The 54,791-nt window shown below is 68.9% G+C and carries 53 protein-coding genes and 2 pseudogenes (1 of these 55 running past the window's edge); 26 read left to right on the forward strand and 29 right to left on the reverse strand.

Annotated elements, in window-relative coordinates:
* Positions 1–256: 256 nt before the first annotated feature.
* The 3 genes from WG922_RS11000 to WG922_RS11010 form a co-directional block, all read right to left on the reverse strand.
* Positions 257–382 carry a hypothetical protein gene (locus tag WG922_RS11000; RefSeq protein WP_340282647.1) on the reverse strand — a complete coding sequence of 42 codons (126 nt, stop codon included), beginning with the start codon at positions 380–382 and terminating at the stop codon, positions 257–259.
* Between the two features lie 122 nt (positions 383–504).
* Positions 505–765, reverse strand: a complete 261-nt coding sequence (locus WG922_RS11005) for a hypothetical protein (RefSeq protein ID WP_340282648.1) — start codon at positions 763–765, stop codon at positions 505–507.
* 9 nt (positions 766–774) lie between these two features.
* Positions 775–1,014, reverse strand: coding sequence for a hypothetical protein (locus WG922_RS11010; protein ID WP_340282649.1), 240 nt, complete (start codon positions 1,012–1,014; stop codon positions 775–777).
* Between the two features lie 270 nt (positions 1,015–1,284).
* Between WG922_RS11010 and WG922_RS11015 the strand changes: the two genes are divergently transcribed.
* The 3 genes from WG922_RS11015 to WG922_RS11025 all read left to right on the forward strand — a co-directional run bounded on the left by WG922_RS11015 (position 1,285) and on the right by WG922_RS11025 (position 3,149).
* Positions 1,285–1,995 (forward strand): type 1 glutamine amidotransferase domain-containing protein, encoded by a 711-nt coding sequence (locus WG922_RS11015; protein ID WP_340282650.1) that lies wholly within the window; start codon positions 1,285–1,287, stop codon positions 1,993–1,995.
* A gap of 27 nt (positions 1,996–2,022) precedes the next feature.
* Positions 2,023–2,811, forward strand: a complete 789-nt coding sequence (locus tag WG922_RS11020) for an alpha/beta fold hydrolase (protein WP_340282651.1) — start codon at positions 2,023–2,025, stop codon at positions 2,809–2,811.
* Positions 2,812–2,906: 95 nt separating this feature from the next.
* Positions 2,907–3,149, forward strand: a complete 243-nt coding sequence (locus tag WG922_RS11025; protein ID WP_340282652.1) for a hypothetical protein — start codon at positions 2,907–2,909, stop codon at positions 3,147–3,149.
* 75 nt (positions 3,150–3,224) lie between these two features.
* On the opposite strand, the gene WG922_RS11030 is transcribed toward WG922_RS11025, so the two are convergent.
* The gene (locus WG922_RS11030) at positions 3,225–3,452 is read right to left on the reverse strand and encodes an aldo/keto reductase (protein WP_340282937.1); all 228 of its coding nucleotides are present in this window, start codon (positions 3,450–3,452) and stop codon (positions 3,225–3,227) included.
* Between the two features lie 27 nt (positions 3,453–3,479).
* On the opposite strand from WG922_RS11030, the pseudogene WG922_RS11035 reads away from it, so the two are divergent.
* Positions 3,480–3,620: pseudogene (locus WG922_RS11035) on the forward strand (IS3 family transposase); the annotation flags it as partial.
* A 272-nt stretch (positions 3,621–3,892) separates the two neighbouring features.
* Here the strand turns inward: WG922_RS11035 and WG922_RS11040 are convergent.
* Positions 3,893–4,726, reverse strand: coding sequence for an aldo/keto reductase (locus WG922_RS11040; RefSeq protein ID WP_340282654.1), 834 nt, complete (start codon positions 4,724–4,726; stop codon positions 3,893–3,895).
* 318 nt (positions 4,727–5,044) lie between these two features.
* Here WG922_RS11040 and WG922_RS11045 point away from each other — a divergent pair, with 318 nt between their 5' ends.
* From WG922_RS11045 to WG922_RS11070, 6 genes are all read left to right on the forward strand, one after another.
* A complete protein-coding gene (locus WG922_RS11045; protein ID WP_340282655.1) occupies positions 5,045–5,410 on the forward strand; it encodes an energy transducer TonB in 366 nt (121 codons plus the stop codon).
* A 5-nt stretch (positions 5,411–5,415) separates the two neighbouring features.
* Positions 5,416–5,841 (forward strand): hypothetical protein, encoded by a 426-nt coding sequence (locus WG922_RS11050; RefSeq protein WP_340282656.1) that lies wholly within the window; start codon positions 5,416–5,418, stop codon positions 5,839–5,841.
* A 262-nt stretch (positions 5,842–6,103) separates the two neighbouring features.
* Positions 6,104–8,044, forward strand: a complete 1,941-nt coding sequence (locus WG922_RS11055; protein WP_340282657.1) for a PAS domain-containing hybrid sensor histidine kinase/response regulator — start codon at positions 6,104–6,106, stop codon at positions 8,042–8,044.
* A gap of 348 nt (positions 8,045–8,392) precedes the next feature.
* Entirely contained in the window at positions 8,393–9,235 is an 843-nt protein-coding gene (locus tag WG922_RS11060; RefSeq protein ID WP_340282659.1) for a hypothetical protein, read from the forward strand.
* A 227-nt stretch (positions 9,236–9,462) separates the two neighbouring features.
* Positions 9,463–10,314, forward strand: coding sequence for a hypothetical protein (locus WG922_RS11065; RefSeq protein ID WP_340282661.1), 852 nt, complete (start codon positions 9,463–9,465; stop codon positions 10,312–10,314).
* Positions 10,315–10,508: 194 nt separating this feature from the next.
* Entirely contained in the window at positions 10,509–11,306 is a 798-nt protein-coding gene (locus WG922_RS11070) for an alpha/beta hydrolase (RefSeq protein WP_340282662.1), read from the forward strand.
* Positions 11,307–11,432: 126 nt separating this feature from the next.
* Here the strand turns inward: WG922_RS11070 and WG922_RS11075 are convergent, their stop codons facing one another.
* Positions 11,433–13,463: a hypothetical protein gene (locus tag WG922_RS11075; RefSeq protein ID WP_340282663.1), complete on the reverse strand. Its 2,031-nt coding sequence runs from the start codon at positions 13,461–13,463 to the stop codon at positions 11,433–11,435.
* Positions 13,464–13,526: 63 nt separating this feature from the next.
* Complete coding sequence (locus WG922_RS11080) at positions 13,527–14,498, reverse strand: alpha/beta fold hydrolase (protein WP_340282664.1); 972 nt, start codon at positions 14,496–14,498, stop codon at positions 13,527–13,529.
* Between WG922_RS11080 and WG922_RS11085 the strand changes: the two genes are divergently transcribed.
* Positions 14,461–15,348, forward strand: coding sequence for a helix-turn-helix transcriptional regulator (locus WG922_RS11085; protein WP_340282665.1), 888 nt, complete (start codon positions 14,461–14,463; stop codon positions 15,346–15,348). The two genes, WG922_RS11080 and WG922_RS11085, sit on opposite strands and share 38 nt — an antisense overlap.
* 172 nt (positions 15,349–15,520) lie before the next feature.
* Here WG922_RS11085 and WG922_RS11090 read toward each other — a convergent pair whose 3' ends face one another.
* The 4 genes from WG922_RS11090 to WG922_RS11105 form a co-directional block, all read right to left on the reverse strand.
* Positions 15,521–16,054, reverse strand: coding sequence for a Spy/CpxP family protein refolding chaperone (locus tag WG922_RS11090; RefSeq protein ID WP_340282666.1), 534 nt, complete (start codon positions 16,052–16,054; stop codon positions 15,521–15,523).
* Between the two features lie 210 nt (positions 16,055–16,264).
* The gene (locus WG922_RS11095) at positions 16,265–16,966 is read right to left on the reverse strand and encodes a hypothetical protein (protein ID WP_340282667.1); all 702 of its coding nucleotides are present in this window, start codon (positions 16,964–16,966) and stop codon (positions 16,265–16,267) included.
* A 52-nt stretch (positions 16,967–17,018) separates the two neighbouring features.
* Positions 17,019–17,693, reverse strand: a complete 675-nt coding sequence (locus WG922_RS11100) for a TetR family transcriptional regulator C-terminal domain-containing protein (RefSeq protein WP_340282669.1) — start codon at positions 17,691–17,693, stop codon at positions 17,019–17,021.
* Positions 17,690–18,715: an ABC transporter substrate-binding protein gene (locus tag WG922_RS11105; protein ID WP_340282670.1), complete on the reverse strand. Its 1,026-nt coding sequence runs from the start codon at positions 18,713–18,715 to the stop codon at positions 17,690–17,692. Before WG922_RS11105 ends, WG922_RS11100 begins: the two co-directional genes overlap by 4 nt.
* A gap of 220 nt (positions 18,716–18,935) precedes the next feature.
* On the opposite strand from WG922_RS11105, the gene WG922_RS11110 reads away from it, so the two are divergent.
* The gene (locus WG922_RS11110) at positions 18,936–20,150 is read left to right on the forward strand and encodes an aromatic ring-hydroxylating dioxygenase subunit alpha (RefSeq protein WP_340282672.1); all 1,215 of its coding nucleotides are present in this window, start codon (positions 18,936–18,938) and stop codon (positions 20,148–20,150) included.
* A complete protein-coding gene (locus WG922_RS11115; protein WP_340282673.1) occupies positions 20,147–21,154 on the forward strand; it encodes a PDR/VanB family oxidoreductase in 1,008 nt (335 codons plus the stop codon). Before WG922_RS11110 ends, WG922_RS11115 begins: the two co-directional genes overlap by 4 nt.
* Positions 21,155–21,324: 170 nt before the next feature.
* On the opposite strand, the gene WG922_RS11120 is transcribed toward WG922_RS11115, so the two are convergent.
* Positions 21,325–22,698 carry an FAD-binding oxidoreductase gene (locus tag WG922_RS11120; RefSeq protein WP_340282674.1) on the reverse strand — a complete coding sequence of 458 codons (1,374 nt, stop codon included), beginning with the start codon at positions 22,696–22,698 and terminating at the stop codon, positions 21,325–21,327.
* A 142-nt stretch (positions 22,699–22,840) separates the two neighbouring features.
* On the opposite strand from WG922_RS11120, the gene WG922_RS11125 reads away from it, so the two are divergent.
* Positions 22,841–23,518 carry a TetR/AcrR family transcriptional regulator gene (locus WG922_RS11125; RefSeq protein ID WP_340282675.1) on the forward strand — a complete coding sequence of 226 codons (678 nt, stop codon included), beginning with the start codon at positions 22,841–22,843 and terminating at the stop codon, positions 23,516–23,518.
* On the opposite strand, the gene WG922_RS11130 is transcribed toward WG922_RS11125, so the two are convergent.
* The 5 genes from WG922_RS11130 to WG922_RS11150 are packed head-to-tail and all read right to left on the reverse strand — an operon-like array spanning position 23,485 to position 27,739.
* Positions 23,485–23,979, reverse strand: a complete 495-nt coding sequence (locus WG922_RS11130) for a RidA family protein (protein WP_340282676.1) — start codon at positions 23,977–23,979, stop codon at positions 23,485–23,487. The two genes, WG922_RS11125 and WG922_RS11130, sit on opposite strands and share 34 nt — an antisense overlap.
* 5 nt (positions 23,980–23,984) lie before the next feature.
* Positions 23,985–25,259: an amidohydrolase family protein gene (locus tag WG922_RS11135; RefSeq protein ID WP_340282677.1), complete on the reverse strand. Its 1,275-nt coding sequence runs from the start codon at positions 25,257–25,259 to the stop codon at positions 23,985–23,987.
* 5 nt (positions 25,260–25,264) lie between these two features.
* Positions 25,265–26,077, reverse strand: a complete 813-nt coding sequence (locus WG922_RS11140; RefSeq protein WP_445322823.1) for an ABC transporter permease — start codon at positions 26,075–26,077, stop codon at positions 25,265–25,267.
* Positions 26,078–26,111: 34 nt separating this feature from the next.
* Entirely contained in the window at positions 26,112–26,903 is a 792-nt protein-coding gene (locus WG922_RS11145; RefSeq protein ID WP_340282679.1) for an ABC transporter ATP-binding protein, read from the reverse strand.
* A gap of 14 nt (positions 26,904–26,917) precedes the next feature.
* The gene (locus tag WG922_RS11150) at positions 26,918–27,739 is read right to left on the reverse strand and encodes a creatininase family protein (protein ID WP_340282680.1); all 822 of its coding nucleotides are present in this window, start codon (positions 27,737–27,739) and stop codon (positions 26,918–26,920) included.
* 336 nt (positions 27,740–28,075) lie between these two features.
* On the opposite strand from WG922_RS11150, the gene WG922_RS11155 reads away from it, so the two are divergent.
* From WG922_RS11155 to WG922_RS11165, 3 genes are all read left to right on the forward strand, one after another.
* Positions 28,076–29,278: a serine hydrolase domain-containing protein gene (locus tag WG922_RS11155; RefSeq protein ID WP_340282681.1), complete on the forward strand. Its 1,203-nt coding sequence runs from the start codon at positions 28,076–28,078 to the stop codon at positions 29,276–29,278.
* Between the two features lie 375 nt (positions 29,279–29,653).
* Positions 29,654–31,084, forward strand: coding sequence for a cytochrome P450 (locus WG922_RS11160; RefSeq protein ID WP_340282682.1), 1,431 nt, complete (start codon positions 29,654–29,656; stop codon positions 31,082–31,084).
* Positions 31,085–31,294: 210 nt separating this feature from the next.
* Positions 31,295–31,741, forward strand: coding sequence for a DUF2269 family protein (locus WG922_RS11165; RefSeq protein WP_340282683.1), 447 nt, complete (start codon positions 31,295–31,297; stop codon positions 31,739–31,741).
* 18 nt (positions 31,742–31,759) lie between these two features.
* Here WG922_RS11165 and WG922_RS11170 read toward each other — a convergent pair whose 3' ends face one another.
* The gene (locus WG922_RS11170; protein WP_340282684.1) at positions 31,760–33,757 is read right to left on the reverse strand and encodes a cation:proton antiporter domain-containing protein; all 1,998 of its coding nucleotides are present in this window, start codon (positions 33,755–33,757) and stop codon (positions 31,760–31,762) included.
* Between the two features lie 421 nt (positions 33,758–34,178).
* Between WG922_RS11170 and WG922_RS11175 the strand changes: the two genes are divergently transcribed.
* The gene (locus WG922_RS11175) at positions 34,179–34,955 is read left to right on the forward strand and encodes a hypothetical protein (RefSeq protein ID WP_340282685.1); all 777 of its coding nucleotides are present in this window, start codon (positions 34,179–34,181) and stop codon (positions 34,953–34,955) included.
* A gap of 139 nt (positions 34,956–35,094) precedes the next feature.
* Here the strand turns inward: WG922_RS11175 and tnpB are convergent, their stop codons facing one another.
* Both tnpB and glsA read right to left on the reverse strand, forming a co-directional pair.
* Entirely contained in the window at positions 35,095–35,439 is a 345-nt protein-coding gene (tnpB, locus tag WG922_RS21995; RefSeq protein WP_445322819.1) for an IS66 family insertion sequence element accessory protein TnpB, read from the reverse strand.
* A gap of 201 nt (positions 35,440–35,640) precedes the next feature.
* A complete protein-coding gene (gene glsA, locus WG922_RS11180) occupies positions 35,641–36,573 on the reverse strand; it encodes a glutaminase A (RefSeq protein WP_340282686.1) in 933 nt (310 codons plus the stop codon).
* Positions 36,574–36,886: 313 nt separating this feature from the next.
* Here glsA and WG922_RS11185 point away from each other — a divergent pair, with 313 nt between their 5' ends.
* Positions 36,887–37,909: a phosphotransferase family protein gene (locus WG922_RS11185; RefSeq protein WP_340282687.1), complete on the forward strand. Its 1,023-nt coding sequence runs from the start codon at positions 36,887–36,889 to the stop codon at positions 37,907–37,909.
* Here WG922_RS11185 and WG922_RS11190 read toward each other — a convergent pair.
* On the reverse strand, positions 37,878–38,774 hold the full coding sequence (locus WG922_RS11190; protein WP_340282688.1) for a LysR family transcriptional regulator: 897 nt from the start codon (positions 38,772–38,774) through the stop codon (positions 37,878–37,880). The genes WG922_RS11185 and WG922_RS11190 overlap by 32 nt on opposite strands.
* A 147-nt stretch (positions 38,775–38,921) precedes the next feature.
* Between WG922_RS11190 and WG922_RS11195 the strand changes: the two genes are divergently transcribed.
* Positions 38,922–39,905, forward strand: a complete 984-nt coding sequence (locus WG922_RS11195) for a Bug family tripartite tricarboxylate transporter substrate binding protein (protein WP_340282689.1) — start codon at positions 38,922–38,924, stop codon at positions 39,903–39,905.
* Between the two features lie 7 nt (positions 39,906–39,912).
* Positions 39,913–41,223: an amidase gene (locus WG922_RS11200; RefSeq protein WP_340282690.1), complete on the forward strand. Its 1,311-nt coding sequence runs from the start codon at positions 39,913–39,915 to the stop codon at positions 41,221–41,223.
* Positions 41,224–41,272: 49 nt separating this feature from the next.
* On the opposite strand, the pseudogene WG922_RS11205 reads toward WG922_RS11200, so the two are convergent.
* From WG922_RS11205 to WG922_RS11225, 6 genes and pseudogenes are all read right to left on the reverse strand, one after another.
* Positions 41,273–42,022, reverse strand: a pseudogene (locus tag WG922_RS11205) (class II aldolase/adducin family protein); the annotation flags it as partial.
* A gap of 10 nt (positions 42,023–42,032) precedes the next feature.
* Entirely contained in the window at positions 42,033–42,212 is a 180-nt protein-coding gene (locus tag WG922_RS22000; RefSeq protein ID WP_445322820.1) for a hypothetical protein, read from the reverse strand.
* A 24-nt stretch (positions 42,213–42,236) separates the two neighbouring features.
* Positions 42,237–42,839 (reverse strand): 3-phenylpropionate/cinnamic acid dioxygenase subunit beta, encoded by a 603-nt coding sequence (locus tag WG922_RS11210; protein ID WP_340282692.1) that lies wholly within the window; start codon positions 42,837–42,839, stop codon positions 42,237–42,239.
* 26 nt (positions 42,840–42,865) lie between these two features.
* Complete coding sequence (locus WG922_RS11215) at positions 42,866–43,654, reverse strand: SDR family NAD(P)-dependent oxidoreductase (protein ID WP_340282693.1); 789 nt, start codon at positions 43,652–43,654, stop codon at positions 42,866–42,868.
* Between the two features lie 4 nt (positions 43,655–43,658).
* Positions 43,659–45,026, reverse strand: a complete 1,368-nt coding sequence (locus WG922_RS11220) for an aromatic ring-hydroxylating oxygenase subunit alpha (protein WP_340282694.1) — start codon at positions 45,024–45,026, stop codon at positions 43,659–43,661.
* A 22-nt stretch (positions 45,027–45,048) separates the two neighbouring features.
* Entirely contained in the window at positions 45,049–46,044 is a 996-nt protein-coding gene (locus WG922_RS11225) for a 2Fe-2S iron-sulfur cluster binding domain-containing protein (protein WP_340282695.1), read from the reverse strand.
* A 159-nt stretch (positions 46,045–46,203) separates the two neighbouring features.
* Here WG922_RS11225 and WG922_RS11230 point away from each other — a divergent pair, with 159 nt between their 5' ends.
* The 4 genes from WG922_RS11230 to WG922_RS11245 all read left to right on the forward strand — a co-directional run bounded on the left by WG922_RS11230 (position 46,204) and on the right by WG922_RS11245 (position 50,822).
* Positions 46,204–46,968 carry an IclR family transcriptional regulator gene (locus WG922_RS11230; RefSeq protein WP_340282697.1) on the forward strand — a complete coding sequence of 255 codons (765 nt, stop codon included), beginning with the start codon at positions 46,204–46,206 and terminating at the stop codon, positions 46,966–46,968.
* A 198-nt stretch (positions 46,969–47,166) separates the two neighbouring features.
* Positions 47,167–48,177, forward strand: a complete 1,011-nt coding sequence (locus tag WG922_RS11235; RefSeq protein WP_340282698.1) for a Bug family tripartite tricarboxylate transporter substrate binding protein — start codon at positions 47,167–47,169, stop codon at positions 48,175–48,177.
* 17 nt (positions 48,178–48,194) lie between these two features.
* Positions 48,195–49,169 (forward strand): Bug family tripartite tricarboxylate transporter substrate binding protein, encoded by a 975-nt coding sequence (locus WG922_RS11240; protein ID WP_340282699.1) that lies wholly within the window; start codon positions 48,195–48,197, stop codon positions 49,167–49,169.
* A gap of 222 nt (positions 49,170–49,391) precedes the next feature.
* The gene (locus tag WG922_RS11245; protein ID WP_340282700.1) at positions 49,392–50,822 is read left to right on the forward strand and encodes a serine hydrolase; all 1,431 of its coding nucleotides are present in this window, start codon (positions 49,392–49,394) and stop codon (positions 50,820–50,822) included.
* A 99-nt stretch (positions 50,823–50,921) separates the two neighbouring features.
* On the opposite strand, the gene WG922_RS11250 is transcribed toward WG922_RS11245, so the two are convergent.
* Complete coding sequence (locus WG922_RS11250; protein ID WP_340282701.1) at positions 50,922–52,571, reverse strand: FAD-dependent oxidoreductase; 1,650 nt, start codon at positions 52,569–52,571, stop codon at positions 50,922–50,924.
* 89 nt (positions 52,572–52,660) lie between these two features.
* Between WG922_RS11250 and WG922_RS11255 the strand changes: the two genes are divergently transcribed.
* Entirely contained in the window at positions 52,661–53,581 is a 921-nt protein-coding gene (locus tag WG922_RS11255; protein ID WP_340282702.1) for a LysR family transcriptional regulator, read from the forward strand.
* Between the two features lie 23 nt (positions 53,582–53,604).
* Here the strand turns inward: WG922_RS11255 and WG922_RS11260 are convergent, their stop codons facing one another.
* Positions 53,605–54,791, reverse strand: the 3' portion of a protein-coding gene (locus tag WG922_RS11260) for an FAD-dependent monooxygenase (protein WP_340282703.1). It continues 61 nt past the right edge of the window; only the last 1,187 of its 1,248 coding nucleotides appear in the window; its start codon lies off the right edge, out of view — the gene reads right to left on this strand; the stop codon is at positions 53,605–53,607.

Raw genomic sequence — 54,791 nt, forward strand, 5'->3', positions numbered from 1 at the left:
GCGGAAAATGGTGGCGGCCAAGAGTAGAGAGTCGAGCTTAGGAGAAGAGCGGGAACGCTATTGCAAGCGGCGCGACAGCAGACCGTCCGCTTCGGGTCGAAAGCCGACCTGACCGGGGGATTGCGAGTCCGCCGGCTAATCTCTACTTCCGGCCAGAAGCAGACGCCCGCCTCCTGCGGTCGCACGGGGCCACCAGCGAGCTCGCCCATTCCCGTGGACCCGCGTCCCATCGAGCAGGCCCGTCACATCACATAGCTCAATCCTCTACGCGCACCGCAGCCGCGGAAATCTCATCCCGCTGCTCGGGAGTGATGACCACAGCCACTTCTTCGTCGACGAGCAGCAGGCGAGGCGGGTTCACAAGGTGGAACAGCGCCGCCATGCGATCTTCCGCGTCCGTAAGCTCGCGGCAGGCGCCATTCAGGCGGCGGCGCGCCCTGTCCTAGACGTCGGCGAAGCGTGGAAGGCGGCGGCGGGTGAGGAGACCGTCGAACGCGCGCATGGTCAAGCTCCGGCAAGATGAAAAGGGAGGACCGCGAAAGCGACTGCCTGCAGAAGCAGTGAGAGAACGATCAGCCGCAGGGCCCAGGTCCTGTGTCGCGAGCTGGCGGCGTTACCCCGCAGGTATTGTTCGTAAGCGACCGCATAGCTCGCGGTCAGGACAGCGCGAAGCCGCGCATCCGCATCCTCGGGCACGGCGTCTTGCTCTTTCACGAGATCTTCGAGTCGCGGCGGCTCGTGGTAGACGAACAGCCACTCCGACATGACCACCTGCTAAGCGGAGGCGAACAGCGCCGCGATTGCGGCGGCGCCGAGCACCATGATCGCCAAAGCCGGAGGCTCCCGCCAGCGGTCCGCATCGAGCTCTCGGACGAGGCTGCTGAAAGCGAAGACCGCGAATGAGATCGCGGCCACCGGAGTGCTGATGCTTCCGCGGATCGTCTCGCGGCGAGAGCGTTCGCTCAGGAACAGTTGCCGGGCGTGCTCCAGGTGAAGATCCGTCACCTTAGGCATGGCAGTGCTGCGTCAAGCTGGTCACCAAGGTCCTCCGTTGAAGCCCGTCCCCCTGACCGATGGGGCGAGGATGTGTGCAGTCTAGGGCTTCATCATGGGAGTGCTCGACCCTGTCGATGGCTGCTTCCGGCCAAAACCCGACCAGCTGCGGCCACGCAGGGCGGCTGAGGACGCTGTTGCGAGCGGCGCGCTGTTCCGGCGCATGTACCTACAAGCTCATCGAAACCACACCCCCTACGATCCTTCGATGCCACACAGAAAGGCTGGTCCATGAAGGTCCTTTTCGTCCTCACCTCCCACGGCTCGCTGGGCAACACCGGAAAGAAGACCGGTTTCTGGCTAGAAGAGTTCGCCGCGCCGTACTACGTGTTCAAGGATGCGGGCGCCGACATCACCCTGGCGTCGCCGCTGGGCGGTCAACCTCCGCTGGATCCCAAGAGCGACGACCCCGACGCACAGACTGACGCCACCCGCAGGTTCCGCGCGGACAAGGAGGCCGTGCAAGCCCTTTCAACGACGAAGACGTTGTCGTCCGTGCGGCCAGACGATTTCGACGCGGTGTTCTATCCGGGCGGCCACGGCCCGCTCTGGGATCTCGCGGAGAGCGAGGACTCCAAGGCCCTCATCGAATCGATGCTCGCTGCGGGCAAGCCCGTCGCCGCGGTTTGTCATGCGCCGGGCGTGCTGCGCCATGTCAAGGCAGCCGACGGAACGCCCTGGGTCCGGGGCAAGCGCGTGACGGGCTTCACCAACAGCGAAGAAGCGGCCGTGGGCTTGACCGAGGTCGTGCCGTTCCTGGTCGAGGAGATGCTGAAATCGGCCGGTGCCACCTACAGCAAAGGTGCCGACTGGCAGTCGCATGTGGTGACCGACGGGCCGCTGATCACCGGCCAGAACCCGGCCTCATCCGCGGCGGGCGCCCAGGCATTGCTGCAGGCTCTGGAAGCACGTGCCCGGCGCGACGGCGAAGTCCGGCACTGAATCACGCCCCCGAAGTCGCCAGCGGGCATGTCCCTGCATTTCGAACGCCTCGGCTCGGGGCGGCCGCTGCTGATGGTCCACGGGCTCGGGGCGAACCTGCGCACCTGGGATCCCATCCTGGACGCCTTGCGCGACTCACGCGAACTGATCCTGGCCGACTTGCCGGGACATGGCCGATCGGCCGCGCTGGCGGGCCCGCAGACGGTCGAGGCGTTTGCCGACGCCCTTGCGCGCTTCGTGCAGTCGCAAGGCCTCTCGAAAGCAGACCTGGTCGGCAGTTCGGTGGGGGGCCGACTGGTGCTGGAACTGGCCCGGCGGGGGATCGGTGGGCACTGCGTCGCATTCGACCCCGGCGGCTTCTGGCGCGGCTGGGAGACGAGCTGGTTCCATTGGACACTCGCAGCCTCGATCCGCCTGGTGCGCATGTTGAGGCCCGTTCACCGCGGCCTGTCACGCCACGCCTGGACGCGCACGCTGCTGCTGGCCCAACTGTCCGCCCGCCCGTGGCTGTTGCCACCGCACCTGGTCGGCGGTGAGTTGCAGAGCCTGGCGGCTACCCCGGTGTTCGATGCCATGTTGCATGAACTCGCCCATGGACCGCTGCAACAGGGCTGCGCGAGGACCCCTGGCAGGGTCACCATCGGCTGGGGCCGCCAGGACCGCCTGCTGCTGCCACGGCAAGCCGCGCGTGCCCAGGCCGCATTTCCGTCGGCCCGGCTGCACTGGTTCGAGCGGTGCGGCCACTTCCCGCATTGGGACCGCCCTGCCCAGACGGCGCACGTGATCCTGCAGACGGTTGGCGCGGACGCATCATGAAAGCCCGGTCGCTCCAGGATCTGCACGCTGATGATCAAGCTTGCGTATCGTGCCGCCCTGGGTGGCTTGGCCGCGCGCCGCAGTGCTGGTAGGCAGTGCGTTCCGAACTGCTGGGTGCTGCGGGTCTCGCCATCCGTTCCAACCGCTCCCCGGCGGCTTGGAGCTTGTTCGCCCTGACGGTCGCAGTGACGCCGGCCAATGTCCACATGCTTCAGCACGCCAGCGACTTCCCCAGTGTGCCGGTGTGGCTTCTCGTGGCGCGGCTGCCCTTGCAGGCGGCGTTGCTGGCATTGCTGGCGTGGGTCGCCATGCGAAGTCTGAACCGCAACAGGAACTGATGTCCGCTCTCGGCCACAAGCAGACGTCTCCAGGTCGCTGTCGTCGTTGCCCAATTGATCAACTCGCGACTCAGATCATCTCGAGTGGGAAGGTCGCGTTGGCGACGGGAAGAGCACGTCGAGTTCCTGCAGCTGCGCTGTCGTCAGCGGATGCTCCAGCGCCAGGGCATTCTCCTCAAGCCGCTTGCGGCTACCAGTCTTGGGGATCGCGATCACGTCGTCACGGGTTAGCAGCCACCCGATGGCCACTTGTGCGGGTGTCATCCCATGGCGCTTTGCGAACTCCGCCAGCGCTCCCGACATGTTCCCGGCATAAGTGATGTGCACGTGCCCAACGTTCTGCAGCGCGACTGCTGCGCGGCGTCGCCAAACCAGAAGTGGGCAACCGATGTCACCGAGTTCAATGTGAACGGCCACAAGCGCTATCTGTCGGCCTGCATGGACCTCTACAACGGCGAGATCATCGCGCACCATCGACGACGAGGGCGAGGTGTACAGCGACAACGACGACCTGCCGAAGCTGTACTCGCTGACGGCCAAGAAGCTCAACATCGCCCCGTAGCAGCACACCGAGGAAGTCTTCCGGCAGATTCTCGGCGGCTGCACTGCGAGCGGGCGCGCCGACATCATCATCTTCTATCAGGACCGGGCACTCGCTGTATGCAGCCCGCGTGCAGCTCGCGGTTTGCAGTCGCAGGTTCCTTGCAGATCGTCGAGGCACGCGCCAGTCGCGCTTGCTCCTTTCAGATCATCTCGAGCGGCATGGGGCCCGACGGCGGCGAGAACATCGCGTCCAGCTCGCGCAGGTCCGCCGGGCTTAGTGAAAGCGCGAGGGCGCCCGCGTTCTCCTCGAGCCGCTGTCGACTGGCGGTCTTGGGAATCGCGATCACGTCGTCCTGCGCCAAGAGCCAGGCGATCGCCACCTGCGCGGGCGTCACGCCCAGGCGTCTGGCGAGCGCGACGAGGGCGGGCTTGCGCAACAGGCGGCCCTGCTCGATGGGCGAGTACGCCATCACCGGGATGGCATGCGCGCGCAGCCACGGCAGCAGGTCCCACTCGATGCCGCGCCGGCCGAGGTTGTAGAGCAACTGATTGACCTGCGCCTCGGCACCGCCAGGCACGGATCGCAACGACTCCATGTGGTCCCGGTCCAGGTTGCTCACGCCCCAGTGCCGGATCTTCCCGGCGCGCTGGAGGTCCTGGAACGACGCCACCGTTTCGGCCAACGGGACGGTGCCCGGCCAGTGCAGCAGGTACAGGTCGATGGCATCGACCCTCAACCGCTTCAGGCTCTCGTTGCAGGCGGCCTGCATCTTGCGCCGCGAGGCGTTGTGCGGATAGACCTTCGACACCAGGAAGACCCGGTCGCCGCGACCCTGGATGGCTTCGCCGACCAGTGCCTCGGCAGCCCCGTCGCCGTACATCTCGGCCGTATCGATCAGCGTCAGGCCGAGGTCGATGCCGTGCCGCAGCGCGTCGATCTCCTGGGCGCGCAGGCTCAGATCTTCGCCCATGTGCCAGGTCCCTTGGCCCAGGGCCGGCACCGTTTCTCCGCAGGGCAAGGCGACGCGCTTCATGCGGCGAGTATCTGCGCGTGGCCGAAGCCGTTCAAGCGGTGCTATGGACAAGAAAAAATGACCTAGGCGAGATGGCTAGATCCATACGCGGCCTGAAAGACCGTTGAGATAGGTGGGGGCGAGCCCTTTCATATCGTTCAGGCAATGCGCGCTGCAACGGGACGAGTTCACTGCTGCGCAAGCAGGCGAAGATGCCGACGGTCACTGCGGCACGTCTACACGCGCACATGGTGCATTCTCCGCGGGGGTCTGCAACGGCCCTGACGCGCGCCCTATACTCCGCCACCTTTTTTTTGACCCACATCTCGACTGCGCAATATGGTGCTGCCCCGACTGGCTCATCGCACGCTTCGCTTCGCCGGCGCGATCCTTTGCGCGTGCCTGCTTCAGCCGGCCTACGCCGCGGGGCCGGTTCCCGCGACCCTGCTGGAAGCTGCAGTTCCCGCTTATCCGAAGGCGGCCCTGCGGGCGGACGAAGAGGGAACCGTTCACGTGCGGGTTCGCGTGCTCGCCACCGGTGAGCCGGTGGACGTTCGCGTCGAGAAGAGTTCCGGCGTCCGGGCACTGGACGAGGCCGCAGTCGCCGCCGTGCGCAGGTCGAAATTCCGTGCCGCGCAGGACGCAACGGGGGAGCCGGTGGAGTCGTTTGCGACGGTGCCCTTCCAGTTCGTCCTGCAGGACTAGCAGGCATGCGAATGAACCGCCGCGAGGCGGCCGCCTTTTCCCTCGCCACGCTTTTCGCACCACTGGTGCACGCCGAACAATCACCGCTCAAGACCGCGTTCGAGACAGCGCGCAAGGCCGGAAACATCGACCTTGTCCTGCCCGCGCTCAGGGCGGCACAGCTCCATGTCGTCGCAGGCTCGCCCGGTGAGCCGGAGGACATGAACGACCTTTTCTACACGCCTTCACCGAAGAAGAACGGCCGCATGTGCATCACGGTGTCGGAGCGCGAACAGTGGCTGGCCAGCGTCGCGTGGCCCAAACGCCGCCTTTCGGGCGAGGCGATCCTGCGACACCTGCCCGCCGTATTTGAAGTGCTCATCGTCTACCCCGACGGCGGAGACTTCCTGTCGCGCGAGTCCTTGCAGTGGCTGCGCGGCCTGCCCCGGTGACACCGGCCGGCGGGCGGATGAACGCTTGCGTCACCCGCCGGACTTCAGGGCACCCCGGATGACCGTTGCCGTTCCAGGCTCGGCGTGACGAAGCGTTCGATGGCGGGGATGGCGTGCTCCTTGTGGATGCGCGCGATCTCGTCGCGGGAGAGAACCAGCGGCGTCGGACCGAAGTAGCCCGGCGTACCCAGTTTTCCATCGCGCGCCGGGCGACCGGAGGCGCTTGCGCCTATTCCGCCTCCGGCCTCGGCACAATCAGCGGGTGAACTCGTCCAACTTGCCGGCAGCCGGCGTCCCGACCGAGCAACGGTTTCAGACCTTGTTCGAGCAGGCGCCATTCAGCGCGCAACTGCTGGCCGTGGACGGCCGGACCCTGCAGGTGAACCGGGCCTGGCAGGACCTCTGGGGAACGCACGCGGGCGACCCGCTGCTGGAGTTCGTGCTGTCCGGATACAACATGCTGACCGACCCGCAGCTCGAAGCGAAGGGCGTCACGGCCTACCTGCGGCGCGCCTTGGCGGGGGAGGCCGTCCGGATTCCTGCGATCCACTATGACCCCGTCGAGATGGGCAAGCCCGGACTCGCACGTTGGGTGGAGGCCACGGCGCGGCCCATCACCGCGCCGGACGGAACAGTCGCCGAGGTCCTGTTGATCCACGAGGACGTGACCGAGCGCCTGACCGCGGAGCGGCAATTGCGCCAGAGCGAGGCGCAGTTCAGGACCATCGCCGACGCCATGCCGCAGATGGTGTGGTCCACCTTGCCGGACGGACACGCGGACTACTACAACAAGCAGACCTACGAATTCACCGGCCTGCCGCCAGGCACCATGAGCGGAGAGCGCTGGGCGGACATCGTCCACCCGGACGACCGGCAGGCCGCGTTGGACACATGGAGCCAAAGCCTTTCGACCGGCGAACCCTACGAAGTGGAGTACCGGCTGCGACACCGCTGCGGAGAGTACCGCTGGGTGCTGGGGCGGGCTCTTGCCGTGCGCAACGAAAACGGAGAGCTCGTTCGCTGGATGGGCACCTGCACCGACATCCACGAGCAGAAGCGCGCACGGGACGAGCTGCTGGCCAGCAACCGGCGCAAGGACGACTTCCTGGCCATGCTCGCGCACGAACTGCGCAATCCGCTGGCGCCGATCAGCACCGCCGCACACCTGCTGAAAACCTCGTCGTCGGATCCGGCCAAGGTGCAGCGTTCGGCGCAGGTCATCGAGCGGCAGGTACGCCACATGACGGAGCTGGTCGATGACCTGCTGGACGTGTCGCGCGTGACGCGCGGTCTCGTGGAACTGGACCGCGGGCCGGTGGAATTGAAGGCGGTGCTGGCCGACGCGATCGAACAGGTGCGGCCGCTGATCGATTCGCGCGGACACGAACTGTCCACGCGCATGCCCCCGGGGCACGTTCATGTGATGGGCGACCGGCCCCGACTGGTCCAGATCGTCTCCAACCTGCTGAACAACGCCGCGAAGTACACGCCCCCGAACGGAGCCGTGTCAGTGACCCTGGCCGCCGGGCAGGACGTGGAGATCCGGGTAGCGGACAACGGCACGGGCATCGAGCGTGACTTGCTGCCGCATGTCTTCGAGCTGTTCACGCAGGGTGCGCGGTCGCCGGACCGCGTGCAAGGTGGCCTGGGCCTGGGACTCGCGCTCGTCAAGAGCCTGGTGGAACTGCACGGAGGGCAGGTGTCGGCGCAAAGCGCGGGGCAGGGCCTGGGCGCCGCGTTCACGGTCACGTTGCCGCTGCTGGCCATTGGCCATCCGGTCGCGCCCACTTCCGGCGATCTCATGTCGCTGCCTCCTGCCGCGCGCACGCTTCGCGTCCTGGTGGTGGATGACAACAAGGACGCAGCCGACACCCTGGGCATGCTGCTGGAAACCCTCGACCACGAGGTTCACCTCGCGCACGATTCCGCACGCGCCCTCGAGATGGCGGAGAACGGATCGTTTGACGCCTGCGTGCTGGACATCGGCTTGCCCGGCATCGACGGCTATGCGCTGGCGCGCCGGCTGCGGGCCCAGCCTTTCGGCGCCACCGCCACCTTGATCGCGCTCACGGGCTACGGGAGCGCGGGAGACAGGCACCGTGGGAACGCGGCCGGGTTCGATCACTACCGCGTGAAGCCGGCGGACCTCGGGGAGCTTGCACGGTTGTTGCAGCAAGGGCGGGGGGAGCAGGGCGTGGCGTGATCGCTGTTGAGTAACATCGTTGTCGAGCCGCACGGTCGCGGCAGTTCGCGTGCAATGGTCTCATTGGCGCGACCGGTTCGACCGGCGGCTACCGCTTGATGGCCGGACTGGGCACGAATCGCAACGGCACGCTGGGCATCGAATACGCCACTCACCACCCAGGCGTGCACATGACGGTGAAGGTGCGGGTCCGGTGTGAAGTGATCGGCAAGTGTCACGTCCGCCGCAAGATGTGAACCGGATGGGCAGCCTGCGCGGCAGCGGGGTATCTTCACGACACGGGGCCCCGGGGGACCCGCCGCGTGGCTCATGCAATTGCCGTCTCTGCGTTTTCCTGTTCTCAAGCCGGTGCGCGTGCCCGCCTTGTGGGCCTCCATCGCGCTCGCTTTCCTTGTCCACCTGGGCATCGGAGTCGTGCTGTTGCTGGACTACCGGCAGGCGCGCGACGCTGACCCGACACAGACCATGGGGGCAGGGCCGGGTGACATCGCGCCTGAGGCCCCGTTGATTGATTCCCAGGCTCGGCAAATTCCGCCCCAGGGGGCGCAGGCGGCGCCGCCGCAGGCACAGCGGCAGCCGGTGTCGCCATCGGTGGCGCCCCCCGATAACGCGCGCGATGGCCCGGTTGCCGCGGGCGCCGTAGAACCGCTGCCCCCCGTGGGCATTGCTGAATCTGCGTCGCCCCCACGCTCGGAAGTGATGGCGGCCGTTCCCTCGGCGCAGGCGAGTGTGCCGGCTCCGCCCGCACCGGCGCCACCGGAGCTGGAGCAGGAGGCGCCGCGGACCGCGCCACGGGACCCCAGCCCGGCATCGACGAGTGCACCGGAGCGCCGCGCTCCGAAGGCGACCTCCGCTCAGCCTGCCAAGGCGCCCCAGCTCCCCGTCCAACCCAGTTTTGATTGCCGGCGGGCACGGTCCACCCCCGAGAAGCTGATCTGCTCGGACGCCGAGCTTGCACGGCTCGACCGCGAGCTGGGTCGGCTGTATGCCCGTGCGCGCACCGCATCCGGCGACCCCGCTTCCTTTCGTCGCCAGCAGAACGTCGAGTGGACCCGCCGCGAGCAAACCTGCAAGACGCGCGAGTGCCTGGTCGCCTGGTATGCACGTCGGCGGCAGCAACTGAGCGACATCATTGCCGTCGCACCGGTGGGTGGCGTGCCCAAGAAGCGTCCTGCACGAGAGAGCGACTGACCGTCACGCCTGGCGCCGGCTCACCCTGTCCTGCAGATCTCCGGCGCTCGTGCATACGTCCGCGTTCCATCGCCGATTTCACGCATTTCGTCATCTCCTACGTTGCTACGTCCCTGGCGCCTATCGGGCGACCGGGAGTAGGCAACCACCATCTGCGCATTCTTGTCAGCGCCGTGGGTCTGCGGTTGCGCCCCACAGGGGCGCTTTCATTCAATCTGGAGAGTGCCATGTCTGCGCCTTACAACGACGTCCCATCCGGTGTCATTGCCGCCTCGGCAGTTCAACGCGGCAGTCGAGTTTCCTGGGGAGGGGTGTGGAGCGGTCTGCTCGTGGCGGTGGGCGTCTTCCTGCTGCTCAGCCTGCTGGGACTCGCCATTGGCATTTCTACCGCCGACGTCGGCCCAGGTGAAGACGCCAATGTCCGCAGCCTGGGCATCGGCGCTGCCGTGTGGAGCGGCCTGACGCTGTTGGTTGCACTGTTCATCGGTGGCATGGTCGCCACGGCAACCGGCATGGTGTACGACCGCACCAGCGGGATGATCGAGGGCGTGCTGGTATGGGTGCTGGCCGTCCTGCTGCTGATCTACATGGCCAGCAGCGGGATCAGCATGTTGACCAGCGGAGTCTTCGGCGCGCTCGGAAGCGTGACCCGTGGGGCGACGTCCGCAGTGGCCATGAGCGTCGATCCGGCCGAGCTGTCCGCAGGCAATGTGGACGAGATCACGTCGCGCCTGAGGGACCCGAAGACCGTGCAGATGGTCGCCGCGGCCACCGGCATGCCGCAAGCCGAAGCGCAAAGTACCTTGTCCAACATCGCGCAGCGTGTCGAGAGCGTACGCAACGACCCGGCCCAGGCGGCAGCGGAAGCGCGCAAGGGTGCCGAGGAAATTGCCTCCAAGGTCGCCGCCCGGGCCGAACAGGTTGCCGACGATGTGCAACCCTATGCGTCCGCATCGATCTGGGGCACCTTGCTCGCACTGGTGCTCGCGCTGGCTGCCGCAGTCGGCGGCGCCATGGTGGGACGCAAACGCGTCGCCAATCAGCTCAGCGACGTCGCGATGTCTTCCGCTGGGCGATAGGCGCTGCACGAACGGGTTGCTCGCAGCCACGCCGTCACGGCGCGCGCAAGGCATGAGCGAGCGCGCATGGGGGCGCCCGCCTCCGGTGATGGAGGTGGGTCTGACATCTCATCCAGCTTTGGCAAACGATCCTCGTCGCGAACGAACTCGTCACTCGATTCGTCAAAAGCCAGATACGGCCTGTCGAGAACCCGATGAAGTTCATGGCCACTGTGCTCGCGATCGCGCTTGCCTACCTGCTGCTGCTGGCAGCGATCTTCCTGGCGCAAGACCGTCTGCTGTACTTTCCGGAGAGGATCTCCGTCCAGCGCGTCGCCAGTGACCGGCTGCGAGCGTGGCCCTCAGCGCAGGAATTTCGTGGACTGGTGGCGGAGCCTGCGGGAACGGCACGCGCCACCGCGCTCGTGTTCCACGGCAATGCCGGCCACGCCGGCCGTCGTGATTACTACGTGCGCGCCCTCTTGCCGCTGGGTTTGCGGGTGATCCTTGCCGAGTACCCTGGCTATGGTCCCCGTACCGGCGCGTTGAGCGAAGCGAGCCTGGTGGCCGATGCCGGCGAAACCGTCGCGCTCGCGCACAGCAGGTACGGTGGCCCGCTGCTCGTCATGGGAGAGTCGCTGGGCGCCGCAGTGGCGGTCGCTGCGGCTGCGGCGCACCCCGACCGGGCCTCGGGGCTGTTGCTCGTCACGCCCTGGGACCGCCTCGCCAACGTGGGCGCGCACCACTACCCGTGGCTGCCCGTGCGGTGGTTGCTGCGCGATGAGTACGACAGCGCAGCGCGGTTGGCGGCTTTTGACGGACCGGTCGTCGTTGCGGTGGCCGAGCGCGACAGTATCGTGCCGGCGCGCTTCGGAACGGCGCTGTACCACTCGATTGCCGGGCCGAAGGAGCTGCTGGTCATCGCGGGCAGCGACCACAACGACTGGCCCGATCGTGTCGATGCCAGGTGGTGGCGCGACGTGATCGCGAAATTCCTTGGGAAGGTCGATTGAGAGTGCGCGAACGTAGCCGTGCGTGCACGTCGGCGTCGACCGCCAAGCCTCCGATCGTTCGGGCCGGCTCACCAAGGGTGCGCAGTGCAGAGCACTCCGAAGGAAGGCGTTGCCCGCACCTGCGGACTAGATCCGGTCGCTGGACGTAGGCGCAGACAGCGCCTCGACCCGCTCCCAGGCGATGGAAAGGGCCATCGTTGCGTCCGTGAAATTCCTGGCGGGGATGGCGTAGTCCGGCGCGAATGCGAAGCGCAGGGCCATCAGCGGCAAGTCGGCAGGGGCGTCTGGCGTGCTGGGGAAGCGCTCGAATCCGTCCAGCAGGCCGAGGTTGACCCCGAAGCGGCTGTCCGGAATGCCTGAAATGGTCTGGAGGAATCCGTCGCCGGGAGCGTGACCGAAGGCCAGCCCGATGGCGCCCGTCCCCGCCTCCGCGTCCAGCAGTGCACGGCAGGAGAGCACCTGGGCGGGAGAGCTGGAGGGAACGCCCATGTAGTTCATGTCGCCGCTCCACGTGATTCCGCTGAAGCTCCCGTCGGCCCGCAGCGGAAAGCGTGAGTTCCCGCTCGCCGCGGCATAGCGGCGAACCTTGTATGGGTCCTGGCCGGGTCGATCGCGGACCGGCGCAACGTCGCCGCGCAGAAACACGGTCGAGGTCCCTGCGATCCTGAGAGCCGTGCTGCCCGGGCTGTGCTGTTGCAGGCGCATGCGCAGGGTCCACAGCGTGAGCCAACGCTCGTTGCTCTTGTGCTTGTCCACTTCCGCCACGACCGCGCCATGCGAGCCGCTTTCGCCCGGTTGCGGAAGCCGCACGCGCACTTCACTGCGCGTCCACGACTCGATGACGGCATCGTGCTCGCCGATCCTCACCGTACCCTGCTTCGAGCCGAACTCGCCCACGAGGAGGAGCACGCCCGCAAACTCATCGACTTCCAGGTGGTGAATGCTCGGGGCCAGGATTTGCACCGTGCCGCGGGACTGCGCGAAGAAGCGTGCTTCGACGCCCGTCTGAGGGTGTCGGAAGACATCGCGGCCTTCGCGGCGCATCTCGGCGAGAACCTGGTCCCATGGGAACGGACGCTGCTCAGGACTCTCGGGCTTTTCCTGGTTTGCACCAAGCATGCGGTCGACCAGGTAGGCCGGGGCGTCGTACACCGCCGGGTCCCCGACGACTTCGGTCCAGCCCAGGCACACGCCGGCTCCCTTGTTCAGGCAGGCGTTCAGGAAGCTGGACGCCACGCGCGGGTTCGCGCTGTTGCAGGCATTGATGATCACCACGCTGTCGGGCGCGAACGACCAGTAGCGCTCGACGAAATGGACGGTGATGCCGTATCGCGTGTCGCGCGAGGTGGGCGTGACGCCGTTGGGCGCGTTGTAGTAGGTGAGGCGCTGGTTGGCGAAGTCGTCCCGCATCTCCGGCAGGTTTTCCAGCGCCGGATCGACCAGCGTGGAAGACTGGATCGAGAAAAAAAGCGGCGAGTCCGGGTCGTCCGCTCGTGTGGGCTTCACGCCACCGTGGCTGTTGATATAGAAGAAGCCGTCGCCCTGGACGCTGCGCAAGGTGGTGAGGCGAGCATCGCCTTCCCGGCCGCCGCGCACGCCGTAATCCTGCGCCGTGAGCCAGGATGACATCCGCGTCACCACGTCCTGCCCCACGAAGTTCTCTCCGAAGGAGTGCAGCAGCCGTGCCGGCTTGCCGCCCGGCAGTTCCACCGGAACGGCTGCCTTCGCGAGTTCCGGGGCGGGAGCGACTTCGGCCGCGGCCGAGGCCGGAATCGGTCGGCGGCTGCTGTCGATGATGTGCAGCCGCCCATCGGCAAAGACCCCCCACACGCACAGCGCGGCCTCCTCGACCCCCACTTCCGCATAGGCGGGGTCGGCCTTCATGAAGGCCGCCAGGGCATGCAGCCGGTCCGACGCAGACATGGGCTGCGTATCCAGATCGACGGACTTGGCCTCGACGGCTGCGAGCGTCGCCATGCGGGCGTCACTGGATAGTTCCTGATGGCTGGTGTTTGTGTTGCCCGTCGCGTCGCCGCCGCCGCAGGCGCTCAGGAGGTTCGGCACGGCCAGGACGGCCGTCGCGCCGGACAGCCAGGACAGGAACCTGCGGCGCTCGGGCGCATGCGATTGCCGGCGTGCGAGAGAGCTTGGGGACATCGAGGAGGAAGGAGCAAGAGACATGGTGTTCCAGGAACTGGTGGAGGACAGTTGGGAGGAGACTCAACGCCGCGCAGAACGGGTGGAAAGATCACCCCGCGGCGGAAGGGATCGCAGGAAGCGCGCGTACGCCTCGGCGGTCTCGCGCGGCGCCTCCATCATGGGCAGGTGTCCCAGCCCCGGGAGCGCCTCGATCCGCGCGTCGGGTACACGGTCGCGCAGGCGCCGCAAGCCGCTGGGATGAAAGATCTGGTCGGCCTCGCCCCAGAGCGCCAGCGTCGGCGCACGCAGGCCGCCGATCCTTTCGTCCAGCAGGTAGCGGTCTTGCAGTTGCTCGTGCCACACGCGCAGGTTGGACGCTGCATCCCGCGTCGCCGAGGTCATCGTCCGGTGCAGAACGGGGAAGGGAATCCACGGCCGGCGGGCGAAGACCAGGTCCATCATCCGGTCGAACTGTTCCGGCGTTGCAGCGACCAGCGGCGCTCCGCCCGCTTCGATCAGCGTGTCCATCGTGCTCGCCTGGGGCGTTCGCAAGCCGTGGGGCGAGCCGATCAGTGCCACGCTGGCAACCCGTTCCGGGTAGGTCTGGGCGAAGAGCACGGCCAGCGTGCCGCCCATGGAGTTCCCCGCGAGATGTACGCGTCCCAGCTGCAATTGGTCCAGGAGTGCGCGCAGGCGGACGACCTGCGACTGGTAGTGGTACGGCTCGTGCGCATGTCGGCCACTCTCGCCGAAGCCCGGAAGGTCTGGCGCGACGACACGCCAGCTGCCCGTGAGCGGCCGGGCGAATTCGACCCAGTGGTCTTTCTCCGCGAAGATCCCGTGCAGCAGCACGATGGGCGTGTCTGCGGCTGCCGGTCCGCCGGCAAGATAATGCACCCGGTGTCCGGCGGCGCCGATCGTGTGCGCCTGCAGGCCCGACAGGCTCCGGTTGAGCGCGAGCAGCGGATGCAGGAATACGGCGGGTGTGGCATGCCAGGCGAAGACCAGCGCCGCGATGGCGCCGACAAAGGCAAAGAGCAGGATTCGTTTCATCGATGCAATTCAAGGTGAACCCCTCGGGCGTGCTCCGCAGGACAGTCGCGGGCCTATCGAGGCTGGCGCGACGGTACCCGGGGGCGGTGTGCGCCGCTTGCACGTTTGGGCTATGGCACGCGGCAACCGCTTGACCATTGCGCATGACCGCGCGCTCTACGTCGGCGAGCTGGCGGCGACCGGCCTGCACCGCCACGCGGCCGTCGCCCTGCTCGTGGGCCTGTCAGGCCGGTTCGCGGTGCACTTTGCCCACGGAAGGGTCGAACACTGCCGCAGCGTGCTGGTAGACATCGGCGTCGAGCATGTGTTCGATCCTTGTGGCGAGCAGGTGGCGCTCGTCTATCTGGAACCCGATGCGCCGGAGGTGCGATGCCTGCGGGCGCTGCTGGCGCGTGAAGGCGGTGTGCTGTTCGATGTCGCCAACCCGGTCGGAGCATGCAGCCCCATGGAAGCACGCTTGCGAGCGTTCGACCTGCCGCAGATCCTGCGCCATCCCATGGAAAACGCCGCCACGGGCCTCGATCCTCGCGTGGCGCGCAGCCTGCAGGTGCTGCGCCAGGTGGGCGACCAGCCCTGGGCGCGTGGAGGGCTTGCACAGGCGGCTGGCCTGTCGCCTTCGCGCTTCAATCATCTCTTCCGCGAAGAGGCGGGCGTGAGCTTTCGCAGCTACCGGATCTGGTGCCAGGTGCGCGCCGCGATGACGGGGGCCGGACCGCTCATGAGCCTGACGGACGCGGCGTTACAGGGCGCGTTCTCCGACTCGTCGCACTTCAGCCGGACGTTCCGGGCAACGTTCGGCATGACCCCCTCCAGCGTCCTTCAGGGCGTCGCTCGCGAGGTGGTGCGCTGAGGGCGCGCGGCGTGCAAGCGCCGTCCTGACCGTATCCGCTCGCCGGGAGCCGAGCGACTTGCCGCCAGACGGACACGGGGCCGTAATGATCGCGCGGGCTTAGGCATGCCGCCCATGGAGTGAACAGCGGGTGCTCTGCACGCTGCAGATCGGCGCGCCTCTGAGTACCTGCCTACCGCGCATACCCCCGCAAGCGGTTGTACCTGTCGATCTGGTCGGCCGAGAGCAGCCGCTGCTGCGCCAGATGCGTCCGCAGGTGCGAGGCGCGGATGCTGCCTTGGATCTGCCCGATCTCGTGGGTCAGGCGCGTGACGTCCGCCTCGTTCGCCCGCTTGTCCCGGAAGGCTGCGTCGAGTTGGCGCTCCGCATCAACAAGGCGTACGCCCAGTGCCCGGGCCTGCGCCTTGTGCCGCTGCATCAGCTCGCGGGTGGCGGCGATCTGCTCGGGCGATAGACCCAGCGAATCGGCGAGCTCCCGGGTGTGCATCGGGCCAGGGTAGCCGTTCAGTTCGGCCGCGCGCGCCAGCCCCATGCCTTGCCCCTCGAGCCAGCCGCGCTGCTCCTGCTCGGATAAAGCCTTGATGTCGCGCTTCTCCTGCCCGGCATAAGGGGCAGCATGCGTCGCCGGCTCGGTCGTCGCGGCTTGACCGTGACCGTGACCGGCGCCGTGATGTTGTGCAGCGACCGGCAGGCTGGCGACGAGCATGGCGGCGAGGGCGAAGGCGCGTGCAGAGTTCATGGCGAGCAGTGGAGGATGTGGTCGATGCCGGACGGGGCGCAGCCGTGCGGCGAGCCATCGCCGCATGAACTGCGCCACCGCTGGACGCAGTGTAGGCAATCAGCCTGAGCTCGGCCTACGCAATGCTCGCGGCGTGCGAGCCGACCCCCTCACCCTCACCTCAATGCCCCGCCGCGCTCAACGCTTGGTACCGATGAAGATCGCGCCAGCCGTGCGTGCGCTGTTCACCGCAGCCGCGAGGAGCGAGCGTGCGGTGCTGTCATAGACCGCGATGCCGGAGCCGCTCAAGCCGGGGAGGGCGCAGGGCGCCGGGCCGAACGTGAGGGTCAGGTTGAACGCGTTGGCGTCGGTGCGGGGCGTGGCCGTGCCGGTGAAGGTGCAGCCGGCGTCGGTGCCGGTGACGGCGCCGTTGGCGCCCACGGTGACCGTCGTGCCCGCGGACGGGCCGACGCCGGCGAAGGTGCCGGCCAAGGCGGCGAGACTGGGCGTCTGCTCGAAGCTCGCGTCGTAGCTGCCGGTGAAGGTGACGGTCTGGCCGCCGGCGCTGACGCGGCTGGTGATGCTCTGCTTGGTGGTGGCGTCGGTCGAGATCGTGCCCTGCGTGATGGTGCCGCTGGTCAGGTTGAAGTCGGTGGCGGCGCCGTTGACGTTGCCGTTGACGAAGCCCAGCGTGCTGCCGCCGGCGTACGCGGCCCATGTACTGCCGTTCGGGAGCACGGCGACCGAGGCGGTCAGGCCGGTGGACGTCGTGCCGTTCCAGAAACCGACGGGGCTTTTTTCTGCTGCTGCGTCGCCACCGTCACCGCCTCCCCCTCCGCACGCCGCGACCATGGCCGTTGCCAGCACCGTCGCTGCTGTTCTTGCGAACCTCTTATTCACTGCTTCTTCTCCACATGAATTCCTGCGATCCGCGCAGGCCGGTTTTCTACTTCTATTCGTCCGCCAATCCGCAGCTGCGCAGCACCAGCTTCGTCACCTCGCGGGCGATCCGCTCGCGGTCCAGGGGCGCGTCGCCTGTCGCACCCATGAGGTAGCGGACCTGGGCCTCGTAGTCGGCGTAGTGCTGGGTCACCGCCCAGATGTGAAAGAGGAAGATCAGCGGATCGACCGGCGCGATGCGGCCTTCGTCCACCCACCGCTGGATGGCGGCCAACGCGCGCTCCCGCTTGGCCGACCACGCGGCCCAATAGCCGCGCAGCCGGGTGCCGCCTTCCATGACCTCGATGGCGAACAAGCGCGAGACGCTGGGGTGGTCGAAGGCGAAATCGAGCTTGCGGCGCACCAGCGTGGCGATGGCGATGCGCGGCTGCGCGTCGGTGTCGGCGTCCTCGATCAGCGCCGCCCAGTGGTCGGTCGTCTCCTTGAGCACCTCCTCGTAGAGCGCTTCCTTGCTCTCGATGTAGTAGTGCAGCGACTGCTTGGAGATGCCCGCGCGTTGCGCGATGCCCTGGGTGGACGCGCCCCGCAGGCCATACAGCGCGAACTCCTCCAGGGCGGCCTTGCGCACCTGCGCCATCAGTTCCGCCCGGCGTGCGGTCGCGCGCTGGGCGCCCCGTGCGGGCTCGCCGAGGGTCGAGGCGATCGCGCCAGCGGATTCGAGTGTCAATTGGCCGTGGGCGACTTCTTCAGGTCCATGCCCACCTTCTTGTTGACGAAGCGCTCGACCGCGACGGCCTCGGGATCGACTTCGCCCGGCTTGTAGATGCCGGCCTTGATCATGCGGGCGCCGAAATCGCGGATGCGCGCGTTGTCGATGGCGCCGATGCCCTTGGACTGCGCGTCGCCCGAGTCCACCAGCTGCAGCCGGATCACCTCGGCGCGCTCGGCCTCGAGCTTCTTGTCGTCCATGTCCGGATTGAGCTTCTTGATCAGGTCCAGGCCCGGCTTGGGATCACGGTAGAGAAAGTTGTACCAGCCGATGATCGATGCATCGACGAAGCGCTGCACCAGATCGGGGTTTTTCTCGACCAGCTCGCGGCGGGTCTCGATCATGTTGCCGTAGGTGTTGTACCCCTGGTCGGCCAGCAGGAAGATGTCCACCTCGGCGTTGCGCTCACGGGCATACAGCGGCTCCGCGGTGGCGAAAGCCTGCTGCACCGCCGTCTTGTCCGCCAGGAATGGCGCCAGGTTGAAGGTGTAGGGACGGAACTGCTGGTCGGTGAAGCCGTGGTCTGCCTTCAGCCACTGCCAGAAGCCGAACTGGTTGCTCTTGGCGATGAGCACGGTCTTGGCCTGCTTCAGCTCGGCAAAGTTCTTGTACTGCCCCTTGTGCGCGATCAGCGCCGTCGGATCCTTCTGGAAGAAGGCCGCCACGATGACCGTGGGGATCTTGGCGCGGGTGGTCTCGAGCGCCGTCAGCAGCCCGCCGGTGAGCAGGAAATCGACGCGGCCGGCGGGCAGCATCGGACGGTTGTTCACCTGCGGGCCACCCTGCTGGATATCGACCTCCAGCCCGAACTTGCGGTAGGTGCCGTCGGCCGCCGCCTGGAAAAAGCCGCCCTGGCTGGCCTGCGCCTTCCAGTTCGTGGCGAACACCACCTTGTCCTGCGCGGCGGCCACGCCGGCTGCGGCAACGGCGGCGACCGCCACCAGGGTACGGGCGGCGCCCGCGAAGGGAAAACGGATCATCTGCAGGCTCCTTGCTGTTGCCGCGGGCGTGGTTCGCCGCACGTTCCAGAAATTATGCGAACGGTTCGACCGAATGGTCAAACTCGGGGTTTCCCGGTGGCCGAGGCATGCAGGCATCCTTGCGCCTGGTGACGGTCGCGGCATATCATCTGGTTTGACCATTTGGTAAGTTTCCTGCGGTGCCTGCTGTGCGGGCGCCGCTGGCGCACAGGAGATCACCTTGACCGCAGCACCGCAGCCCGTCCCCCCGACCGGCACCGCCTACGGCCGTCGCCCCGGCACGCACGACGCGCTGCTCACCGAAGTCGGCCCCGGCACGCCCTGCGGTGAGTTCATGCGGCGCTACTGGCAGCCCGTCACCCTGTCCGAGCGCGTCACCACCACACCGGCGCAGGTGCGCATCCTGGGCGAAGACCTGATCGTGTTCCGTGACCGCAAGGGGCGTGCGGGGCTGCTCTATCCGCGCTGCGCGCACCGCGGAACGAGCCTGTTCTACGGCCGGGTGGAGGAGGAGGGCATCCGCTGCTGCTACCACGGCTGGCTGTTCAGCGTCGAGGGCAAGTGCCTCGACCAGCCCTGCGAACCGGGCGGGGGCGCGCATCGGGCCAAGGTGCGCCAGCCCTGGTATCCCGTACAGGAGCGCTACGGCATCGTCTGGGCCTACATGGGCCCGCCCGAGCGGATGCCGGTGCTGCCCCGCTACGACATCCTCGAACGCATCGAGCCAGGCTTCAAGCTGCACGTGAGCCATTCCAGCCTGTACGCCGGTGGCGACGACGAGGTCGAGCTCATTCCCTGCAACTGGCTGCAGGAATGGGAAAACGTGATGGACCCATTCCATATTCCCATCCTGCACACCACCTTCAGCGGGGTGCAGTTCGTACCCGAGATGGGCGTGATGCCGCAGGTGCACTGGGAGTACATGGACGGCGGCATCCGCTACACCGCGTACCGCAAGCTGGAAGACGGCCGCGAGATGGACCGGGTGACCGCGGCGATGTTCCCCCACGTGCGCATGGTGCCCAACGTGCAGCTGCGCCACGGCCAGGCGGGCGGCGTCGGCTTCGTGGTGCCGGTGGACGACACCTCGCACCGTCTGTGCTTCGCGATGAAGATCCCCGAATCCGAGAACGCGCTGCCGCGCAGCCCCAACCTGCGGAAGTGGTCGACCATGACGCCCGAGGAGCGCCAGCGCTATCCCGGCGATTGGGAAGCCCAGGTGGGCCAGGGCCCGATCACCCTGCACAGCGAGGAGCACCTCGCCACCAGCGACAAGGGCGTAGCCATGCTGCGCCGCACGCTCGCGCAGCAGATCAAGGCGGTGCAGGAGGGCAAGGACCCGGCCGGGCTGATCTTCGATCCGTCGCAGGAGCTGGTGCGCGTGCCGGCCGGCAACTTCTTTCGCGACGTGTCGGCGGCGCAGGCCACGCCATGAACGCAGCTACCGCCGAGGCTCTGAAGGAGCCGAATGCCCCGCCTACTGCCAGCCTCCCCGCGCTGGTTCCCGTGCGCGTGCATGCCCGCCGCGCGCTTGCGCGCAGCACCTGGCTGTATGAGCTGCGCTGCATCGACAGCACCGGGCTGCCGCCGGCCTCGCCCGGCGCGCACCTCGACGTGGAGTTGCCCGACGGAACACTCCGGCAGTATTCGCTGCTGGCCGGCCTGTCCGAGGACCCGCGTGCGCTGGTGATCGCCGTCAAGCGCGATGCCGCCGGCCGTGGCGGATCGCAGCGCCTGTGCGACACCGTGCGTCCAGGCGACCTGCTGCGTGTCTCCGCGCCCCGCAACAACTTCGCCTTGCACGAGGGCCCGGCGCCTGCAGTGCTGATCGCCGGCGGCATCGGCATCACGCCGATGTGGTCGATGCTGCAGGCGCTGCGCTCGCGCGCAACGCCGTGGGAACTGCACTACGGCTGCCGCAGCCGCGATGATGCCGCCCTGATCGAGGCGCTGGAGCCGCTGACCGCGGTGCGGCTGCACTTCGACGATGCGCAGGGCGGCCGGCCTCTCGACCTCGCCGCCATCGTGGCGGCAGCCCCGCCCGATGCGCACCTCTATTGCTGCGGTCCGGCGCCCATGCTGGACGCGTTCGAGGCCGCCGCGGCGCACTGGCCCGCGCACCGCCGCCACCTGGAGCGCTTCAGCGCGGCGCAGCCCATGGCACGCGCCGAGAGCGGCTACATGCTGCGGCTCGCGCGCAGCGGACAGCTGCTGCCCGTGGCCCCGGGCCAGACCATCCTGGAAGTGATCCGCGCGGCCGGCCTGGAGGCGCCGTCGTCCTGCGAGCAGGGCATCTGCGGCGCCTGCGAGACCCGTGTGCTGGAAGGCGATGTCGATCACCGCGACAGCATCCTGTCGCCGGACGAACAGGCCGCGAACTGCACCATGATGATCTGCTGCTCGGGATGCAAAGGTTCGCGGCTGGTGCTGGATCTCTGACGCGCCTGTCGCGAGCCGAGCGGCCCACCGGCATTGGCTCGAGCACACCTGCGAGGCGGTGATCCACGGCACTTCGACGGCAACGGGCACCGCGGCGGGCGAAACGCGATCGGTCATGCACCACGTCTGCCACGGCGGGGCGCGTACGTACGACGCGCCAGCCCCCGGTTTCAGGCGGCCTTCCGCCCCGCTCCCGACTCCTCCCAGGCGCGCATCTTCCCCGGATTCATCAGCCCGGCCGGATCGGCCTGGCGCTTGAAGTCCAGCTGCACCTGGTCGATCGTCTTCATGCCGCCGTCCTCGATGGTGTAGACGTGCGGGTCGAACACCACGCAACCCTCGGCCTCGAGCGCACGCATGATCTCGTACTGCCGCTCGGGCGTGGTGAACCGCACCAGGGGCAGGCCGTAGGCGCTCAGGGGGTCTTCGCGCGTGCGCAGGAACTCGTCGTGCGCCAGGAACTCGTCGCCCCAGCGCTCCTTCAGCCGCACGCACAGCGTCGGATCGAAGGGGTGCGGATGCTCGAACTGCAGGTAGGTCCAGCCCTTGTCGATCTTCAGCGCCTGCAGCGTGGTGTGGTTGTACGCGCACTCGTAGGCGGGCGGCAGCCGCTGCTCGTGCAGTTCGCGTTCGGTCAGCGCCATGGTCTGCACGCCGCCGCAGCGCGCACCCAGCGCAGCGTACGCCTCCAGCGATTCCGGCGCGACCATGGCGAACACCGCGTCGCGGCCGGCCGGGAACACCTTCTCGATGTGCGTGTAGTAGCGCGAGAACCCGCGCTCCACGGAAGTCAGCAGGAACAGGTCGATGCCCGAGCCGGGAAGCTCGGTGCAGAAGCGGCTGGCCGCTGCATAGCTGTCGAAGACCGTGATGACGTGGCGCCACTCGACGCGCGGCTGCAGGGCCAGGGTGATCTCCGTGATGATGCCGTTGGTGCCGTAGGCATGGTGCACCTTCTGCACCTGTTCGCCCTCCAGCGTGAGCACGCGCGGCTGCGCCTCCAGCGTCACCACCCGCGCCGACAGCACGTTGCCCGGGTCTTTCAGGATGCCGTTGCGGATCGAGCCGATGCCCGCCGAGCCCCCGGCGATGAAGCCTCCCACCGTCGCGGCACGCAGCGTCGATGGATACATCAGCAGCTGCTGGCCCTGTGCGTGGGCCTGCTGCTGCAGCACGCCCAGTCGCAGGCCGGCCTGTACCCGGGCCAGGCCCGGACGAAGTTCCAGCAGCTGGTTCAGGCCGGTCACGTCGAGGACGACGCCCCCGGCGAGCGGCACGCACTGGCCGTAGTTCCCGGTGCCGCCGCCACGCACCGTGAGCGGCACGCCGTGCAGCGCGGCGGCGCGGGCCACGGCCAGCACCTCCTCCTCGGTGCGCGGGGACACCACGGCTTCGGCGCGGCGCTCGGCCAGCTGCTCCTGCAGGATGGGGCTGTACCAGTAGAAGTCGCGCGACTTCATGCGCAGCTGGTCGGCGGCGGTGGTGCAGGGGATGTCGCGCACCTCCTGCAGGAAGGCGGTGAGGTCGGGAGCGGGTCGGTTCATGGGAAGCGCGTAGGCTGTGGGTTCGGGCGAGTCGCCCCAGCGGCATCCTAGCGAGCTCTTACTTCCTGGTCAAACCAATCGGTCAAGATAATCGGTCCGGCCGCCCGCTACCATTCGCGGCACCCCACCACCCCGGAACCTCATGGCACCCGAAGCAAGCACGAGCCGACGCTCCCGCGACGAGATCCAGGAAGCCATCCGGCAGGCCGGCATCGCGGAGTTCGCGCTGCACGGGTTGCGTGGCGCCACCACCCAGGCCATCGCCGAGCGCGCGGGCCTGTCCAAGGCGCAGCTGCACTACTACATCGACAGCAAGGAGGCGCTCTACGCCGAGTTGCTGCAGCACGTGGTGGACGAGTGGAGTCGCGACACCTTCGGCGATGCCGGGGCCGATCCGGCAGACGTGATCGCGGGGTACGTGCGCAAGAAGCTCGATTTCTCCTTCGACTACCCGGCCCTGTCGAAGTTGTTCGCCAACGAGCTGATCAGCGGCGGGGAGGTGCTGCGCGGCATGCTGTCGCGCCCGCGCAGCCGCGCCGGCCAGGCGGTGGAGACCTTGCAGCAGTGGATCGATCAGGGACGCCTGCGTCCCCTCGATCCGCTGCTGCTGATGATGCACATCTGGTCGGTGACGCAGCACTACGCCGACTTCGACGTCCAGGTGCGCTACATGCTGCGTCTGCGCGCGGGTGAGCCGCTGGACCGGGCGCACATCACAGCAGAGGTCGTGTCTTTCGTGCTGCACGGGTGCGGGCTGATGCCGGCGCGGCGCGCCGGCACGCCACGTCAGCCGGGTTTGCGCGGCGCCGCGGGCAAGTAGGCTGTCGCCTCCACCTCGACCAGCACCCGCTCGTCGGGCAGCATGGCCGAGACTTCGACCACCGTCGATACCGGCGGCTCGTCCGGAAAGAAGCGTCGGCGCACGGCGTTGTAACGGGGGTAGTCGCGCAGGTCGCGAAAGTACTGCACCAGCTTGAACACGTCGCGCATCGAACCGCCCGCCGCCTCGACGGTGGCGCGGATGCGGTCCAGCACCCACCAGCTCTGCGCCACGATCGGTCCGTCCTTGATGTCCACCGACATCTCGCCGGTCTCGCCCAACTCGCGCCGCACCGCAGGCGGCAGGTCCTCGTAGCCGCCGATCACGTGGCGCCGCGCGGGATCGACGGCAATGATCCCCGACAGGAAGATGAAGTCCCCCACCCGCCGGAAGGGCGCGTAGCGGGCCAGGGGCTGGGCGATGTCTTCGCCGGGCAAGGCGGGCGGTGCGGGTTGCGTCATGGTGCTCACTTTCTTTCGGGCCACGCGGGCTCCGGCGGATCGATCGGAATGCCGTCGCGCCAGACTTCTCGCGCTGTGCCGGGACGCGCCATCCATTCGTGGGCGCTGGCGGCGCCCAGGCGTACGAAATCGGCCGGCGCGCCTATGCGCAGCGGCCCACCATGGGGCAGCCGCAGCACGGCGGCGGGCTCGGTGGTGATCCGCGCGAACTGGTCGGCAAGTCCGTCGTCCAGGTGCGCCACGCGCACGGCCACCCGCAGCGCCTCGAGCAGGTCGTAGTCGCCGTAAGGGTGGAAGGGGTCGCCCACGTTGTCCGATGCGATGGCCACTGGCAGCCCGGCTGCGAGCGCCTCGCGCATCGGTGCCAGGCCACGCTGTCGCGGCGTGGCGCTCGCCCGCCGGTCCTGCAGGAACAGGTTGGTGAGCGGCAGGCTGACCAGGCGCACGCCCCCGGCAGCCGCACGCCCCAGCACGGCTGCCACGTCTTCGGGCGGGCGCGTGCCGAGGGCGCAGCCGTGGCCGCAGGTCACGCGCCCGGCGAAGCCGTGGCGCGCGGTCGCCGCCACCACCGCATCGAAGCCTCGGGCAGCGGGGTCCAGCCCCTCATCGACGTGGAAGTCGAGGTCGAGATCGAAGCGCGCCGCCAGCGTGAAAACCGCATCGAGCGGCTGCGCGAGCTCGGCCGCCACCGGCACGATGAACGCGCCCAGCACGCCGCCGTCGCGGGCTACCCGCTCGGCGATGACCGGTCCCTTGCCGGGATCGGCCAGCGTGGCCAGCGCGGTGAGGCTGGCCCGCTGCACCGCGACGCGGCCGCGCCAGTCGGACGCGAGCTCGCCGATCACCTGCCACGACCGCGGCGGCGCGTCGGACCAGTCGATGTGCGTGCGCAGGGCCACCGTGCCGTGGCTCCAGGCGCGCTGCAGGCCCCATTCGGCCCGGCGCGCGATGTCGGCATCGGTCCAGCGCACGCGATCGGCCTGGATCTGCTCGATGGCCTCCATCAGCCCCGAAGCGGGGTGCGCGGCGCGGTCGAAGGTGGCGGTCTTGTCCAGGTGCACGTGCGCATCGACCAGGCCGGGCAGCAGCAGCCCGCCAGGCGCTGCGCCGGCCGCGGCCGGCGCGATCGCGGCGATGCGGCCGTCGCGCACCTGCACGTCGTACGTGGCTTCGGCCGCGTCCGCCGTGCGCAGGATGGGGTCGAGCACCGCCGCCGGAATGGTCTGCCGCGCAAGCAGCAGGGCATCGCCTTGGCGCTGTGCGGCGGGCAGGCTTCGCATGGGGGTCAGCTCTCGCTGCGGATCTCGCTGTCGTGCCACTTGGACAGCAGCAGGCGGGACAGCCAGTTGAACAGCAGGAAGATGGCGACGCCGCACAGCGAGATCAGGACCAGCGCGGCGAACATGCGGGGGATTTCGTTGCGAAAGCTCGCCTCCAGGATGCGCGAGGCCAGCCCGGTCTCGGCGCCGGCGGTGCCGGCCACGAACTCGGCCACCACGGCGCCGATCAGCGACAGCCCGCCGGCGATCTTGAGGCCCGCCAGGAAGTACGGAAGCGCCGAGGGCACCAGCAGGAATCGCAGGCGCTGCCAGGGCGTGGTGCGATACAGCAGGAACAGATCCTTCAGGTTGTGGTCTGCGCTGCGCAGCCCGATGACCGTGTTGGACAGGATCGGGAAGAACGCGACCAGCCAGGCGCAGATCAGCAGCGCGGAAAAAGTGCTCTCCACGTAGATCAGGATGAGCGGCGCGATGGCCACCACCGGCGTCACCTGCAGCACCACGGCGAAGGGGAACAGCGCCACTTCGACCCACCGCGACAGCGCGAACGCCGCGGCGAACAGCACGCCGCCGATCACGGCCAGCGCGAGGCCGGAAAAGGTGAGCTTGAGCGTGAACATCAGCGAAGGCCAGAGGCTGCTCCACTGCTGCACCAGCGTCTGCAACACCAGCGACGGGGCGGGGATGATGTAGTTGGGAATGTCGTTGATCCGCACGACCGCCTCCCACGCGAGCAGCACGCAGGCCAGCGCCAGCGCTGGCACCAGCGTGCGCAGCAGCCGCTCGCGGCGGGCGCGTCGCTGCACGCGCAGCGCCATCAGCTCGGCATCGTCGCCGGCCGGCAGGACTTCTTCAGTGAGCGACGGCGTCATGTATTGCTCCATGCAGGTTGGCGGTGACTTCGCGCACCAGCTGCCCGTACTCGGGCGAGGTGCGAAACGATGCTTCGCGCGGATAGGGTGCATCGACCGGCAGGTCGGCGATGACGCGGCCCGGGCGTGCTGCCATCACCACGATGCGGTTGGACAGGTACACCGACTCGTAGATGCTGTGGGTGACGAACACCACGGTGAGCCCGTGCTGGGCCCACAGCCGCAGCACGTCGTCGTTCAGTCGGTTGCGGGTCATCTCGTCGAGCGCGGCGAACGGCTCGTCCATCAGCAACAGGCGAGGGCGGGTGATGATCGCGCGTGCGATGGATACCCGCATCTTCATGCCCCCGGACAGCTCGCGCGGATAGACATCGGCGAACGAGGCGAGGCCCACCGCGTCCAGCGTCGCCATCACCTCGTCGCGCACGGCGCGCCGTGTCGCACCCTTGAGCCGCAGGGGCAGGTAGACGTTGTCGAACACGGTCGACCAGGGCATCAGCGTCGGCTCCTGGAAGACGAAGCTGATCGGATGGGAATCGGCATCGGCCGCGGTGGACTGGCCACCATCCGGCCATTCGATGCGGCCGGCGGTGACGCTGGCCAGCCCGGCGAGCATGCGCAGGGCCGTGCTCTTGCCGCAGCCGGACGGCCCGAGGAAGCTGACGAATTCGCCGCGGCGGATGTCCAGGGTCATGCCCTTGAGGGCCACGGTTCCGTTGGGGTACTGCTTGCTGACCTGGTGCATCCGCACCAGCGTGTCGGGAGAAGACATGGGGGCTCCTGGGTTCAGGGGAGGAGTTCGGGCGCCTGGTCCAGCCAGTCGAGCGGCAGGCGCCGCACCTCGTCGAGCAGCGCGTTGAGACCGCGGGCGCTGTGGTCGATGACCGCCTGGCCCTTGTCCACCGTCGCCGCGGCAGCGTTGCCGCTGGCACCGAGCGGATTGAGATCGTGCACCTGCCAGGCGAGCTTTCCGGGGCCGTGCAGCGACAGCCGGGCGAAGCCGTCGGCCCGCAGCTGCGCCGCCCGGGAGCGGAAATCGCGCGCGTGCTCCAGCCGCAGCCAGCGCGGCGCGCAGGCCATCATCATCGAGGTCTCGACCTCGCCCGCATGCAGGTCGTCGCGCTGGCCCTCGGCGTCGAACAGGCCGGCCGGCAGTCCGAACTGGTACCAGCTGGTCGAGACCACGACCATGCGGTGACGCTCGCGCAGGTCGCGCGCGAGCAGGTCCATGGCCGCCGCCTGGCCGCCGTGGCTGTTCAGCAGCACCAGCCGGCGCACGCCGGCGGCCGCCACGCCGGCCGCGATGTCGGCCCAGGCCGCGAGCAGGGTCTGCGCAGAGAAGCTGATCGTGCCGGGATAGCGTGCGTGCTCGTTGCTCTTGCCGTAGGGCAGGGTGGGCAGGTACAGCACCGGCGTGGCGGGCTGCTGAAGCTGGACCGCGCGCGCGATCACCGCGTCGATCAGGTCGGTGTCCACGCTTACCGGCAGGTGCGGTCCGTGCTGCTCCGTCGCCGCGACGGGCAGCACCGCCACCAGGTCTTCCTTGTCCAAGGCGGCGATTTCGCCGCTGGTATGGTCCGCCCACCAGGCCGACTTCACTGCTGCCATTCCGAGCACCGCCTTTGCATCATGACCGATCGATTTGATCGTTTGGTCAAACGCCGACGAGTGTATCGGACGGACCGGACGTGTCAACGCGGGGGCCGAAGCAGGCCGCCAGGGTTTTCACTAGCCGGTGCGCAGAAGAGTTCTGTCGATGCCGGGCAGGCATCGAGCAGATCGACGAGACCGCAGCGCGGGCGCCCCGCAATGCAGCCCAGTGCTTCACAAGCCGAGGGCGCTGGTCGTGCGGCTGGCGAGGCGTCGCGCACGCCGTGACGACGCGCCTGCCACCTCGCCCGAAGTGCTCGCGCTGCCCCCGACCGCCAGCGGCACAATCGGCCCGTGACCCGCACACGCTGGCTGCGCCCCCTTTTCGTTGTGCTCGCCTTCGCCGCGCTGCTCGTGGCTGCGGCGTGCATCGTCTACCCGCCCGAGTACGTCTGGCGTGTCGTTGCCTGGCGCGATGCCGACGCCGACGACTTCCGTCGCTTTCCGGCGCGGCACCTCAGCGCCTCGCCCCTTCGCGAGCCGCTTCCGCGCATCGACCGTTCGGCCGCCGTGCGTGCGGCGTGGCAGCAAGCCGGCGGCGGAAGTGACATGGATGGCGAACTCGCAGCGCTCGGTACCCAGGCTTTCCTGGTCCTCAAGCGCGGCCGCGTCGTCTACGAGGGCTACTTCAACGCTGGCTCGCGCGAGGCGTGGGTCACTTCGTTCTCGGTGGTGAAGTCGATCTGTTCGGCCCTCGTGGGCATCGCCATCGCCGAGGGTGCCATCGCAAGCATCGACGAACCCATCACGCGTACCCTTCCGGAGCTTGGTGCGCGCGACGCCCGCTTCGCCCGCATCACCATCCGCCACCTGATCGACATGGCCTCGGGGCTGCGCTACGAGGAGTTCCCGTTCCTGCACGGGGACGATGCCAAGACCTACTACTTCCCCGATCTGCGCGCCCTCGCGCTGAAGGGCACGCGCATCGACGCCGAACCAGGCGCGCGCTTCCACTACAACAACTACAACCTGCTGCTGCTGGGGATGGTGCTGGAGCGAGCCACCGGCATGCCGGTGGCGAGGTACCTCGAGCAGAAGATCTGGCATCCCGCGGGAATGGTGGGCGATGCCTCCTGGAGCATGGACAGCGAGCGTTCCGGATTCGAAAAGATGGAGAGCGGCCTCAACGCGCGGGCCGAGGACTTCGCGCGCTTCGGGCTGTTGATGCTGCAGGGCGGCCGCATGGGGGAGCGCCAGGTGGTGCCGCATGGGTGGGCAAGCGTGTCCACGACGCCGCCCGACCCGGCGCAAGCTGCCGGGCACTACGCGGAGAGCTTCCTCGCGAAACGCCCCGGCGCCTGGTATCAGGCGTTCTGGTGGGGCCAGCGCCACGAGGGCGGTGCCCACGACTTCTCGGCGCGCGGCAACCACGGACAGTACATCTTCGTGTCGCCACGCGACGACGTGGTCATCGTGCGGCACGGGTGGCGCTACGGGATGCCGCCGGGGCAGTGGGTAGAGCGGATGCGGCGCATGGCGGATGCGATAGGGGACTGAGCGGGTGCACGAAGCGTGCTGCTTTCGCCCGGAAAGTGCCGCAACGCAGCAGCCACAAGCTGGGCCATTTCCAGAGGGAGCATGAAGGGACGACCTGGCTCTCAGACTCACGTCGGTCACGCGTGGACCATCCGCCCATGAGCCGGGGCATGCCCTCTCGGATCGATGCGTGGAGGTCGCCACGGCGCGTGCCAGCAAGGCAGGGGCGACCTGCCGCACCGCGCGCAAGGCAGAGCCGCCGGTCAGCCAGGCTTGCCCACCTCCCGCTCAGATTGCCCTGGCCACGAGCTGTACCTACCATCCACCTCCACCCGCGCTCGAATGCGTGCGGCAACACCGCGGTGCGCATTCGTCTGCATCCGAAGGAGGTTCGACATGACCGCACCCCGGCCGTTGCACACCATCGCTGGGCCCAAGGGCCTGCCGCTGATCGGCAATGCGCACCAGATCCGCAACGAGCAGTTCCATGCGCAGCTGGAAAGCTGGGCTCGCGAATGGGGGCCGGTGTACTCCTTCGCCATCGGGGCTCGCAAGTTCCTGTGCATCACCCAGTCCGATGCCATCGAGTCGGTGCTGCGCCGCCGCCCTGCGGTGTTCCGGCGGTCGAGCCGGCTCGATCAGATCGCAAGCGACACACGCTTCGTCGGGGTGTTCTCCGCCAACGGCGATACGTGGCGCCGGCAGCGCCCGATGGTCACGGCGGGGCTGGACCCGACGCACGTGCGCGCGTTCATGCCGGTGTTGAGCGAGGTGACCGGTGCCTTGAGGCAGCGGTGGGAGACGGCCGCACAGGACGGGCAGGAAATCGATCTGCTGGCCGACCTGATGCGCTTCACCGTCGATGTGACGACCAGCCTCGCATTCGGGCAGAACCTGCACACGCTCGAAGAGACCGACGACACCCATCTGATCCAGCAGCACCTGAACGTCATTTTCCCGATGATGCTGCGGCGTCTGCTCGCGCCGGTGGACGTGGAGCACTGGATGGTGCGCAAGGAGACGCGCCTGCACCTCGAGGCGCTGCGCAAGGCGGTGCTCGGATTCATCGACAGGGCGCGCGCCGAACTGCGCGCCGACCCCGAACTGCGTTCCAGGCCGCGCAACCTGCTGCAGGCGATGCTGGTCGCCTGCGAGTCGGAGACCGGCATCACCGAAGACGACCTCGTGGGCAACGTGTTCACGATCCTGCTGGCAGGCGAGGACACCACGGCCAGCACCGTGGCCTGGCTGCTCTGGCTGCTTCACCAGCACCCCGACAAGCTGCAACAGGCACGGGCCGAGGCGCTCGCCGTGCTGGGGGAGGACCCGCAGGCCAGCCGATGGGAGCAGCTGCAGGCCATGGAGTTCATCCAGGCGTGCGCACAGGAAACGCTGCGCCTCAAGCCCGTGGCGCCCCTGATCATCAACGAGGCGAACGAGGATGCGGTGGTGGCCGATGTGCTGGTCCCCAAGGGCTCGTTCGTGATGTGCGTGATGCGTCCGGCGGGCCTGGACGCGCGTGAGATCGTGGATGCCGCGTCGTTCAGTCCGGGCAGGTGGGTGGACCAGGGAGCGATGGCAGCGGCGGCCCGGCACGCGACCATGCCGTTCGGCAGCGGCCCGCGCATCTGCCCGGGCCGATACCTCGCGTTGGCGGAGATCAAGGCGGTCGCCTCGATGATCCTCACCCGCTTCGATCTCGACGATCTGGCGACCAACAGCCCGACCGAGAAGTTCACCTTCGTGATGGCGCCGGTGGGCCTGCGCAGCCGGCCACGGGTGCGGCAGTCCGCAGCTGCGAGCCGGCAGCCGCAAGCCCTGGCGTAGGCGCGCGCGACGCGTGGTGCCGCCGCAACCCCCGCGAGCACCGCAGCAGCCCACTCATCTCCCTGCTTGCGGACCGCGGCGCCGGCGGGGCAGCGGCACGGTTGCTGGCGGTGTGTGACGCGTGCGGCCGGACGCGACCCGAACGCTGCGCGGCCTCGGCAGTGGGCACAATCGCGCCTCCACTACCGCGGCTTCACGACCGCAGCCCCCATGCGCAACCTCCTCCTCTTCTTTCATCTCGCCGGCGCGATCTTCTGGATGGGCGGCATGGGCTTCATGCTGCTGTGCCTGCGGCCCGCAGCGGCCGCGACGCTGCAGCCGCCGGAGCGCCTGCGGCTGCTGGCGGACGTGCTGCGCCGCTTCTTCTGGGTGGTGGGGTTCTCCATCGTGGTGCTGCTGGTCTCCGGCGGCGTACTCATGGCCGCTGCCGCAGGGGCCGGCATGCCGCGCGGGTGGCACGCCATGGCGGCCCTCGGCGTGGTGATGGCGCTGCTGTTCGCGCACATCGTGGCCGCCCCCTACCGCCGGCTGCGACGGGCTGTCGCCGAGTCGGACGCGCCCGAAGGCGCGCGCCGCATGGGGCAGATCGCGCTGTTCGTGCGCATCAACTTCGTGCTGGGCTGGCTCGCGATCGCCGCCGTGCTCCTCTGGCGCTGAGCTGCGGCGCAAGCTGCGCTATCCGCGCCCCGAGGGCGGCTGCTGCGGCGCCGTCCAGCCATGCAGGCGGGCTTCGACGGCCAGCAGGTCGGCGCGGGTTCCGGTCACCACCAGCACATCCTGCGACTCGACGATCAGGTCGGGGTCGGGCGTGAGTACCCGCTGGCCCTGGCGGACGAGGACGTCGAGCGCCACTCCGCCCAGCACCTCCGCCAGGCGCCGACCCACCACCGGGCTGCCCGGCGGCACGCGGATCGGCTTGAGGCGCGCAGGCCCGCCGCCCTCGCCGGGCTGCTCGCCGCCGGACAGCAGCGTTCGCTGCTGCAGGTAATGGCGCTCGCGCTGGCGGCGCAGCAGCTCCTGCACCCTGTCGGCCGGAACGCCCGTGTGCAGGAGCGCGTGCGAGGCGATCATCAGGCCGGCCTCGAGCGTCTCCGGGAAGATCTCGGTGGCGCCCGCGGCCTGCAGTTCCTCCAGCGCCGTGAGGTCACGGGTGCGCACCAGCACCGGCAGCTGCGGATGCTGCTGGCGCAACTGCTGCAGGGTCCGCAGCGCGGCGGCCGAGTCGTCGTGGCTGATGACGACCAGGCGTGCACTGGCGACGCCCAGACTGGCGAGCACATCGACCTGCCCGGCGTCGCCGAAGTAGACGGGTGCGCCGGCGGTGCGGGCCTGCCGCACGAGCTCGGGGTCGAGGTCCAGGGCGACGTAGGGAATGCGCTCCTCCTCCAGCAGCCGCGCCAGGCTCTGGCCGATGCGGCCATAGCCGCACACCAGCACATGGCCGTCTAGCGAGGCGGCCACGTCGCCGCCCGGCTGGAGCAGCGTGCGCTCGGGCTGACCGTCGCCGGGCGCCAGCCGCCTGGCAATGGCGCCGTTGTGCCGAATGAGCAGGGGTGCGGCGATCATCGAAAAGAGCACGGATGCAAGCACCACCTGACCCACCCAGTCGCTGGCCAGCTGGTGCTGCAGGGCGAGCGCCAGCAGCGCGAAGCCGAACTCGCCTCCGACGGCCAGCAGCAGGCCGGTGCGCCAGCTGGTCTGCGCGTCGATGCCGGAGGCGCGCACGATGCCCGCCACCAGCAGGGTCTTGGACAGCAGCAGCACGGCGGCGCCCAGCAGCCCCCAGTGCCAGACCTCGGCCAAGGCGTTCAGGTCCACCAGCAGCCCGATGCCCACGAAGAACAGCCCGAGCAGCACGTCGCGGAAGGGCCGCACGGTGGCTTCTACCTGGTGGCGGAACTCGGTCTCGCCCAGGACCATGCCGGCCAGGAAGGCGCCGAAGGCCATCGAGAGTCCGAGGCGGTGCGTGACCCAGCCGGCGATGAGCGATACGAACAGCACCGTGAGGGTGAACAGCTCCGGCGAGCGCCGCCGCCCGACCGCGGCGAAAAGCGGCCGCAGCAGCCAGCGCCCGAGGCCGAACACCAGCGCGAACGCGAGCGCCGCCTTGACGACGGCCCACCCCACTTCGCTGCCGACCGCGAGCAAGCCCGCTGCGCTGGCGAGCACGGGGATCACCACGACGAACGGAACGGCCGTGACGTCCTGGAACACCGACATCGCGACACCAAGGCGTGCGTGTCGCTCGTCCTCCTCCCCCTGCTCGGCCAGCTGCTTGCTGATGATCGTGGTGGAGGACTGCGCGAAGACGGCGCCGACCACGAAGGCGGCGGTGGGCGGCAGCCCGGCGAACCAGGCCAGCAGGCCCACGCCGGCCGTGGTCAGCGCCACCTGCGCGGTGCCCAGCCCCAGGACCCGGTGACGCAGCGCGAGGATCTGCGGCAGGGCGAAGTTCAGGCCGATGGTGAACAGCAGGAACACGATGCCGAATTCGGCGATCGGCCTCAGCTGGTCCCCCTGGATCATCGGCCCGGGGGTCGCCGGGCCCACCAGAACGCCGACCAGGAGGTAGCCCAGGCTGGATGGCACCTGCCATCGCTGGAACAGGAAGACGACGGCGACGGTCAGCCCAAGGAGCCACAGGAGCAGATCGACGGACGTAAGGCTGGGCATCACGAAAGCATAGAGGAGTGGACGGGAGCTTCAACCGCGCAGGGACAGGGCGCCGCCGATTCTCGGTCGGCCGGCGGCCAAGCCCGGCGCCGTGCACTGCGAGTCCGCGCCCTGGGGGGTGCGCAACGCCGACGGCGTGGAGCACGTGGCTGCCTGCGCGCGCAGATCAAGCGCTGGGAGCTCGAAGGCATGCTGCTGCACGGCGAGTCAACAGCAGACGAGTGGCGCGGGGATTGGAGGCCGCAGGCTTGGTGGTGCGAGCCTGCGCAGACTGGGGAATGGTCGGGCGGATGGGCGAAGTGGTACCGGTGGCGCCGGCCGTAGCGCGGCCAGTCAGCCAATCAGGCAACGATTCGATAGAGCACATGTAAGACTAAACGGTTCTTTTGCAAAACCGTTTTATCCCTACGAAAGCACTCGAATGAAAGCCATCAAGACGGGCCTCGCCGTTGCCACCCTAGCACTCATTGCCGCTTGCGGCGGCGGCGGTGGCGACAGCAGCCCGAGCGGCACCCCCGGCACCACCACCACCACAACCGGCGGCACCACCGACACCATCACCGACAACACGAAAACTTGGCCGGCGATGAAGGCGTTCCGGGACGGCATTAACAACGGGGAGCAGTGGACGATGAAACTGAGGGGCGCACTCACTAGTAGCCGTGTCCCCGTGTTCGCAGAGACCACGCTTTTCAGCAGCAAAGCCGAGGCCGGGGCGAACTTCAATGGCCTGAATACCCTGGGGGTGGATGAAACGATTGATGTTGTCGTGACCATCGAGGGCGAGACCGCTTCGAACAAGCAGGAAACCACCATCCACTTCAACCCGGTCAGCTTTAGCGTGATCGGCAATGTCGCCACGGGCAACTGGTGCGAGAACACAGGCGATCACAGCCGCACGCCGTTGCCCGAGAGCGCGACCGCAGGCATGACCGGCACAGTGTGGGAGATGCAATGCTGGACCAGCCAAGCCAAGGTGGCGAAGCTCAATCGCTCGACGCGCACCTATCTCACGCGCGAGGCGGCGAATGGGGAACTGGACGTGGACTTCATCACCACTACCTTCGACAGCTCCGGCAAGCTTGTTGGATGGGGCCGCAAGACGATGACAGTCACGCCCGACGGGGTGGGCCGTATATCGAAGCTCACCTCGACAATGCTCATTAGCGGCAACATGTTGACGCTGAGTTCGGATTGAGCCGCCTTCAGAAGGATCGGCGGGTTCAGTGAGGAGTTCTGGCGGTGCCGCTATCGGTCCGGCACGTCACCGTTCTCTATGTTCCTGAGTAGGGTCAACATGCCAACGTGTGTTCGCGTAAGTTCGTCTTGCTTCAACTTCACCTTCCCTGCAAGTACCCAACTCGTCGCCACGGCAGCCCCAGCACCAGCGCTTCGAACTGCTCGCGCGTCCTGCTCAGGTTCGCTCCCTCACTCGCCCAGGTGAAGCGCCCGGTGTTGAGCCTGCGTGCGGCCGGCCACATGCCGATCCCCTCGTGCACTGGCACCTTCATGCGAGTGGCTCGCTTGTTGGCGAACAGGTACCTGCTTCGCGGCGCAGAAGCGAGTTCATGGGCGGGTAGAGATCCGCGATGAGCACTCTCTCGAACTTGTCCCGGTCTGCCTGGATGACCACTGGGGCAAAGAGAACGTGCGTCATGCCCCGCCAGACAGCGGTGGGCCACCGCTCATGACCGCTCCCATCGCGGTTGCGCCTCGTGCTTGTGTCTCGGTACTGACCTGCCGCATTGCGCCGCATTGCGCCGCTTTGCCTCGCCCATGCGCATGGCCGGGAAGCTGATGGCGGTCGAGTTCCGGAACGCGCCCCGGTTCGCGGGCGAGCACGCTCCCGCGAGGTCGATGTGCGAGGGCGCGCGGGGCTCCGGTTACCGGTCGAAGAGCCCGAGCCTCCAGCGCGTCGCCAGTTCCTTCAGCGCTGCGCCCGCGCGCACGCTGTTGCCGTGCGGGTTCAGGCGGGGCGACCAGGCGGCCAGGCCCATGCGGCCCGGCGCGACCGCGATGATGCCGCCGCTCACGCCGCTCTTGGCGGGCAGACCGACGTGGAAGGCCCAGGTGCCCGAGGCGTCGTACATGCCGCAGGTGAACATCACCGACAGCACGTCACGCACGTGGCGGTGCTCCAGCGCGCGGCGGCCGGTCAGCGGATGCACGCCGCCGTGGGCGAGGGTGGCCGCCATGCGCGCGAGCTCGCGGGTGGTGGCGAGCACGCTGCACTGCGAGACATAGAGCGCCAGGGCGCCGTCGATGTCGTCGCCGATGACCTCGAAGTGGCGCAGCAGGTGCGCGATGGCGCGGTTGCGGTGGCTGGCGTCGAGTTGCCGATCGACCATGGCGTCGTCGAGCCGGGCCTCGCCTCCCAGGTAGGCGCCGAACATGTCGAGCATGCGCGCGCACGCGCCGCCCGGATCGGCATGGTGCAGCAGCGCCGACATCGTGATCGCGCCGGAGTTGATCATCGGGTTGTAGGGCAGGCGGTCCTCCTCCAGTTCGCTGATGGAGTTGAAGGCCTCCCCGGTGGGCTCGACGTTGCACTTGCGCAGCACCGCCTCGCGTCCGAGCGTGTCCAGTGCCAGTCCGTAGATGAACGGCTTGGACATCGACTGCAGCGGGATCGGCAGGTCGGCGTCCCCCGCCGCGGTCTCCTCGCCGCCGGTCGTGCATACGGCGAGGGCGAGGCCGTCCGCGTCCGGGCCGGCGCCGTGCGGCTTCTGCGGCTCGCCGTCGCGCAGCGGCCGCAATCGCTCGATCAGGTGCTCGAGGGTTGCCTGGGCATCGTGCGGAAGCTGCTGCGGGGTCATGCGGCCGAGCCTAGGTGGCGGGCGGGGGCGCGGCTGTAGTCCGGGTGCGCGAGCGCATGCGGGCGCGTCCCGTCGGCCGCCCCTACCGCCTGCGCGCGTGCGGGGCGTGCGGAGGCTGCGCAACAGGCGGGAAAAGCACCAGCCGGAATGTCGGCACCGGCTGCGCGGGACTGCGCCGCACGGGCACGCCCGGTCTGCACTGCGTGCCGCAGCGCACCGCCGGCTGCGCGCCCACCGGCCAGGGGAGCACCGGCCAGTGGAAATTGGCCGGCTGCAGACACGGCAGCCCGCAAGGCCGATACGCTGGCCGCCCATGGAAATGCACCATGCCATCGCACAGGACTGTCTCGCCCTCGGCTGCACAACGCAGCTGCAGTCGCAGCCGCTTCGCGGCGGACTGGAGTCCGCCGTCACCCGTGTGTTCGTGCGTCCCGCCGCACCTTCGAAGGCGCTGCCGCGCTCGGTGGTGGTCAAGGAGCTGCTCGGGCCGAGGCGCAGGGAAGCCGATGTGTACCAGCTGCTCTGGAGTGCCTTGCCCCGGCCGCCGGCCGCGAGGATGCATGGGCGCAGGGACACGCCCGCGGGCGCCTTCCTGTGCCTGGAAGACGTCCGGAGCGTCGGCGCGTGGCCGTGGCGCGACTTTGCGGCGGCGCTGGAGGTCTGCCAGACCATGGCCCGCATCCACCGCGCCGAGCTGCCGTGCGACGCCTTGCCGCCGTGGGATTACGAGACGCACCTGCGCAAGTCGGCCCAGGAGACGCTGGCGCTCGCGCGCAGCGTCGTCACGGCCGCAGGCGTTCCGGTGTGGCCGCAGCCGGGCGGGCTGGCGCGCGTGGTCGCTGCGCTGCCCCGGATGCGCGAACGACTGCGTGGCGGCGGCGTCGCCCTCATCCACGGCGATGTCCATCCCGGCAATGTCCTGGTTCGTGCAGCAGCGGGCGCAGACCGGGTGGTGCTGATCGACTGGGCGGCGTCGCGCGTGGGCTCGCCGCTCGAAGACTTGGCCTCGTGGCTGCATTCGCTGGGCTGCTGGGAGGCCGAGGCGCGGCGGCGCCACGACACGCTGCTGTCGGCGTACCTGCGCGCCAGCGGGGCGCCAGGCGGGATCGGTGCGGACCTGCGGGCGAGGTACTGGATGGCATCGGCCTGTAACGGCCTTGCCGGCGCGATCCGCTTCCACATCGCCGTGCTCGGCGACGTCGCGAGCGGTGCCAGGGCGAGGAAAGCATCGCAGCGGGCGCTGGACGAGTGGCGCCGCGCCATCCGCCGCGCGGACGCGGTGCTGCGCCACGACGCCGGTGCGGCTAGACGCGGTGGGCGCGCACCGCGGCGATGAAGTTGCGCACCACGGGGTCTGCCTCCCGCGTCCGGGTGACGCAATGCAGCACGGCGCGCGCCTGCGGGCCGGCGCCGCGCAGTGGCCGGTACACCAGTTCTCCGGCGCGCAGCACCGCCGCCGAGGCGGGCACCAGCGCCAGGCCGATCCCCGCCTCGACCAGCGCCAGCATGGTGGGCAGCACGCTCTCGGTCACCAGCCGGGGGCGGACGCCCGCGCGGTGGAAGATGGCTTCGAGCACCGCGCGGAAGTAGGGCGACTGGGTTGCCGAGAAGCCCACCAGCGGCACGCCGTCGAGGTCGCGCACTGCAACGGTCTTGCGTTGCTGCAGCGGATGCCCACGCCCGAGCGCCAGCAGCATCGGCTCGGAATGCACCGCCTGCGCGCTCAGGTCGGCATCGTGCTGCAGCGCGCCCAGGCGCAGCAGGGCGACATCGATGCGATGCATGCGCAGATCGTCCAGCAACTCGACGGATACGCGCTCACTCATCTGCAGCGACACGGCCGGCCACGCCGCGGTGAAACGGGAGAGCACGCCGGGCAGGAAGCGGTAGGCCGAGCCGCTGGTGAAACCCAGTCGCAGGCAGCCGGTCTGGCCGTGCGCGGCGCGCTGCGTCGCCTCTTCCGCCTCTTGCGCGGCCTGCAGCAGGCTTCGCGCGCGCTCCAGCAGCACCTCGCCTGCGGCCGTGAGGCGCACCGAGCGGGTGGTGCGGGTGAACAGCTCGGCCTGCAGGGACGACTCGAGCTGCCGGATGCGCTGGCTCAAGGGCGGCTGGGTCATGCGCAGCCGTTCGGCGGCACTGCCGAAGTGCAGTTCCTCGGCGACGGCGACGAAGTAGCGGAGTAGATCGAGCGGAAGCGGCATTGATTCGGGGCGTGTCTGAATCGGATCGAAAACGATATTGGACGAATGAATGCCGTGTTTCTAGCATCAGTGCGGTTGACAGCGGGCATCCGTCCGCCCAACGCCCTGGATGCGCCCCGACGCGCCCATCAACCTGGAGGCATCTCGATGAACTGCAGAACCCGCTGGCGGGCACTTCTTGCCGCCGCCCTCGCGCCGCTGATGCTGCTGCCCGCCACCGGCTGGGCGCAGGCCGACCCCTATCCCTCGAAGCCGGTCACGCTGGTGGTGCCGTTCGGCCCGGGCAGCCTCACCGACACGCTCGCGCGCATCGTCGGCCAGCGGCTCTCGCCTGCGCTCGGGCAGCCGGTGGTGGTGGACAACAAGCCGGGCGCCGGCGGCAACATCGGCGCCGCCCATGTAGCCGGCGCCGCCAAGGACGGCACCACCTTGCTGGTCGGCCCGGCGAGCACCAACGCCATCAATCCGAGCCTCTACAGCAACCTGAAATTCGATCCGCAGCGGGACTTCACGCCCATCACCAACCTGGCGAGCGTCTCCAACGTCCTGGTGGTGTCGCCGGAGGTTTCGGCGCGCAGCGTCAAGGAGCTGGTGCAACTGCTCGACACCCGCAAGATGAGCTACGGCTCCGGCGGGGCGGGCGGCAGCCAGCACCTCTCGGGCGAGCTGTTCAAGTCGCTCACCGGAAAGGACATGCTTCACGTCCCCTACAAGGGCATGAATCCCGCCCTGCAGGACCTGCTGGCGGGGCGCGTGGACGCCATGTTCTGCAACATGCCGGTGTGCCTGCCGCACATCCGCAGTGGCAAGCTGACTCCGCTGGCGGTCACGAGCGGCAAGCGCTCGGCGCTGTTGCCGGACGTGCCCACCATGCAGGAGGCTGGCATCCCCAACTACGTCGTCGAAGGCTGGTTCGGCCTGTTCGCGCCGGCCGGAACGCCGCAGGCCGTGATCGACCGGCTGAACACCGAAGTGGTGAAGATCCTCAAGGACCCGGCCACCGTGCAGCAGTTGCAGGGGCAGGGCGCCGAGCCCGACCCCGGCTCGCCGAAGGAGTTCGCCGCCTTCGTCGGCAAGGAGCGCGAGAAGTGGGCCAAGGTGATCCGCGACGCGCGGATCACGCTGGAGTAGGCGACCCATGGTGCTGCGGCCGCCCCGGGAGATGGGCGCGCTGGAGGCGGCGCGTGCGATCGAGGCCGGCACCCTCACCAGCGAGGCTCTTGTGCGGTCCTGCCTGGAGCGCATCGAGGCGCGCGACGGGGCGCTCCACGCCTTCACCGCCGTCGATGCGCAGGCCGCGCTTCGCGCTGCGCGGGCGGCCGATGCCGGACCTCGTCGCGGGCTGCTGCACGGCCTGCCCTTCGCGGCCAAGGACCTGATCGATACGGCCGAGCTACCTACCGCGTACGGCTCGCCCATCTACCGCGGCCACCGTCCGCGCGCCGACGCCGCCTGCGTGGCGCTGGCGGGTGAGCAGGGCGCGGTGCTGCTCGGCAAGGTGGCCACCAGCGAGTTCGCGACCCAGACGCCGGGCGCCACGCGCAACCCGCTCGATCTCGACCGCACGCCGGGCGGATCGTCCAGCGGCTCGGCGGCGGCAGTGGCGGACCACATGGTGGCGGTCGCCTTCGGCACCCAGACCACCGGCTCGATCATCCGGCCGGCATCGTATTGCGGCATCGTGGGCTACAAGCCGACGGCAGGTCTGATCAGCCCGGCCGGCGTGAAGGCGCTGAGCCCGTCGCAGGATACGGTGGGGCTGCTCGCGCGCGAGGTCGCCGATGCGGCGTTCTTCGCGTTCGGGCTGCACGGGCACGCCGTGGCGCTTGCCTGCGACGCGCCCCTGCGCATCGCAGTGTGCAGCTCGCGCCAATGGGCCCATGCATCGGCGGCGATGGTGGAGGCGGTCGAGCGCTGCGCCCTCGCACTGGAGCGCGCCGGGGCGCGGCTGCAGCGCATCGAGCTGGCCCCCGAGCTCGAGGTGGTGTTCGAGCTGCAGCCCGCCATCGTGGCCTTCGAAGCGCGCCAGGCGCTCGCGTTCGAGCGCCTGCACGCGGCCGGCGCACTCAGTGAGCGGCTTTCGGCGCGGCTGGCGTTCGGCGCGCAGATCTCACCGCAGGAATACCTGTCCATGCGCCAGGCGGTGGAGCGGGCACGCGAGCGCTTCGCCGAGCAGTTCGCGCAGTTCGATGCGCTGCTCTATCCGGCGGCGGACGGCGAAGCGGAGGTGGGCCTGGACGCCTCGGGCTCGCCGCGCTTCGGTGCGCTATGGACCGTTCTGCACCTGCCTTGCGTGTGCTTTCCGGCCGCACGCGGGCCCTCCGGCCTGCCGCTGGGGGTCCAGATGGTGGGGCGACTCGGCGACGACCTGCGCGTGCTGGCAGCGGCCGAGGCCGCGCGCCGCGCGCTGGGGGACGCGGCGCGGCCGGAAGCGGCGCACGCTGCGTGAACCCGCGCGGCGTGCGAGGGCGAGCCGGCCCGCCGCGCCCGTCCGCACGTCAGTCGTACGCGATACCCGCGCGCCGCAGCATCGTCTCGAAGATCATGCGGTGCACCTCGCTCTTGCCGGCCACGCGGCTCTCGGGCACCTTGCGCAGGATCTCCTCGGAGATGCTGCGGTTCGGCCCGCGCCCGGAGTCCGACGCCAGCTGGATCTCGCACGCGCGCTGCAGCACCCACAGGCGGTTGAAGGTGGTGGGGATGTCGGGGCCGACGGCCAGCAGGCCGTGGTTGCGCAGGATCAAGTGGTTGCGGGTGCCGAGCGAAGCCACCAGGCGCGGCTGCTCGTCGAGGTTGGTCGTCACGCCCTCGTAGTCGTGGTAGGCCAGGTCTCCCCACAGCAGCGCGCTGTAGAAGTTGTCGTGGCGCAGGCCCTCTTCCTTGCAGGCGACGGCGCATCCGGCCGTGGTGTGCACATGCATGATGCAGTGCGCGTCCTCGCGCGCCGCGTGGATGGCGCTGTGGATCACGAAGCCGGCCCGGTTCACGCGCGCCTGTCCGCCCGCGGAGGCGCCGCGCGCCTCCCCGTCGATGTCGATGCGCACCAGGTTCTCGGGCGTGACCTCGGCGTAGTGCAGCCCGAAGGGGTTGATCAGGTATTCGGGGCGCTGTCCGTCCTGGGTCGGCACGCGCAGGGTGATGTGGTTGAAGATCAGTTCGGTCCAGCCCAGCCAGTCGAAGAGGCGGTAGCAGGCGGCCAGGTCCTTGCGCTGTCGTGATTCGGTGGTGTCGTGCATTGTGCGTGTCTCCTTTACGTGCTCAGCTCTGCGGCGCGTCCTCGACGGCGGCCACGTCCTCGCAGAAGACGAGGTCCTCCTCGCCGTCGGCCAGACGCGCCTTGAGCCAAATGCCGTCGCCGATGTTCTCCACCACCTCGGCAGTGGATCCGTCGCGCAGCCGGACCAGCTGTCCGGGTTCGATGGCAAGCAGGTTCAGCATGGCGTTCCTTCCTTTGGTTCTTTCCTAGAAAAAGACGGTGAGGTTCTTGGCGAGCAGCACGTTCTGGTGGATGCGGATCTCGCGCCGTGCGAGCTTCCAGCCTTCGGCAGTGCGCCGGATGCGGTCGAAGCGGTCGCCCACGAAGAAGTACTGCTCGTACTCGCAGCGGTTCTGGTAGATCAGGAAGCGGCTGGTGGTGTCCACCTCCAGTTCCCCCGCGGCGTTGTCCTGCATGGCCGAGAGCTGCACGTTGCTGACCAGCCGGCACACGCGCGAGAGCGGCTCCTCGGCCCAGTGCACGCCGGTGAGGATCTGCTCGACGCGCTTGCCGATGGACCACTTGCCCTCGTTGAACCAGCTCATGTGGTCCTCGCGCCGGGTGAGTTCGCGCGTGGCGTGTTCGCCGAACTTCACGTTGTATTCCATGGGCATGAAATAGCGCAGGTCGTCGGCCAGGGTCGTGAGCCACTCCTGGAAGCGGCGTTCGTCGAGCAGGTTGGCTTCGTCGTAGAGGAATTCCTCGATCTCGCGCTTGCACTCGAAATAGCGCGCGTCGCGCGCCAGGCGCGGTGCGGCGGCGGCTGCGGAGGGGAGGGTGCTCGCCGTGGCTTCTGCGATGTCGGACATGGTGTGTTCTCCTGGATGGGGCGGGCTCAAGGCTTGGGCGGAACGGGCCCGCCCTGGTGCGCGAAGCAGCCGACGTCGATCACGGTGCCGGAAATGGCGGCGGCCTCGTCGGACAGCAGGAAGGCGACGGCATTGGCGAGGTCGCGCCCGCTGGCGGGCCGGCCGGCGGCGGTGCCCGGCGCCGGCTTGCGCACGAAGGCGTCGGTGTCGCCGCCGAAGCGCCCCACGCTCATGCCCGAGACGATGCCGCCGCCGCCGGGGATGGCGACGTTCACCCGCACGCGCTCGTGGAAGTGGTCGTAGGCCATGGCCATGCTGAGCGCCACGATGGCGCCCTTGCTGGCCGCGTACGCCGCCATGTTGGGCTTGCCGTAACCGGCGCCCGAGCCGATGTTGACGATGGAGCCGCCGCCGGCGCGGATCATGTGCGGCAGGGCGGCGCGGCTCATGAGGTAGGTGCCCTTGACGTTCACGTCGAGGATCTTCCCGAACACCGGCTCCTCGGTCGTGAGCACGGTGCCCAGCGGGCCGATGGCCGCGTTGTTCACGACGCCCTGGATCGTGCCGTAGCGCGAGACCGTGTGCTCCACGACGCGCTGCACGTCGGCGGCGCTGGAGACGTCGGCCTCCAGCACGTCGGCCGTGCAGCCGGCCGCCTCGAGCTCCTGCCGCACGGACTCGAAGCCCTGCGCGGTGCTGGAGACCTGCGGCTGCGCGAGCCCGAAAGCCACGACCTGGTGGCCGCGGCGCGCTAGCTCCACCGTGATGGACTGGCCGAGCCCGAAGGTTCCGCCGGTGACGATGACGACGGCCATGCGTTTACTCGGAGAGGCTCGCGGGGGCGCTGTCCTTGCGGCCCAGCAGGGTGTCCCAGTCGGCGCCGTTCATGTAGTCGCGCCAGCGGCGGTAGAACTGGCGGGGGTTCTCCTCGCTCACCTGCACGCTCACGTGGCCGGCCACGGGGCTGCCGGTCTGGACCTTGCCCATCGACTGCTGGTAGTTGAACGGATAGCGCCGCGCGATCACGCCGCGGCTGCCGGCGGTGGCGTAGTTCCAGTTCTCCATGTCGTCCTGCTCGGTCATCCCGGCCGGGCCGGAGTAGCGCATGTAGTAGACGCGCAGGAAATCCTTGACCTCCTGCGGCGCGTCGGCGTCCACCATGAAGAAGCGCCAGGCTTCCGTCGATTCGGGACCGTGCGGGTGCCACACGCACAGGTTGCGCGGCTGGTTGCCGTGGAACGAGACGTTGGGGTAGATCGTGCCCACGAAGGGAATCAGCCGGTGGCGCTCGGCGCCCAGGCGCTCCTTGCGCTTGGCGTGCGCCTCGCGAAAGTACTCGGCCACCACCGGGTTGTTCTGGTAGGTGTTCAGGAACTCCCAGTCTTCGGGCATGAGGGCGCTGTGCACGCCGTGCCCGGCGGGGAAGTTGGCCCAGACGTGCTGCGCCTTCTCCATCTCGTTGTCGCGCCGGCCCTTCACGCCGGCCTCGGCACTGGGGCCGATGCCGATCAGGTCGACCGAGCGGTGGCTCACGTTGTGATAGGTGTCGCCCAGGAAGTTCTCGGCGGCGAATTTCCAGTTGCACGGGATGATCCACTTGTGCACCCCGAACAGTACCTCGGAGCCGCCCTCGCGGCCGTCGCGGCAGTCGAGCGCGAGGTCCAGGTGCAGCTTGGCGTCGCCCAGGTAGGTGAGGAAGTCGGGCGCGTCCTTGTCCCAGCTCGCCCAGACGGTGCCCTTGTAGACCTCCATCTTCGGCACCTCGATCAGCGACCACTCTTCCTTCTCCATGCAGCCTTCGTACAGCTGCTTGAACTGCGGAACGCCGAACAGCTTGCCGTCCGTGGTGTAGCTCCAGCTGTGATAGGGGCAGGTGAAGAGCTGGGTATTGCCGTGGTCGTACTGGCAGACCTTCATGCCGCGGTGGCGGCACGAGTTGAGGAACACGTGCACCTTCTTTTTCTTGTCGCGCGCGAGGATCACCGATTCGGCGCCCATGCGCGAGGTGAAGAAGTCGCCGGGGTTCGGGACCTGGCTCTCGTGCCCGACGAACAGCCAGGCGCGGGTGAAGACCTTCTCCAGCTCCTCCTGGAAGATGTCCTTGTCGGAAAAGATCTCACGGCTGATGACCCCCTTGCGGAGGTTCACCATGGCGTTGTAGCGGGACTCGGTCGTGATGGGGATCATGGGTTTCCTTCGGGAAGGTGTCTCAGGCAAATCGTTCGCACAGCACGTCGGCGCGGCGCAGTCCGGCGGCTTCGGCGGCATGCCGGCCGGCCTCCACCATCGGCGGCGGCCCGCACAGGTACACACGCGTCGCCGCATCGAGCTGCAGCCGGGCAATGAGGTCGGTGGCGTAGCCCGCATGGCATCCGGGCTGCGCGTCCTCTTCGACGGCCAGTTGCAGGTCCAGCCCCGGGAGCTGCTCGCGCAGCGCCTCGACTTCGTCCAGTGCGAACAGGTGGCCGGGCGTGCGCGCGCCGATCAGCAGGGTGGTGCGCTGGGCCTGCGGCCGCTGCGCCATGCTGCGCAGCATCGACAGGAAGGGGGCGACGCCGGTGCCGCCCGCCACGAACAGGCGGGGGCGGTCCTCGTCGCGCAGGAAGAAGGTGCCGTGCGGTGCGCTGAGTTCGACCGGGTCGCCCGGGCGTGCCGTGGCCAGCCACTCGGAAAACGCGCCACCCGCGACCATGCGCACGAAGAACTGCAGGCGGTCGGTGCCCGGCACGTTGGCCATGGAGTACGACCGGTGGAAGTCGGCGCCTGCCGGCGTGATGCGCACGTACTGGCCGGGCTCGAACACCAGGGCGTCGGGCACCTGCACCTCCAGGCGCATGGTCTCGGTGGCGACCTGCTCCACCGCCGTCACCACACCGGCGACGGGCGCAGGCTCTTCGCTCAGCGCCTCGGCCGCGTCGTAGGGAAACTCGATGGCACAGGCGCTGTTGACCCGGCAGACGCAGGGCAGCACGGTGCCGGTGTCCCGGTCCTCGTCGGGCAGCACCGCCCGGTCGTAGTCGTCCAGCGTGACGACGCCCGACACCAGTTGCGCAGTGCAGGTGCCGCACTGGCCGTTGGAGCAGTCGGTCAGCAGATTGAGGCCGGCCTCGCAGGCTGCGTCGATCAGCTTGCCGCCGGGCGGCACCGCGAGCCGGTGCGAGACGCCGTCGGCGAACAGCAGGGTGACGGGGATAGGCTGGCTCATGACAAGGACTCCTGATGTGCGCGGCGGCGGACAGGCAGGCCCTTTGCGACGAGGTTTGTCTGTACAGCGGACATGAAATCCATTCTATGGACTGCTGGATAGTGAGTCAAACAGTCCACTGTGCGGACATAATGACCGCGCTGCCGCAGGAGGAAAGCCATGGCCACTGTCGAAAAGACGGAGAACGTACGCGCCGTCGGGCGTGCGCTCGAAATTCTGCTCGCGTTCACCGAGGACGATCCCGAGCTGTCCGCGGGCGAGCTGCTCAAGCGGGTGGACCTGTCGCGGCCCACCCTGTATCGGCTCATCTACACCCTGGAAGAGCACGGCTTCCTGGTGTCGGTGGGCGAGCCGCAGCGCTTCCGGCTCGGGCCCTCGGTGGCCCGGCTCGCGCATGTCTGGAAATCCACGCTGGACCTGAGCACCCTGGCCGAGCCGGTGCTGCGCCGGCTGTGGGAGACGACCCGGGAAACGGTGGCCCTGTTCGTACCGCAGGGGCAGATGCGCCTGTGCGTGGCCGAGCTGGCGAGCCCGCAGCCGCTGAACTTCAAGCGCGGCGTCGGCTACACCGAGCGCCTCGCCCTGGGGGCCACCGGGCGCGCCATCCTCGCGCACCTGAAGACCACGCCCGAGCAGCTGCGCACCTATGTGCAGGGTACCGAGGTGAACCTCAAGCAGCTCGAGACGGAGCTGAGCGGGACCCGCCGGCGGGGCTACTCGACCAGCCGCAACGAGCTCATCCCCGGTGCGGTGGCGGTGGCTGTTCCCTTCTTTGACCAGGAAGGCCGGGTGGCGGGCTCCGTCGGCGTGTTCGGCCCCGAGGTGCGGCTGGACGCCGCGCGCCAGAAGGCACTCGCGGCGATGCTGCTGGACGAGTCGGCGCGCCTGTCTGAAATGCTGGGCTACGGAACCCGCCCGGCATAGCCGTCCGGCCTGCGCGGGCGAACTGCGGGCGCGGGTTTGTGCGCATGGCGAACACTCCCGCGTCGTTTGACGATTATCAAGAACCGTCCATAAAATGGACTCGTAATCCGCAGCATGGACACGGCGGATGCATCCAACCGCAGGCCCGGGTGCCGACGAGCTCCGGGTCCCAAGCCATCAATCAGGAGACACAAGCACATGCCCCAATTCCGTTCTGCCGCGCGCCGCCACGTGCTGCGCGTCATCTCCGCTGCCGGCGTGCTCGCGCTCGGCGCCGCCGCTGCCTTGCACGCGCCACACGCTGCTGCCCAGAACTATCCCGACAAGCCCGTGAAGATCGTCGTCGGATTCCCGCCCGGCGGCACCAACGACATCCTCGCGCGCCTGATGGCGGCCAAGCTGACCGAAAAGCTCAACCAGAACTTCATCGTCGAGAACAAGCCGGGTGCCGGCTCCGTCATCGGCAACGATGCCGTCGCCAAGGCCGAACCCGACGGCTACACCCTGCTGGTCTCGTCCAGCGGCGGCCTGACCACCGCGCCGGTGCTGATGAAGAACATCCCCTACGACCCGGCCAAGGACTTCGAGCCCGTCGCGCTGCTCGGCTCCTTTCCGCTGGTCGTGACGGTGCCTGCGTCGCTGCCGGTGAAGAATTTCAAGGAGCTGATCGAGTTCTCCAAGACCCACAAGGACGGCAGGCTCGACAACGGCACGCCCACCACCTCCTTCGTGCTGGTCGCCGAGACGATCACCGCCACCGCCGGCCTGAAGTTCAACCACATCCAGTACAAGGGTTCGGGCCCCGTCGTCACGGCCCTCATGGGCGGCGAGATCCAGGTGGGCGTGCTCGACAGCCCCGCCGTCATCCCGCACGTAAAGGGTGGCAAGCTCAAGGCACTCGCCGTCACCACCGGCAAGCGCTCGGCGGCCCTGCCCGACGTGCCCACCATCGCCGAAGCGGGCTACGCCGGCTACGACACGCCCATCTGGACCGCGCTGATGGCGCCCAAGGGAACGCCCAAGCCCGTGCTGGACAAACTGCGCATGGCGGTGGGCGAGATCCTGGCGGACAAGGACACCGAGAAGCGCATGCACGCGCTCGGGCTCGATCCGGGCGACGTCGATTCGGCCGCCCTGCACAAGCGCATCGTCTCCGACATCGCACGTTGGACCCAGGTCGCCAAGTCGGCCAACATCCAGCCCAACTGACCGCAGGCACAACGCACATGAATCGCATGCTCTCCCGCATGGTTGCCTGCGTGGCTACCGCCTTGGTCGCCACCTCGGTCGTGGCCCAGGCCCCGGCCGGCAAGCCGATTACCCTGGTCGTTCCCTTCGCACCGGGCGCTTCGGCCGACGGCATCGCCCGCATCGTCGGGCGCGAACTGTCCCAGGTGCTGGGCCAGCCCGTGGTGGTCGATAACAAGCCCGGCGCCGGTGGCGCGCTCGGCCTGATCGCCGTGGCCCGTTCGGCACCCGACGGACACACCATCGGCATGGGCGCGACCGGCGCCATCGCCGTGAATCCGCACCTGCCCGACGCGCCGCCGCTCAAGCCGCAGACCGATCTCGTCCCCCTGGGCAAGCTCGCCGACATCCCGCTCGTGTTCGTCGCCTCGCCCGGCGCCGGCCACGCGAACCTGCCGGCCCTGATCGCCGCGGGCAAGGCCTCCGGCGGCAAGAGCATCTCGTACGCGACGCCGGGCCAGTACACCGCGCAGCACCTGTCGGGCGAACTGCTGGCCAGCATGGCCGGCGTCGGCCTGGTCGCCGTGCCGTACCGCGGCAGCGGACCCGCCGTCACCGACGTGCTGGGTGGCACCGTGCCCACCGCCATGGTCGATCTCACCTCGGCCTACCCGCACGTCAAGGCGGGCAAGCTGGTCGCCCTCGGCGTGACCAGCGCGGAGCGCAGCAAGGTGGCGCCCGAGATCCCCACCATCGCCGAGTCGGGCGTGAAGGGCTACTCGGCGCCTGCCTGGATGGGGCTCTTCATGCCGGCGAAGACACCCGACGACGTGCGCGCCCGGCTCTCGTCGGCACTGCAGAAGGTGATGGCCAATCCCGCCGTGCAGCAGCAGATCGCAGGCCTTGCCGCCGAGCCGGCATTCATGGACGGACCGGCCTTCGAGAAGTTCATCGCCGGTGAGTCGAAGAAGTGGGGCGAGGTGATCGCCCGCATCCCGGCACCCGCCAAGTAAGGGCGCTAGAGCGCTGACCCTGCCGGCGTACAAGAAGGCCACCTCGCGTCGAGGTGGCCTTTTTCTTTGGGGAGCGGCGTGCTGGCGGCCAGGCGAGCGGCTGCAAGAAGCACGGGGTTCGCAAGTCGAATAGCCGGCTTGTGCGCTCAGCGCAGGCCGACTCGGCGGCTAAGATCATTGCCCGTCCGATCGAATTCGGTGGCTGGAAAGCCCGGAGGCTGCATGCGATTGAGCATCACTGCCCTTGCACTTCTCATCGCCCTTGCTGCGCCGCCGGCGGCCGCATTCACCGCCGCATGCGGTGCGCCAGTTGCAGCTGCCGATGGTTGGGAGGTCGAGCGAGATCCGGCCATGGCCGGGTTTCATCCCCATGCGATTTGCGAGGTCGTCCAGACTTTTGTCGAGAGCTCGCGCAATCTGCATGGCCTGGTGGTTGAGCGCCAGGGACGCTTAGTCGCCGAGGCCTACCGCGACGGCAGCGATCGCTCCACCTACTCGGTATGGGCGAGTCGGCGCCACTTCGACAGCGACGCACTGCACGACATCCGTTCAATCACCAAGTCAATCGTGGCGCTGCTCTGGGGCATCGCAGAGGCGGAGGGGAGCGCACCGAGCGTCACGACGCCTGTTCTGGACCTGCTTCCCGCTCTAGCCGACCTGCGCAGCGATGGACGCGACCACATCACGGTTGCCGATCTGCTGTGCATGCGCAGCGGCTTGCGATGGGACGAGAGCGGAGGCTATGGCCGCTGGGCGAACGATGAGAAAGGACTGCTGTGGCGCGCCGACCGTGCGCGCTACGTCCTCGACAGGCCATTGGCGGAGAGTCCGGGCCGCCAGTTCAACTACAACGGCGGACTCACTGCCGTGCTCGGGCTTCTGCTGGAGGAACGCACCGGCATGGACCTGCGCACCTACGCGCGCCTGAAGCTGTTCGAGCCGCTCGGCATCCGAACCTGGGAGTGGGTGGGCGACCTGCGTGGGCGCCCGCGCGCCTACACGGGCCTGCGCCTTACGCCCCGTGACCTGGCGCGCCTCGGACGACTCGTGCTGGACGAGGGTCGTTGGAAGGGCCGGCAGCTCGTTTCCGCTGAGTGGTTACGCAGGATGCTCGCACCGTGTCCGGGGAGCGGCGACTTCGGCTACCACTGGTGGTCCGGGACCGTGTGGGTCGATGGCAAGCAGCTCGCGTGGAAAGGCGCCTTGGGCAATGGCGGTCAACGACTGTTCCTCGTTCCGGAACTTGACCTCGTGGTCGTGACGACGGCAGGTGAATACGACGACTCCACCGTCGGCCGCGCCCAGCAGTACCTGCTTCAGCAGGTCGTGGCTTCGACCCGGGAGCACGGTCCGCCGATGGCGCCCGCGTCACTCGAGCGCGTGCCGGCTGCGAGCCCAGTCGAAAAGCGAGCGACCCTGCGGTCCATCACCAGGGAGGATGGTGGCAAGCGCGTCTACGTGCATCTGAAAGTGGCGCTTCATGCCAACCTGCCGTTCACGACGCTTCGGTTCTACGTGCGCGATCCTGCGCTGCTCTCCAGCTTGCAGAAGGGCGCCACGGTCAAGTTCCGAGCCGAGCGCATCGCGGGCGAGAACACCCTCGTGTCGATCCGCGCCGTGCCGCCCTGCGTCCGCTTTCAGCCCTGCGACTGAGCACTGCACTGCTGCACCGGGAGTGCGGAGTCGCGCCGGGACCGCTCACGGTCCTTGCGCCTACCGCTGCCGAGCGGCGTGCGGCTCGCCTCGTGCTCGCTACGCCGCCGCGCCGCGCACCAGGTCGATCAGCGCCAGCGGATCCTCGGGCAGGCGGTCGCCGCGCCAGGCCACATGCTGGTCCGGGCGCGACAGCACCAAGCGGTGCCGGTAGAGGCCCGCAGCTTCGGGCGAGCGGACGTCCAGCACCGTGAGCGGCAGCCCCCGGCGCGCCGCGGCTTCCTGCAGCGGGCCGGCGTCGGCATCCGCGTCGAAGCGCAGCAGCGTGAACTCCGGCCCCATCGCGTCGTAGAGCGAGCGGCCGTCCTCCAGCCACAGGTGCGGCGTGCGGCAGCCCGGCACCGTGGACGGCGTGAACTGGTCCATGGTGTAGGCGGGATGCGCTTCGCCGTCGTAGGCGATCAGGGGCGAGCGGTCGTAGAAGGAGCCGAAGTTCAGCCCCGCGCAGCAGTACTGCTTGACGTTGAGGTCGTACAGCGCCTTGCCTGCGCGCGCGCGGGCCGCCTCGCCCTCGGCGCCAGGCGCCTCGATGCCTTCGGGCACGCCCTCGCGCTCCTTCTGCAGCGCCAGTGCGTGGTTCATGGCGAAGCGCGACACCTGCTCAGTGATCGGCAGCCGCTCGGCCTCGTAGGCGCGCAGCACGCCTTCGGGCGCCCAGCCGTTGAGAAAGGCCCCCAGCGTCCAGGAGAGGTCCATCGCGTCGGCGATGCCGGCGTTCATGCCGTAGCCGGCCATCGGGATCCACAGGTGCGCCGCGTCGCCGCAGATGAACACGCGCCGGTCGCGGAACCGGTCGGCCACCAGGCGGCGGCCGATCCAGTCTTCCTTGCTGATGATCTCGTAGCGGAAGTCGTCGCCCACGCCGAGGATGGTGCGGATCGCCCAGTCGCGGTCGATGGCCTCGAAGTCGGTCTCGTCGGGCCGCAGGTAGTTGTGCAGCAGGAAGGTCTCGCGCCCGTCGATGGCGTACACGTTGCCGCTGCGGCGCGGGTTGAGCGAGAAGGTGCCCCAGGCGGGCGCGTGGCGGGCGCGTGCCAGCAGGTCGGGCGCGCGGAAGAAGGTCGATTGCACGCGGCCGACCACCTCGTCGCCGGAAAGCTTCGCGCCGATGGCCTTGCGCACGCCGGAGCGCCCGCCGTCGCAGCCGATGAGGAAATCGCATCGGATCTGCAGGCCCTCGCCGGAGTCGAGATCGACGCCGGTGGCCGAAACGCCGCCTGCGTCCTGCTCGAACGCGTCGATGCGCGTGCGATTGAGGATGCGCACGCGCGGGCTGGCCTCCGCGTGGGCGAACAGGATGGGCTCCAGGTAGATCTGGTTGATGCGGTGCGGCGGTTCGGGCGTGGGCCACCAGCCGTCCGGGCCGCTGCGGTCGGTGTAGCGGTCCTGGCGGGCCGGAATGTGGATGCGCGAGAGCTCTTCGCCGCAGAACGTGGTGCGGTAGGACACGTCGTTGGCGTGGTCCGGCGGCAGGCCGGCATCGCGCAGCGCGCCGGCCACGCCCAGGCGCCGGAAGATTTCCATCGAACGCGCCGAGACGTGGTTGCACTTCACGCTGGGCGGCTCGCCCCGGTGGCGTGTCTCGGCCACCAGCACGTCCACGCCGCGCTGGGCCAGGTCCATGGCGAGGGTCAGGCCGACCGGGCCGGCGCCGACGATGAGGACCTGGGATTGCAGGGAAGTAGGCATGGCGCTGTCCTGGGTTGGGCGGGAGGGGGAAAAACGGATGAAGCCGTCCATTGGAGCGCAGCCCACGCCGATGGGACAATGAATCTTCGATGGCGATTCATAAAAAACCTTTATCTGCGCTTCCCTCGGTGCGGCAGCTGCGCGCCTTCCTCACGGTCTACCAGGTGGGCAGCGTGTCGGCAGCCGCCGAGCAGCTCGCGCTGACCCAGCCGGCCGTCACGGTGCTGCTGCGCGAGCTGGAGGCGCGGCTGGGGCTGCGGCTGTTCGATCGCAGCACGCGCGCGCTGCGCCCGACCGAGGCGGCCGCCGAAGCCGCCGGTTACGCCCAGCGCGCGCTGGCCGAGCTGGAGGGCATGGCCTCGCGCATGCGGGAGCTGGCGCAGGGCCGCACCGGGCGCGTGCGGCTCGCCGCGACGGCCACCGTGGCCGCGACCTTGCTTCCCCCGGCCATGCAGGCCTTCCGCGCGCTGCATCCCGAGGTCAAGGTCGAGGTGGAGGAGGTCGCCCCCGAAGGCTTCGTCGAGCTGCTGCTGTCCGAGCGCGTGGATTTCGGTGTCGGCACCATCGAGGCGCCCGTCGCCGCCCTGCGCGAGGAGGTGTTCATGCGCGATGCGCTGGTGGTCGTCGCACGCGCCGATACCGTCGCGTTTCCCGCGGGAGCCAGCATGACCTGGAAGCAGCTCGCGCCCCGGCCGGTCGTCACCGTCAAGCCCGGCTACGGCATCCGCCGGCGCATCGACGAGGCCGCGCGCGCAGCCGGCGTGCAGCTGCGCATCGAGCACGAGGTGTCGCTGCTCACCACCGCGCTTGCCATGGCCGCGCACGGGCTGGCGGCGGCCATCGTCCCGGCATCGGTGGCCGCGCAGGCGGCCTGGCCGCACCTCCTGACGCGCCGGCTGGTGCGGCCCGCGGTCGATCGACCGATCGGGATCGTCTGGAAACGCGACCGGTCGCTTTCGCCGGCCGCGCGCGCGTTCGCCGAGGTGCTGCACGCGCGCCATCGCGGCTGAGTGCGTGGCGCGCGGCGCGTGCGTCAGGCGTGCGCGGACGTCGCGTCCGGTGCCGGCGGGGGCTGCTCCAGCGGTACGCTCTCGGGACAGTAGGAAAAGAGCCAGTGGTACTGGGCGCGCACCTTGTCCTGCTCCCAGGCGCCGGCGATGTAGGCCTGCGCTCCTTCGGGCGTGGCGAGGGCGCGGTTGTGGAAACGGTGGGCGTTCGCGGCCGAGCCCTGCACGATGCGGGTGGTGCGCTCGATGCGGCTGGCCTGGTAGACCCGCAGGCCCAGCGACAGATCGTCCGCATGCTGCTCCAGCGCCCGCGCCAGCACGCAGGCGTCTTCGATGGCCATGCCGGCTCCCTGGGCCAGGAAGGGGAGGGTCGGATGCGCGGCGTCGCCCAGCAGGCTGATGCGGCCGTTCGTCCAGTTGGTGAGCGGCTCGCGCACCATCATGGCCCAGCGCAGCGGCACGGCGATCTGCCTGAGCAGGCACTGCACGTCCTCGTGCCAGCCGGCGAAATCCTGCAGGCACTCCTCGATCGATCCCTCCTCGGTCCACGACTCGCGGAACCAGCCCTCTTTCTCGACGATGCCGGTGAGGCTGATGAGCCGGCCGGCATGGACCGGGTAGTGCACGATGTGCGCGCCCGGTCCGACCCAGTTCACGCCTGCCGGTTCGCGCAGGCGGGGCGGGAGCCTCTGTACCTCGATCACTCCGCGCCACGCGGTGCAGCCGGAGAAGACGGGCTTGTCCTCGGCGATGGCGGCGGCGCGGGCGACCGAGTGCACACCGTCGGCGCCGATCAGCACGTCACCGCGCACGCGCCGGCCGTCCTGCAGCACCAGTTCGACCTCGCGAGCGTCCTGCCGCACCTCGACCACCTTCGCGTCCAGCTGCAGGGCACCCGGGCAGCGCTCGTTCAGGGCGCGCACCAGCTCACCGTGCAGGTCGGGGCGGTACAGCATCATGTAGGGATAGCCGTAGCGCTCGATCGACTCGCGCCCGAGGTCGAACAGCTCCCACTCCTGTCCCGTGTTCCACAGGCGGATGCACTTCTTGCCGGGCAGGATGGTCAGCGCCTGCACCGCCTCGCCGAGGCCCAGCGTGAACAGCACGCGGGTGGCATTGGCGCTCAGTTGCAGCCCTGCGCCGAGCGCCTTCAATGCGCTGGCCTGCTCGAACACCTGCACCTGAAAACCACGCTGCGCCAGGCACAGCGCGG

Origin of the sequence: Ramlibacter sp. AN1015 (assembly GCF_037726105.1) — a bacterium.
Lineage (GTDB): Bacteria > Pseudomonadota > Gammaproteobacteria > Burkholderiales > Burkholderiaceae_C > Ramlibacter.

What these genes read in the sequence shown, in the direction of transcription:
- WG922_RS11020 (WP_340282651.1), top strand. Translation starts at nt 2,023, where the DNA reads ATGTCCCTGCATTTCGAACGCCTCGGCTCGGGGCGGCCGCTGCTGATG.
- WG922_RS11175 (WP_340282685.1), top strand. Translation starts at nt 34,179, where the DNA reads ATGAAAGCCATCAAGACGGGCCTCGCCGTTGCCACCCTAGCACTCATT.
- WG922_RS11105 (WP_340282670.1), bottom strand. Translation starts at nt 18,715, where the DNA reads ATGATCCGTTTTCCCTTCGCGGGCGCCGCCCGTACCCTGGTGGCGGTC.
- WG922_RS11120 (WP_340282674.1), bottom strand. Translation starts at nt 22,698, where the DNA reads ATGAACCGACCCGCTCCCGACCTCACCGCCTTCCTGCAGGAGGTGCGC.
- WG922_RS11010 (WP_340282649.1), bottom strand. Translation starts at nt 1,014, where the DNA reads ATGCCTAAGGTGACGGATCTTCACCTGGAGCACGCCCGGCAACTGTTC.
- WG922_RS11030 (WP_340282937.1), bottom strand. Translation starts at nt 3,452, where the DNA reads ATGTCGGGAGCGCTGGCGGAGTTCGCAAAGCGCCATGGGATGACACCC.
- WG922_RS11140 (WP_445322823.1), bottom strand. Translation starts at nt 26,077, where the DNA reads ATGGCGCTGCGCGTGCAGCGACGCGCCCGCCGCGAGCGGCTGCTGCGC.
- WG922_RS11190 (WP_340282688.1), bottom strand. Translation starts at nt 38,774, where the DNA reads ATGCCGCTTCCGCTCGATCTACTCCGCTACTTCGTCGCCGTCGCCGAG.
- WG922_RS11225 (WP_340282695.1), bottom strand. Translation starts at nt 46,044, where the DNA reads ATGAGCCAGCCTATCCCCGTCACCCTGCTGTTCGCCGACGGCGTCTCG.
- WG922_RS11165 (WP_340282683.1), top strand. Translation starts at nt 31,295, where the DNA reads ATGCGCAACCTCCTCCTCTTCTTTCATCTCGCCGGCGCGATCTTCTGG.
- WG922_RS11135 (WP_340282677.1), bottom strand. Translation starts at nt 25,259, where the DNA reads ATGCGAAGCCTGCCCGCCGCACAGCGCCAAGGCGATGCCCTGCTGCTT.
- WG922_RS11130 (WP_340282676.1), bottom strand. Translation starts at nt 23,979, where the DNA reads ATGACGCAACCCGCACCGCCCGCCTTGCCCGGCGAAGACATCGCCCAG.
- glsA (WP_340282686.1), bottom strand. Translation starts at nt 36,573, where the DNA reads ATGACCCCGCAGCAGCTTCCGCACGATGCCCAGGCAACCCTCGAGCAC.
- WG922_RS11065 (WP_340282661.1), top strand. Translation starts at nt 9,463, where the DNA reads ATGTCTGCGCCTTACAACGACGTCCCATCCGGTGTCATTGCCGCCTCG.
- WG922_RS11255 (WP_340282702.1), top strand. Translation starts at nt 52,661, where the DNA reads ATGGCGATTCATAAAAAACCTTTATCTGCGCTTCCCTCGGTGCGGCAG.
- WG922_RS11145 (WP_340282679.1), bottom strand. Translation starts at nt 26,903, where the DNA reads ATGTCTTCTCCCGACACGCTGGTGCGGATGCACCAGGTCAGCAAGCAG.
- WG922_RS22000 (WP_445322820.1), bottom strand. Translation starts at nt 42,212, where the DNA reads ATGCTGAACCTGCTTGCCATCGAACCCGGACAGCTGGTCCGGCTGCGC.
- WG922_RS11085 (WP_340282665.1), top strand. Translation starts at nt 14,461, where the DNA reads ATGGCGCCGACAAAGGCAAAGAGCAGGATTCGTTTCATCGATGCAATT.
- WG922_RS11075 (WP_340282663.1), bottom strand. Translation starts at nt 13,463, where the DNA reads ATGTCCCCAAGCTCTCTCGCACGCCGGCAATCGCATGCGCCCGAGCGC.
- WG922_RS11170 (WP_340282684.1), bottom strand. Translation starts at nt 33,757, where the DNA reads ATGCCCAGCCTTACGTCCGTCGATCTGCTCCTGTGGCTCCTTGGGCTG.
- WG922_RS11210 (WP_340282692.1), bottom strand. Translation starts at nt 42,839, where the DNA reads ATGTCCGACATCGCAGAAGCCACGGCGAGCACCCTCCCCTCCGCAGCC.
- WG922_RS11160 (WP_340282682.1), top strand. Translation starts at nt 29,654, where the DNA reads ATGACCGCACCCCGGCCGTTGCACACCATCGCTGGGCCCAAGGGCCTG.
- WG922_RS11240 (WP_340282699.1), top strand. Translation starts at nt 48,195, where the DNA reads ATGAATCGCATGCTCTCCCGCATGGTTGCCTGCGTGGCTACCGCCTTG.
- WG922_RS11125 (WP_340282675.1), top strand. Translation starts at nt 22,841, where the DNA reads ATGGCACCCGAAGCAAGCACGAGCCGACGCTCCCGCGACGAGATCCAG.
- WG922_RS11150 (WP_340282680.1), bottom strand. Translation starts at nt 27,739, where the DNA reads ATGGCAGCAGTGAAGTCGGCCTGGTGGGCGGACCATACCAGCGGCGAA.
- WG922_RS11090 (WP_340282666.1), bottom strand. Translation starts at nt 16,054, where the DNA reads ATGCTCGTCGCCAGCCTGCCGGTCGCTGCACAACATCACGGCGCCGGT.
- WG922_RS11050 (WP_340282656.1), top strand. Translation starts at nt 5,416, where the DNA reads ATGCGAATGAACCGCCGCGAGGCGGCCGCCTTTTCCCTCGCCACGCTT.
- WG922_RS11000 (WP_340282647.1), bottom strand. Translation starts at nt 382, where the DNA reads ATGGCGGCGCTGTTCCACCTTGTGAACCCGCCTCGCCTGCTGCTCGTC.
- WG922_RS11040 (WP_340282654.1), bottom strand. Translation starts at nt 4,726, where the DNA reads ATGAAGCGCGTCGCCTTGCCCTGCGGAGAAACGGTGCCGGCCCTGGGC.
- WG922_RS11080 (WP_340282664.1), bottom strand. Translation starts at nt 14,498, where the DNA reads ATGAAACGAATCCTGCTCTTTGCCTTTGTCGGCGCCATCGCGGCGCTG.
- WG922_RS11195 (WP_340282689.1), top strand. Translation starts at nt 38,922, where the DNA reads ATGAACTGCAGAACCCGCTGGCGGGCACTTCTTGCCGCCGCCCTCGCG.
- WG922_RS11005 (WP_340282648.1), bottom strand. Translation starts at nt 765, where the DNA reads ATGTCGGAGTGGCTGTTCGTCTACCACGAGCCGCCGCGACTCGAAGAT.
- WG922_RS11250 (WP_340282701.1), bottom strand. Translation starts at nt 52,571, where the DNA reads ATGCCTACTTCCCTGCAATCCCAGGTCCTCATCGTCGGCGCCGGCCCG.
- WG922_RS11115 (WP_340282673.1), top strand. Translation starts at nt 20,147, where the DNA reads ATGAACGCAGCTACCGCCGAGGCTCTGAAGGAGCCGAATGCCCCGCCT.
- WG922_RS11045 (WP_340282655.1), top strand. Translation starts at nt 5,045, where the DNA reads ATGGTGCTGCCCCGACTGGCTCATCGCACGCTTCGCTTCGCCGGCGCG.
- WG922_RS11220 (WP_340282694.1), bottom strand. Translation starts at nt 45,026, where the DNA reads ATGATCCCCATCACGACCGAGTCCCGCTACAACGCCATGGTGAACCTC.
- WG922_RS11235 (WP_340282698.1), top strand. Translation starts at nt 47,167, where the DNA reads ATGCCCCAATTCCGTTCTGCCGCGCGCCGCCACGTGCTGCGCGTCATC.
- WG922_RS11070 (WP_340282662.1), top strand. Translation starts at nt 10,509, where the DNA reads ATGAAGTTCATGGCCACTGTGCTCGCGATCGCGCTTGCCTACCTGCTG.
- WG922_RS11215 (WP_340282693.1), bottom strand. Translation starts at nt 43,654, where the DNA reads ATGGCCGTCGTCATCGTCACCGGCGGAACCTTCGGGCTCGGCCAGTCC.
- WG922_RS11230 (WP_340282697.1), top strand. Translation starts at nt 46,204, where the DNA reads ATGGCCACTGTCGAAAAGACGGAGAACGTACGCGCCGTCGGGCGTGCG.
- WG922_RS11015 (WP_340282650.1), top strand. Translation starts at nt 1,285, where the DNA reads ATGAAGGTCCTTTTCGTCCTCACCTCCCACGGCTCGCTGGGCAACACC.
- WG922_RS11245 (WP_340282700.1), top strand. Translation starts at nt 49,392, where the DNA reads ATGCGATTGAGCATCACTGCCCTTGCACTTCTCATCGCCCTTGCTGCG.
- WG922_RS11185 (WP_340282687.1), top strand. Translation starts at nt 36,887, where the DNA reads ATGGAAATGCACCATGCCATCGCACAGGACTGTCTCGCCCTCGGCTGC.
- WG922_RS11200 (WP_340282690.1), top strand. Translation starts at nt 39,913, where the DNA reads ATGGTGCTGCGGCCGCCCCGGGAGATGGGCGCGCTGGAGGCGGCGCGT.